Origin of the sequence: Clostridium sp. DL-VIII (assembly GCF_000230835.1) — a bacterium.
Classification (GTDB): domain Bacteria; phylum Bacillota; class Clostridia; order Clostridiales; family Clostridiaceae; genus Clostridium.
In genome coordinates this window covers 3287698-3345368 of record NZ_CM001240.1, presented here as the reverse complement: position 1 = coordinate 3345368, position 57671 = coordinate 3287698, and the positions used below count along the sequence as shown (strand labels likewise).

Annotated in this window: 45 protein-coding genes, 1 pseudogene and 1 riboswitch (2 of these 47 only partly in view); of the genes and pseudogenes, 4 read left to right on the top strand and 42 right to left on the bottom strand. The window is 29.6% G+C overall.

What is annotated here, in order from left to right; all coding sequences use genetic code 11:
- The 17 genes and pseudogenes from CDLVIII_RS15365 to CDLVIII_RS15285 form a co-directional block, all read right to left on the bottom strand.
- Window positions 1–1045: the 5' portion of a sensor histidine kinase gene (locus tag CDLVIII_RS15365; protein WP_035301811.1), read on the bottom strand. 764 nt of this gene lie to the left of the window's left edge; 1045 of the gene's 1809 nt are visible here — the first part of the coding sequence; its start codon is at window positions 1043–1045; its stop codon lies off the left edge, out of view.
- A 444-nt stretch (window positions 1046–1489) separates the two neighbouring features.
- Window positions 1490–5131, bottom strand: coding sequence for a methionine synthase (gene metH / locus CDLVIII_RS15360; RefSeq protein WP_009170366.1), 3642 nt, complete (start codon window positions 5129–5131; stop codon window positions 1490–1492).
- A 392-nt stretch (window positions 5132–5523) separates the two neighbouring features.
- Window positions 5524–6930, bottom strand: coding sequence for a DUF4179 domain-containing protein (locus CDLVIII_RS15355; protein WP_009170365.1), 1407 nt, complete (start codon window positions 6928–6930; stop codon window positions 5524–5526).
- Window positions 6927–7049 (bottom strand): annotated as a pseudogene (locus CDLVIII_RS15350) (sigma factor-like helix-turn-helix DNA-binding protein); the annotation flags it as partial. The pseudogene CDLVIII_RS15350 and the gene CDLVIII_RS15355, both read right to left, overlap by 4 nt.
- A gap of 93 nt (window positions 7050–7142) precedes the next feature.
- Window positions 7143–7337 (bottom strand): hypothetical protein, encoded by a 195-nt coding sequence (locus CDLVIII_RS15345; RefSeq protein WP_009168857.1) that lies wholly within the window; start codon window positions 7335–7337, stop codon window positions 7143–7145.
- Between the two features lie 15 nt (window positions 7338–7352).
- The gene (locus CDLVIII_RS15340; protein ID WP_009170364.1) at window positions 7353–8582 is read right to left on the bottom strand and encodes an IS91 family transposase; all 1230 of its coding nucleotides are present in this window, start codon (window positions 8580–8582) and stop codon (window positions 7353–7355) included.
- 50 nt (window positions 8583–8632) lie between these two features.
- A complete protein-coding gene (locus CDLVIII_RS15335; RefSeq protein ID WP_242835744.1) occupies window positions 8633–9076 on the bottom strand; it encodes a sigma-70 family RNA polymerase sigma factor in 444 nt (147 codons plus the stop codon).
- A 258-nt stretch (window positions 9077–9334) separates the two neighbouring features.
- Complete coding sequence (locus CDLVIII_RS15330; RefSeq protein ID WP_009170363.1) at window positions 9335–11179, bottom strand: M56 family metallopeptidase; 1845 nt, start codon at window positions 11177–11179, stop codon at window positions 9335–9337.
- A gap of 3 nt (window positions 11180–11182) precedes the next feature.
- Complete coding sequence (locus CDLVIII_RS15325) at window positions 11183–11557, bottom strand: CopY/TcrY family copper transport repressor (protein ID WP_009170362.1); 375 nt, start codon at window positions 11555–11557, stop codon at window positions 11183–11185.
- Between the two features lie 201 nt (window positions 11558–11758).
- Complete coding sequence (locus CDLVIII_RS15320; protein WP_242835743.1) at window positions 11759–14173, bottom strand: histidine kinase N-terminal 7TM domain-containing protein; 2415 nt, start codon at window positions 14171–14173, stop codon at window positions 11759–11761.
- 465 nt (window positions 14174–14638) lie between these two features.
- Window positions 14639–14833, bottom strand: a complete 195-nt coding sequence (locus tag CDLVIII_RS15315) for a hypothetical protein (protein WP_009168857.1) — start codon at window positions 14831–14833, stop codon at window positions 14639–14641.
- A 15-nt stretch (window positions 14834–14848) separates the two neighbouring features.
- On the bottom strand, window positions 14849–16078 hold the full coding sequence (locus CDLVIII_RS15310) for an IS91 family transposase (protein ID WP_009168856.1): 1230 nt from the start codon (window positions 16076–16078) through the stop codon (window positions 14849–14851).
- A 113-nt stretch (window positions 16079–16191) separates the two neighbouring features.
- Window positions 16192–16275: riboswitch (cyclic di-GMP riboswitch) on the bottom strand.
- Between the two features lie 258 nt (window positions 16276–16533).
- On the bottom strand, window positions 16534–17355 hold the full coding sequence (locus CDLVIII_RS15305; RefSeq protein WP_009170360.1) for an MBL fold metallo-hydrolase: 822 nt from the start codon (window positions 17353–17355) through the stop codon (window positions 16534–16536).
- Window positions 17356–17389: 34 nt separating this feature from the next.
- Entirely contained in the window at window positions 17390–19465 is a 2076-nt protein-coding gene (locus CDLVIII_RS15300) for an alpha-glucuronidase family glycosyl hydrolase (protein WP_009170359.1), read from the bottom strand.
- A gap of 213 nt (window positions 19466–19678) precedes the next feature.
- Entirely contained in the window at window positions 19679–20521 is an 843-nt protein-coding gene (locus CDLVIII_RS15295; protein ID WP_009170358.1) for a carbohydrate ABC transporter permease, read from the bottom strand.
- A complete protein-coding gene (locus CDLVIII_RS15290; protein WP_009170357.1) occupies window positions 20521–21456 on the bottom strand; it encodes a sugar ABC transporter permease in 936 nt (311 codons plus the stop codon). Before CDLVIII_RS15290 ends, CDLVIII_RS15295 begins: the two co-directional genes overlap by 1 nt.
- Before the next feature lie 177 nt (window positions 21457–21633).
- Window positions 21634–22962, bottom strand: coding sequence for an extracellular solute-binding protein (locus CDLVIII_RS15285; protein WP_009170356.1), 1329 nt, complete (start codon window positions 22960–22962; stop codon window positions 21634–21636).
- Between the two features lie 414 nt (window positions 22963–23376).
- Between CDLVIII_RS15285 and CDLVIII_RS15280 the strand changes: the two genes are divergently transcribed.
- The gene (locus CDLVIII_RS15280) at window positions 23377–24165 is read left to right on the top strand and encodes a response regulator (protein WP_009170355.1); all 789 of its coding nucleotides are present in this window, start codon (window positions 23377–23379) and stop codon (window positions 24163–24165) included.
- 8 nt (window positions 24166–24173) lie between these two features.
- The gene (locus tag CDLVIII_RS15275; protein ID WP_035301809.1) at window positions 24174–25925 is read left to right on the top strand and encodes a sensor histidine kinase; all 1752 of its coding nucleotides are present in this window, start codon (window positions 24174–24176) and stop codon (window positions 25923–25925) included.
- Window positions 25926–26054: 129 nt separating this feature from the next.
- Here CDLVIII_RS15275 and gpmA read toward each other — a convergent pair whose 3' ends face one another.
- The 21 genes from gpmA to CDLVIII_RS15170 all read right to left on the bottom strand — a co-directional run bounded on the left by gpmA (window position 26055) and on the right by CDLVIII_RS15170 (window position 52529).
- Window positions 26055–26798, bottom strand: a complete 744-nt coding sequence (gpmA, locus tag CDLVIII_RS15270) for a 2,3-diphosphoglycerate-dependent phosphoglycerate mutase (RefSeq protein ID WP_009170353.1) — start codon at window positions 26796–26798, stop codon at window positions 26055–26057.
- A gap of 234 nt (window positions 26799–27032) precedes the next feature.
- Window positions 27033–28088, bottom strand: a complete 1056-nt coding sequence (locus tag CDLVIII_RS15265) for an NAD(P)-dependent alcohol dehydrogenase (protein WP_009170352.1) — start codon at window positions 28086–28088, stop codon at window positions 27033–27035.
- Window positions 28089–28259: 171 nt separating this feature from the next.
- The gene (locus CDLVIII_RS15260) at window positions 28260–29804 is read right to left on the bottom strand and encodes a hypothetical protein (protein ID WP_009170351.1); all 1545 of its coding nucleotides are present in this window, start codon (window positions 29802–29804) and stop codon (window positions 28260–28262) included.
- A gap of 30 nt (window positions 29805–29834) precedes the next feature.
- Window positions 29835–30470, bottom strand: a complete 636-nt coding sequence (locus CDLVIII_RS15255; RefSeq protein ID WP_009170350.1) for a Fe-only nitrogenase accessory AnfO family protein — start codon at window positions 30468–30470, stop codon at window positions 29835–29837.
- 218 nt (window positions 30471–30688) lie between these two features.
- Complete coding sequence (locus CDLVIII_RS15250; protein WP_009170349.1) at window positions 30689–31252, bottom strand: GNAT family N-acetyltransferase; 564 nt, start codon at window positions 31250–31252, stop codon at window positions 30689–30691.
- A gap of 150 nt (window positions 31253–31402) precedes the next feature.
- On the bottom strand, window positions 31403–32512 hold the full coding sequence (locus CDLVIII_RS15245; protein ID WP_009170348.1) for a PrsW family glutamic-type intramembrane protease: 1110 nt from the start codon (window positions 32510–32512) through the stop codon (window positions 31403–31405).
- Between the two features lie 61 nt (window positions 32513–32573).
- A complete protein-coding gene (locus CDLVIII_RS29985; protein WP_242835999.1) occupies window positions 32574–37037 on the bottom strand; it encodes a 5'-nucleotidase C-terminal domain-containing protein in 4464 nt (1487 codons plus the stop codon).
- A gap of 231 nt (window positions 37038–37268) precedes the next feature.
- Window positions 37269–39242, bottom strand: coding sequence for an ABC transporter ATP-binding protein/permease (locus tag CDLVIII_RS15235; RefSeq protein ID WP_009170346.1), 1974 nt, complete (start codon window positions 39240–39242; stop codon window positions 37269–37271).
- 18 nt (window positions 39243–39260) lie between these two features.
- Entirely contained in the window at window positions 39261–40694 is a 1434-nt protein-coding gene (locus CDLVIII_RS15230; protein ID WP_009170345.1) for a lipopolysaccharide biosynthesis protein, read from the bottom strand.
- 25 nt (window positions 40695–40719) lie between these two features.
- Window positions 40720–41901, bottom strand: a complete 1182-nt coding sequence (locus CDLVIII_RS15225) for a glycosyltransferase family 4 protein (RefSeq protein ID WP_009170344.1) — start codon at window positions 41899–41901, stop codon at window positions 40720–40722.
- Between the two features lie 57 nt (window positions 41902–41958).
- Complete coding sequence (locus CDLVIII_RS15220) at window positions 41959–42930, bottom strand: glycosyltransferase (RefSeq protein WP_009170343.1); 972 nt, start codon at window positions 42928–42930, stop codon at window positions 41959–41961.
- Between the two features lie 58 nt (window positions 42931–42988).
- On the bottom strand, window positions 42989–44146 hold the full coding sequence (locus CDLVIII_RS15215) for a glycosyltransferase (protein WP_009170342.1): 1158 nt from the start codon (window positions 44144–44146) through the stop codon (window positions 42989–42991).
- Entirely contained in the window at window positions 44146–45369 is a 1224-nt protein-coding gene (locus CDLVIII_RS15210) for a hypothetical protein (protein ID WP_009170341.1), read from the bottom strand. Before CDLVIII_RS15210 ends, CDLVIII_RS15215 begins: the two co-directional genes overlap by 1 nt.
- Before the next feature lie 205 nt (window positions 45370–45574).
- A complete protein-coding gene (locus CDLVIII_RS15205; RefSeq protein ID WP_009170340.1) occupies window positions 45575–46651 on the bottom strand; it encodes a glycosyltransferase in 1077 nt (358 codons plus the stop codon).
- 236 nt (window positions 46652–46887) lie between these two features.
- Complete coding sequence (gene pssE / locus CDLVIII_RS15200; protein ID WP_009170339.1) at window positions 46888–47385, bottom strand: PssE/Cps14G family polysaccharide biosynthesis glycosyltransferase; 498 nt, start codon at window positions 47383–47385, stop codon at window positions 46888–46890.
- Window positions 47382–47831 carry a UDP-N-acetylglucosamine--LPS N-acetylglucosamine transferase gene (locus CDLVIII_RS15195; protein WP_009170338.1) on the bottom strand — a complete coding sequence of 150 codons (450 nt, stop codon included), beginning with the start codon at window positions 47829–47831 and terminating at the stop codon, window positions 47382–47384. The genes pssE and CDLVIII_RS15195 overlap by 4 nt, the downstream gene beginning before the upstream one ends.
- 89 nt (window positions 47832–47920) lie before the next feature.
- The gene (locus CDLVIII_RS15190) at window positions 47921–49270 is read right to left on the bottom strand and encodes a UDP-glucose/GDP-mannose dehydrogenase family protein (RefSeq protein WP_035302343.1); all 1350 of its coding nucleotides are present in this window, start codon (window positions 49268–49270) and stop codon (window positions 47921–47923) included.
- A 22-nt stretch (window positions 49271–49292) separates the two neighbouring features.
- Window positions 49293–49955 (bottom strand): sugar transferase, encoded by a 663-nt coding sequence (locus tag CDLVIII_RS15185; protein WP_009170336.1) that lies wholly within the window; start codon window positions 49953–49955, stop codon window positions 49293–49295.
- A gap of 299 nt (window positions 49956–50254) precedes the next feature.
- The gene (locus CDLVIII_RS15180; RefSeq protein ID WP_035302341.1) at window positions 50255–51034 is read right to left on the bottom strand and encodes a CpsB/CapC family capsule biosynthesis tyrosine phosphatase; all 780 of its coding nucleotides are present in this window, start codon (window positions 51032–51034) and stop codon (window positions 50255–50257) included.
- A gap of 53 nt (window positions 51035–51087) precedes the next feature.
- Window positions 51088–51828, bottom strand: coding sequence for a CpsD/CapB family tyrosine-protein kinase (locus CDLVIII_RS15175; protein WP_009170334.1), 741 nt, complete (start codon window positions 51826–51828; stop codon window positions 51088–51090).
- 14 nt (window positions 51829–51842) lie between these two features.
- The gene (locus tag CDLVIII_RS15170) at window positions 51843–52529 is read right to left on the bottom strand and encodes a Wzz/FepE/Etk N-terminal domain-containing protein (protein WP_009170333.1); all 687 of its coding nucleotides are present in this window, start codon (window positions 52527–52529) and stop codon (window positions 51843–51845) included.
- Window positions 52530–52748: 219 nt separating this feature from the next.
- On the opposite strand from CDLVIII_RS15170, the gene CDLVIII_RS15165 reads away from it, so the two are divergent.
- Entirely contained in the window at window positions 52749–53015 is a 267-nt protein-coding gene (locus CDLVIII_RS15165) for a hypothetical protein (RefSeq protein ID WP_009170332.1), read from the top strand.
- A gap of 441 nt (window positions 53016–53456) precedes the next feature.
- Here the strand turns inward: CDLVIII_RS15165 and CDLVIII_RS15160 are convergent, their stop codons facing one another.
- The gene (locus CDLVIII_RS15160; RefSeq protein ID WP_009170331.1) at window positions 53457–54260 is read right to left on the bottom strand and encodes an AAA family ATPase; all 804 of its coding nucleotides are present in this window, start codon (window positions 54258–54260) and stop codon (window positions 53457–53459) included.
- A 292-nt stretch (window positions 54261–54552) separates the two neighbouring features.
- Here CDLVIII_RS15160 and CDLVIII_RS15155 point away from each other — a divergent pair, with 292 nt between their 5' ends.
- Window positions 54553–55200 (top strand): lactate utilization protein, encoded by a 648-nt coding sequence (locus tag CDLVIII_RS15155; RefSeq protein WP_009170330.1) that lies wholly within the window; start codon window positions 54553–54555, stop codon window positions 55198–55200.
- Window positions 55201–55382: 182 nt separating this feature from the next.
- Here the strand turns inward: CDLVIII_RS15155 and CDLVIII_RS32570 are convergent, their stop codons facing one another.
- The 3 genes from CDLVIII_RS32570 to CDLVIII_RS15145 form a co-directional block, all read right to left on the bottom strand.
- Window positions 55383–55508 (bottom strand): hypothetical protein, encoded by a 126-nt coding sequence (locus CDLVIII_RS32570; protein ID WP_278245849.1) that lies wholly within the window; start codon window positions 55506–55508, stop codon window positions 55383–55385.
- Between the two features lie 168 nt (window positions 55509–55676).
- On the bottom strand, window positions 55677–56990 hold the full coding sequence (locus tag CDLVIII_RS15150) for a beta-xylosidase (RefSeq protein WP_009170329.1): 1314 nt from the start codon (window positions 56988–56990) through the stop codon (window positions 55677–55679).
- 172 nt (window positions 56991–57162) lie between these two features.
- Window positions 57163–57671, bottom strand: the end of a protein-coding gene (locus CDLVIII_RS15145; protein WP_009170328.1) for an alpha-galactosidase. Its footprint extends 1705 nt past the window's final position; only the last 509 of its 2214 coding nucleotides appear in the window; its start codon lies beyond the right edge, outside the window — the gene reads right to left on this strand; it ends in the stop codon at window positions 57163–57165.

The window sequence follows — 57671 nt, the reverse complement described above, 5'->3', positions numbered from 1 at the left end:
CTTTCATAGAATTCAGTAAATATCCAATAGGCATAGTAAAAATTCTAGATATACCAATAGAACAAACAAATAGGATAATTCCATTAAACAATATAACTATAAAACCTATAAATATCATAGTCATATTTTCTTTATAAAGTTTAGTAAAAGGAATAACACTTACAAATTTCCAATTATAATCATTTTTAGAGCTGTAACTAATAAGATATTCTGTTTTATCTATTTTTTTCATCTTATACCCTATATCCTTACCTACAAACTCATCACCTGCTCTTATCATTTCATTATCTATATTTATATTCCCTTGTACACTTCCCTCTTTATTATTTACGCTTTTTAATGATGTAATTTTCTGATTTTTTTCATCTAATACGGTTATATTAGTTTCAACATCACTAGAGATATTATCAAAAACCTGTTTAAATGATTTTTGTGGAATATTAATTACTAAAACGCCTAACTTATCTACATTATCCATATCTCTTACTAGACGTATCAAAGAAACATAGTTATCTTGACTATTTTCAAAGGTTACCCCTCCTCCATTTAATTCCAGTATAAATCCCCCGTTTTTTTCCATTACACGTTTATACCATTCTGCGTTAATAATTTTATAAGCTGAAAGACTTGGTAATACATCTGCTCCTACCGAATAGACATTGCTAGAATTATCTAAAATATACACTGAACTTACATAAGGCACGGACTGAATAAATTTATACAAGTATGAACTTACCTTAGCCTGTGCATTTAAATCCTCATACATACCACCTTGCCTTAAAAGCTTTTGCAAATCACTATTGGATAAAACCATTTTAGACAGACTGTCTGCATTATTAATCATCAAATTAATATTTGTCTGTATAGAATTTAATGTTTGAACAGACACTTCACTGACTTTTTTCTGTGTAATATTTAAATATATTTTTTCATAAAAAAAACTACTTACAAAAGTCGAAGCCACAATAAGTACAAAATAAAACAAAGCTATTATCAGTCCAATTTTACCATCAGATAATTTTTTATTTAGTTTTTTAATCAACATTCCTATACACCCCATAAACTCAAATTCTACATTTATCGTAAAATTCAATAATTATCCTTTGAGAACTTATAGCATTCCACATTTAGAAGTTAATTTTCCAAAAATAATTTTGAGAACATTAGAATTACTTTTTCCACATTATATCATCTAAAATAAATTATGAATTAAATAAATCACACAATATCATAACATCAATTATTCTAAAAATTATATCACAATCAAGTTGCATATTTTATCATTTGTTGTAAATAATGTATTTTCATATATTAATTAAATAAAATCATTATTTTAAAAAAGATGTAATTAAATAAAAAAGGCCCCACAAAAATCCAACTTTTAGATTTTTGTAGGGCTTGTTGATATAAGAAAATTTAACTTTCTAAATTAGGAAAAATGTTTAGATTCGCTTTGAATAATCTATCTAATATTATTAACTCAAGATATTTAATCTATAAGTGTATACATAAGCTTTCTAAGTTCACCCTTATCCCTGCCATTCCTCTTAACATAATCTTCAAACTGATCTTCATCAATTTTATTAATGTCAAAATACTTAGCATTCTTATTTCCAAAATAAAGGCCGCAGGTGCTTGCTGTTGGGGACATCATATAACTATCCGTAAGTTCTACTTTTAACTCTACCTCTTTATCAAGAAGATTAAATAGTTTTACCTTCTCTGAATGATCTCTAAGGGAAGGATAACCTATTGCTGGTCTTATTCCTCTATAATTACCTTTAAAGATATCTTCCATTAATAAGTTTTCCTCTTTTGAATATGCCCAAAATTCTTTTCTTACTTTTTCATGAATATATTCTGCAAGGGCTTCTGCAAGTCTGTCTGCAAGCAATATTACCATTGTTGCACTGTAATCATCACCAGAAGCTTTAAGTTTATCTGCGTATTCCTTTGCTCCTACTCCACCTGTAGTAATGAAGGCACCTATATAATCTTTTATTTCACTATTCTTTGGTGCTATATAATCTGATAAACAAAGGTACGTGTTATCTTTTTTCTCCTCTTGTTGTCTAAGAAGATTAAAAGTGGTTACCTCTGAGTTATTATAAACTTCAATATTATCACCTACAGAATTAGCTTCAAAAATACCAAAAGCTGCATTTGCTTTTAGGATATTTTCACTTTCTATTTTATCAAGCATCTTTTCAGCATCAGCTAATAATTTTTTAGCTTCTTCACCGTATTTGGGATCTTCAAGTATTTGTGGATATGGCATTCCCATATCCCAGCCTATGAAGAAAAAGCTCCAATCTATATACTTTCTTAATTTTCCTATAGGAAAATCTATGAATTTCTTTATTCCTAGCATCTTAGGTTTATCTATTTGTTCCTTATCCCACTCTATCTTTAAGTTATTTTTTCTTGCATAATCTAATGGAATGAATTTTCTAGGCACTTTGTTGAAAAGTTCTCTTATTTTTTCATATTCTGCTTCTAAAGCTTTAAGATATTCGGCTTTTTTATCTTTATTTAAAAGATATTTCGCGGCCTCAACAGCTTTTGATGCATCGGTTGTATGAATTACTCCACCTGAGTATTTTGGTGCAATTTTAATTGCAGTATGAGCTCTCGAGGTTGTTGCTCCACCAACCATTAGTGGAATTTTAAAGCCCTGCTTTTCCATCTCTTCAGCGACAGTTGCCATTTCTTCTAGAGAAGGAGTTATAAGGCCGCTTAAGGCTATAATATCTGCATTTTCATTTTTAGCTGTTTCTAAAATAACTTCTGTAGGTACCATTACTCCAAGGTCGATGACTTCAAAGTTATTGCAAGAAAGTACCACTGATACAATATTTTTACCTATATCATGAACATCACCTTTTACAGTTGCAAAAACTATTTTTCCTGCACTAACACTTCCACTGCTGCTTTTTTCTTCTTCTAGATATGGCATTAAAACTTCAACAGCCTTCTTCATAACTCTTGCACTTTTTACAACCTGAGGTAAAAACATCTTTCCGTCACCAAAAAGTTTGCCTACTTCATTCATACCATCCATAAGAGGTCCTTCTATTACCTCTAAAGATTTGCTATATTCTGTTCTTACTTCTTCAACATCCTCTTTAATATATTTATCTATACCTTTTACTAAGGCAGTTTTTAATCTCTCTTTAACATTTTCGTTTCTCCAAGCTTCTTTGCTCTCTTCTGCTTTGCTCTCAGCTTTGTTGTAGGTTGCTGCAAATTCCAAAAGCTCCTCTGCTGCATTTTCACTCTTATTAAAGATAACTGCTTCTACTTTTTCAAGTAACGCTTCATCAATTTCATCATAAATCTGTATCATTCCAGGGTTTACGATGCCCATATCCATTCCAGCTTTAATTGCATGATATAAGAACACTGAATGCATAGCTTCCCTGATTACATTGTTACCTCTAAAGGCAAAGGAAAGATTACTTACACCACCGCTTACTTTTGCATAAGGTAAATTTTCTTTTATCCACTTAGTTGCATTAATAAAGTCCACGGCATAATTATTATGTTCTTCTATTCCTGTTGCAATTGTTAGAATATTAGGATCAAAAACTATATTTTCTGGAGGAAATTTAACTTCGTTTACTAAAATATCATAAGCTCTTTTACAAATGCTTATCTTTTTCTCATAAGAATCTGCCTGCCCATTTTCATCAAAAGCCATGACAACAGCTGCTGCTCCAAAGTCTTTTATAACTTTAGCCTGTCTTTTAAATTCCTCTTCTCCTACTTTAAGACTTATGGAATTTACTATTGGTTTTCCTTGAAGTGCTTTAAGTCCAGTTACAAGAACCTCAAACTTAGAGGAATCTATCATTACTGGCACTTTAGAAATTTCAGGTTCACCTGCTAAAAGTTTAAGAAAATTATCCATCTCCTCTTTTGCCTCTAAAAGAGCATCATCAAAGTTTATGTCTACTACTTGAGCTCCATTTTGAACCTGATCTTTTGCGATAGATAAAGCTTCCTCGTAATTTTTCTCTCTTATTAATCTTGCAAATTTCGCCGATCCTGCAACATTTGTTCTTTCACCAATATTTATAAAATTATTTTCCTTGTTTGCTCTAAGAGCTTCTAAACCGCAATAAACTGTTTCCTTCTCAACATCAGGTATCTTTCTTGGTGGTATATCCTTTATTGCTTCACTTATTGCTTTTATATGATCTGGCGTTGTACCACAACAACCACCGACAATATTTAGACATCCATCCTCTGCTAAGCCTTTTATTAAAGCAGCTGTATCTTCTGGTTTTTCATCATATTCACCAAAAGAATTTGGAAGTCCTGCATTTGGATACATGCTTATAAATCTATTTTGAGTTTTTGAAAGATATTTTACAAATGGTATTAAATCTTTTGCTCCAAAAGAACAATTTAAACCTATTGCAATTATACTCTCATCTACCATAGTATTTACAAATGCTTCTAAAGTCTGCCCTGAAAGAATTCTTCCGCTTTTATCTGCAATAGTCCCAGAGATTATTACAGGTAACTCCTTGCCTTTCTCTAAAAATGCAGACTTCGCTCCCATAAGCGCAGCCCTTGCATTTAATGCATCAAAAATTGTTTCTATAAGAATTAAATCTACTCCTCCATCAATAAGCCCTAAAACCTGATCTTTATATGCTTCCTTCAATTCATCAAAGCTTATATTTCTATAGCCTGGATTTTCAACATCTGGAGATAAAGAAGCAGTTTTATTTGTAGGCCCAAGTGATCCTGCTACAAAACGAGGTTTATCTGGATTTTCTGCTGTAAATTTATCTGCAGCTTCTTTTGCAATCTTTGCACCTTCAAAATTAAGTTCATATATTTTATCTTCCATTTCGTAGTCTTTTTGAGATATACTAGTACTATTAAATGTGTTAGTTTCAATTATATCTGCACCAGACTCCAAATAGGCTTCATGAATTTCTCTTATTATATTAGGATTAGTGAGATTTAAAATATCATTATTTCCTTTTTGATTACAAGAGATGTTTAGATTCCCTCTATAATCTTTTTCTTCTAATTTATAATTTTGAATACAAGTTCCCATAGCCCCATCTAGTACTAGTATTCTTTTTTCTAATAACTCTTTAATTTGTAAATTCATCAAGTTTCCTCCCCAAATTGTTTTATATATAGTCTAATAGGTTTTTATTAGTATCAAAAAATTTATGTTATTTTCTTTTATCCTTAAGTAAGCCCTAAAACACACACTAATAAAAATAAACCTATATTTTCTTATATCAATTTTAAATGATTTGCCATAAAGAGTCCAATTATTTTGATATTTTATTAAAATATAATAAGTAATATCCACGGCAATCCTAAATCTCCTATCTCTAAAAAAATGAAGGTGCCTCTTCTATAAGCCTAAGAGGCACCTTCAAAAATATAGTTTCAATTCACAATGCACATTTTACAATTCACAATTACGGCTAAAATTCTTGCAATATTTTGAATTATTATGAAGAATTATTTTTGTAAAAAATATATAATCTACTATTTAATTTTTATTGTGAATTTTTCATCACCATAAACTTCGATAGATTTTGATTTATCTATGGTTTTAACAGAATAGTCCCCATCTTTAATTTCCTTATCACAAGTAATTGCATACTCATCAGTATCTGCATTATAAGTAGTAGCTTCTTTTTGTTCTTCAAAATTATAATCCTCATTAAATGAGATTATATTTTCACCAGTTTTATTATCTACTATTTCAATTGGTGCTGCATTGACTCCATATCTTGATTTATAATAAATCTTTGTTTTTCCATCTTCAGTATTCACTTTAGTAATAGTCATATATTCTTTTCCCTCACTGGAATATAACTTTGTTTCTCCTTTTAAATTTAGTTTTTCAGTAATATTATTTTCAGTTTCATGGCTATCATTATTTTTATATTTCCATGGTATAAATGTTAGGTAATCAGTATCATCATAAATTTCTTTAAAACCATTACTGAAATACATTATATAATTTCCATCTTTATCTTTATCACCTACTGCTTCTTCTGACTTGTTTTTAATATATCTTCCTTTATTATCAAATACAGCAAAAGATAATCTATCAGCATTTTCTTCATCATCCATACGTGTTCCTTGTATCACTGTATTTAGTGGTGTTGTAATAATTTTGTTTATATGATATCCACTAACTATATTGCTTAAATCTATATTACATTCCTTCTTATTCACTTTCCCATTAACCTTCTCACTACTTACAGGAATATTAAAGTTCCAAGTTCCTTTAATAGGATTCTCTAGTCCTATTTCATCTATATCTAAATTTAATACAAATTTATCTGGTATCTCTACATATCCACCCAAGAAATGTTCATTTTGAAACTCCTTAGACATTGAATTATGTTTTAACACATTGTACTCTATAGAACCCACAAAGGTTTTATTATCATTCATAAACTTTCCTGTTCCACCTGCACTAAAAGTAGTTTCTTTGCCATTTATTCTTAATTTTGCTCCTGGAAACCTTGGAGTATCTTGTATTTCATTTTCACTTTCAATAGTATAAAATATTGATAATTGAACTTCATCGTAAACCACTTTATTAATGGTCATCTTTAAGCCGCTACTTTCCTTAGTTATGTTTAAATCTGAAGCATATTGATCATAATTTTCATAAGTTTTGTTGCTAAACATTTTAAATATATTCCCTATAATAGGAATATTGCTTGCATATGTTGGCATGGCCATTCCAAGTAATAGTGTTACCCCTATACAGCCTACCAATATGCAGCAAGCTTTCTTTATAGTAAATCTTTTCTTATTTATTTTGCTAAGTGTACTATCAATCTTTTGGTTAATATCATTTGGTACACAGTTAATTTCATCCTTTAGCTTTTTTCTTATTTTCTCATCAAATAAATCATCATTTAATTCTATCATATCTCCACCTCACCAATTATTTCTCTAAGTTTTGTTCTTGCCCTTGTGAGTCTAGATCTAACTGTTCCATCTGAAATTTTCAGCAATTTCGCAATATCTTTAGTACTCATATCCTCAAAAGAACAAAAGTGTCTGCGACACGCTCCTTCGGAGAAATTATTATTAGTTAAATTAAAAACCATAGAGATTGCTGTTCCTCTATGGTTTTCTTCTTATAGTTTATAACTTTTGCCATATACCCCATTGTATTCTTTAGGTCTCATAACTCCGCCACATTTTTCGCATGAAAAACAAGGCGGTTCATCTATATTACTTTGATCCATCTCATCAAAGTATTCTACAACCTCCCTAGGTATATTTTCTGTTATTCCACAATTTAAACATTTATATGGTATTATATCTTTCACTTAACATCCCTCCAACTATGTTGTTGTCGGCTTTATTTTACCATATAGTACTCCTTTTGCAATTGCATATATTTCCAGGATGTTTTCTAATTTTTCTTTCCCTTCACTTATAAATTTATCTTTAAAATATTCTCGCATCGAGCCGTATCGTGGATACACTATATCATTAAATCTCATCTTACCACCACATTTAGAACATTTGCATGGATCTACCCCAAAAGACGCAAGAATTCGATATTCCCACTTTTCTATTGATTTCTTAATTTGTATTATTTTCTTATCTATCATCTTGATAAATTGATCTTTATCCTTACATCTCCTCGAATACAGTCCAAAATATCTCACCATTTTAAAATTCTTGTCTGGTATATGTATTATAACTTTTTTTATAAACTCAAAGACTGACACTTTCTCTATTATTTCTTTATTGTCTTCATGTCTTTTATATTTAAATGTTACACTTTCACCATCATACGCAATTATTCTTGATTCTGCTATCGCAGGTCGTCCAACATATCTTCCAATATATTTTGCAGCTATCTTTGCTGATTTTATTTCATTTTTAGCATGAACATAAAATCCATCTTTATTATTTTTATATATTTTGTTCTTTAATCGTTTAAAACTATCTTTATTTCCTTCTCTTTTTATTATTTCATCTAATAATATTTTTTGCCATCTCTTTCTTAATGCTTCATACGAAAAATATTTAAAATTTCTCCAGGTAGTTAGCTTGCCCTTTCCACCTTCTGTAACCATCATGTGGACGTGGGGATTCCACTTTAAATCTCGTCCAAAAGTATGTATAACTGCTATAATTCCAGGTATAAATTCTTCTTTTTTATTTTGCTTATACATCCAACTCGTAACAGCTTTAGCTGCACATTGCGGAAGTAACTTCAGCCTATCTCTTTCTCTTCCGAAGTAATTTCTAAGTTCCTCTGGTATTGTAAATACCATATGTCTATGCTTTACATTTATTAATTTTCCCAGCATTCCATTAACCCAATTATCAACATAAACCTTTCCACATGATGTACAAAATCTACTTTTACAAGTGAACCCAACTTTCTTTATTTCGCCACATTCCTTACATTTTAATTCAATATAACCATTACTTATATCCTTGCATTTCATAACTTTTTTTACTTCTGCAATAACACTAGGTCTAATTCTGTTTTTATATCTTTTATAAAATTCATTCCAATTTTCCTCTAATATTCTTCTTAATTTACTCTTAATCATTTCATCAATTTACCACATATATTTTCCTAATGCAAGTCTACACCGCGCTTTCAGCAAGCGCGATTTTTATACTTTCCTATACAATAAAATAGTACTGTTGTCACTCTTAACTCTTCGCTTAATGAATTTATAGCCTTTGTCAAATCAATATTTTCATAACTATCATTATAGATCTCTGTATCGCTATTTTCAGATAAATAAGTAACTCTCTTACCTTTTCTTAATATTTGTGTACATTCATTAATTAAAATTTTAATCAACCAAGTTCTAAAGTACTCATCTTGTTTCAGAGAATTTATCTTTTGAAATGATTTTATTATTGTGTTTTGAATCGCATCTTCAATATCCACTGTATCCTTTAAAATCCCTCTGGCTACTCTGTAAATATTCAATCTATTTTCATCTATAAGAGCTAAAAAAGCTTCTTTGTCGCCTTTCTTCGCTTTAGATACTGTTGACTTTTTCCTATAATCAAAAAATGATATCAACTCCATCTTTTTCCTCCTTAATTTATACTACCTAGCTAAGTATTACAATAATTAGATGGGGCAGAAAACAAAAATGTTCCCGTAAAATTTTAAAAAACAATAAATCTTTTCCATCATACTCCATGACTATTCTGTTCCTGTAACTTTTCCATAAATTCTAATAATATGATACTATATTTTTCCTTTAGAAATAGTAAGAAATTTTTACATAAAAAAATAGCCATTCTATATGAACGACTATTTTTTTAAAGTTATTCTGTTTTATTATTTAGCTTGCTTCAAAACATAGTACCAAGGAGTTGCTCCTCTTTCTATATAATCACCATTTTTCCATTCAAAGAACATATACTTTGAACCGTTTATTTCTTTTATTATATATTTAGAAGCAGTTTTATCGCTAGTATTTAAGACTAGGTCTTTTGTCCAAGTTATATTTTTATTCTCTATTTTACCATTTTCATCAAAGATTAAATTATTTAAATATAAATCTCCATTCCATGACTTTCTCTCTGGATTAAAGTTATTTATATCCTCCACAAAATCAACACTATCCCATTTTCCAATTACTTCAGGATCATTAATAAAAGGATAGTCAACTTTATCAGCTCTCGTTTCAACTTCATTACCAGATATATTAGTATTAAGTGATGGGGTAGAACTAACTTTTTTCAATACGTAGTAACAAGGTTTCTCTCCTCTAATTGTATAATCCCCGCTCTTCCATTGAAAGAACATATAAGTTGAGCCATCAATATCTTTGATTACATAACTACTGTCAGTTTTATCAGCATCATTAAGAATGTGATCCTTAGTCCATGTAAATACAGTTCTTGCTACCTTCCCATCTTCTGTAAAATTTAATTCTTTAACATATAGATCACCTTTGAATTTCTTATCATTTACATTAAAATCTTCTATGTTTTCAACAAAATCTACACCTTGCCACTCACCTATTATATTAGGATCATTAACAAAAGCATAATCAATTTTATCTACATTTACTGCATTACTAGCTCCATTTATATTTGCAGATGCCTTTGCATCAGTTAGTGCAATGCCGCTAATTACAAGCAAAGATGCAACTGCCATTGCAGAAAATCTATAGGCCTTTTTATTAAAAACTTTTATCATAACAATTCTCCTTTTTACTTCAGATTTATTATTTACTATGGAAGTTGCCCCAACTAAATGAACTGACTTTGAAAAATGTTCTATCAAATTTATGATTGTAAATCCATATTCCGCAACTTCTTCATCTTCTGTATAAGAAAGTGCAAGTGAATCACAGCATATTTCCATATCCTCTTTCATCTTTCTAAGACCATAATGAATAATTGGATTAAACCAATAAATAGTCTTTAAAAAAATTATTATCCAGTTTATAACTATATCTTTACGTTTAAAGTGAGATAATTCATGAAGAAATACATATCTTAATTTATCAACAGATATTATCTTATGAATATCCTTGGGAATTAGAATTATTGGATTAAAGTAACCCAGTAGCGCTGGCGTTTTTACGCTAGAAGTCTCAACTAGCAGTATATCTCTTTTAATCTTCATTTTATTTTGGCAGTATTTTAAAACATCTAAAAATTCGATGTTATTTTGTATGGACTCGCTGCTTATCTTATTTCTCAGTTTTTTATATGCAAATAGAATATATGTGAATATAAACACTGCTCCCATAAGCCATACAAGACTCAATGTAGTTAAACTTGATAAACTATACCTATTAATTTCGTTATTGCTAAAATCAATGGAATTTATAGTTCCTAGGATAACATCATGATTAGACATAGAACTAGCTTGGCTGCTACCCTTTTCTAACATACTTCCAAAATGTACTTCTTTATTAAGAATTAATAACAATATATTTTTTCCTAATTTATTTATAAGATTAAACATGCTTAAAGTGCTCTCAGGAAGCTTAAATATGGTTAAACGCAGTATTACTAAAAACCATAATGCATACTGAAACTTTATACCTATTCTCTCTTTGTAAAATCTTCTAAAAATTAAAATTAAACAAATCAATATGCTGCCAGTGATAGATGTTTGAAATATTATTTTAAATAGCTGATCAAGATAATTAAAATACTCGTACATACACTACTTATTCCTCTCGTCTAATATCCTTTTAAGATCATCTATATCTTCTTTGCTTAAATCACTTTCTTTTATAAAACTTACTAGCATATTTTTAATAGCTCCATTATAGACTTTACTTAAAAATGTTTGATTCTCTGCACGTATACATTCATTTTCATTTACAATTGGATAATATAAGTATTTTCTGCCTTCTTCTTTAAATCCAAGTGCATTCTTGCTAACCAATCTGCTTATTAATGTCTTTATTGTTTTAGGCTTCCAATCTTTTGTATCTTCTAATGCCTCAATAATTTGATTTGATGTGCGTGGTGAATCTGTCCAGACAATTTTCATAACTTCCCATTCTGCCTCAGATATCTTAGGTATTTCTCCCATAACTTTCACTCCTCTTTTTTTGTATTACAATTGTAATCTATAATTAGAATACAACTGTAATCCTTAATTGTCAATATATGTCTTCGATACATTTTATATATTTTTTTGCATGATTAAAAAGATTTGATTTCAATACTAGTCTTGAAATCAAATCTTACTTAAATAATTTCTATTTTTTATATACCTATTTATTATAACACATTATATTTTTTCACTTTTCACCACACGCTTATATTCATACATTCGCGCATCAGCTATTTTTAATAGTTCATTAAATTTCATTCCGTCCCTCTGACCGTTGACTATTCCATAACTATAACTGCAAACAATAGTCCTCTCACCAAGGCTTATTGGATTGCTTTTAAAACTCTTAGCAAGTTCCTCAAATCTATTCACCAAATCTCCTTGATCTATATCAAAGAATATCCCTATAAATTCGTCCCCTCCAAATCTTCCTATAATGTCAGAAGTTCCTCTTAAAGTACTTAATCCTTTGGCAAAAGTTTTAATCAACTCATCACCACACAAGTGCCCATAATTATCATTAACGAATTTTAAACTATTTAAATCAAAAATAGCTGCACAAAATTCTTTTTTATCTGCACTCTCACTATAAATATTTGTATTAACCAATTGCTCAAAATAGCTTCTATTATAAACATTAGTTAATTTATCGTACCTAGATAAATACAAGGTTTCTTCATAAAGTTTATGTTTGGCAATTGCAATGGAAGCTTGATTTCTCATATATTCCATTAACTCTATATCTCCTTCATTAAATGCATTATTATATATACTATCAATATTTAAAAATCCATACAATTTACCCTCTATAATAATAGGCGAACTAATAGAAGACCTTATTTTTACTCCTTCCATTGTATCTAGCATATTTATATTCTGGGATTTATATATATCATTGAAAATAACAGTTTCATTTATTTTTTCTCCGTTATTAAATCTTAAACGGTGTTCATCCAGTTTAATTGAAAATGTCTTAATTTCTTCTGAATCATAACCTTTTGCTACAGCTATTTTCAAATTTTTATCTTCATCCAAAAGTAATATTGAACCACTGTTTTGCTCATCAATGCAATTAATAACTTCATCTAATATTAGTTGGAGTAAATCATTAATATTAGTTATTTCATTAATAGAATATCCTATCTTAACCATTACTTCCTTTAACTTTAATAGCTTATCTATTCTTTCTCTATTCTTCTTTTCTTCTGTAATATCCATTATTACACCGACTAATCCTTTATTTTTGTCATGCTCATCTTTAACCACTGATTTACTAAAAATCACATCATGATATGTATTATCATGATGTTTAAGCTTTGATTCATAAACTTGAGTCCCATTTTTCTCAATTAAATTTCTATCAGATTCATAATATCTTTCTGCTAGACCCTTTCCAAATACATCATAAGCAGTGTTTCCTATAAGTTCTTCTTTCGTTATTCCCAAAAATTCTACAAATGCAGTATTAAAGTGGTTATATCCCCCCTGTTCATCTTTAGAATATATTGGATGAGGAATAGCATTCATAAGAGTTTCAAGAAATTTAAAATTATCAGCCAACTTCTTTGTATGCAGCTTAATTTCAGTAACATCGTTAAAAATTAAGATTTTCCCAATGATTTCATCATTTTTTCTATATATATTATTTATATTTATCTTAAAATATCTAAGCTTATCATAATTTTTTATTGTTATTAAACTTTCATTATAAGAATCGCTATTTAAAGCTTTCAATACTTCCTTATATTCCTTTAATACCTCATCTATTTTTTTATCACCAGCTTTTATATTTTTTAATTCTGAAATTATATTTTGAGATGAATCATTAAAGTTAACTATATTATTTTCAGAATCTAGTATTATGACTCCATCTAACATATTAGAAAAGACTTTTTCTAATGCTATTGGCGCAAGTTTTAATAGTTTAAAATTTAATATAGCATAGCTGGAAATTATCCCCGAAAAAGAAAATGCTACAGGACACAAATCTAAATTAAAAGGCATTAATCGCAATGTATAAACAATATCTGAAATCCATGGAATTATCCAAGCCATTATTAATAGTAGTATTTGTTTTCTTACTATTGATACTGCTTTAGAATAGGCAAATATAAATATTATTAATCCTGCCAGCATTGAAGAATATGTATAAACAATATTCAGCCAATAAAAAGGTCCTTTTACTATTTCTACAATTGGAAAAATGCCATCATTATTCATATATAAACTCTCATAAAACAAATGATGAAAATCATTTGTATAATTCATTATCAATGTAATTACAGGTACAATATAAAATAACTTTAAAGTACTCTTTTTTAATCGCTCTTCATATCCATTAAAATTAAGTGCAAGCATTAGCCAAACCACGGGTAAAAATGCTATTCCAAGATACTCAACTTTTATCCAAAACTTCACCTTTTCAAGGCTTGTACTTAATATTTCAAATCCATATCCAAATTCATATATTGATACGGGAAGCAAACACATAGACATATATACTTTATTTTTCTTCCATGAGAAATATCCTATAAAAACTAAAACTACTGCTGACGCAAAAAGTACTAAACTAAAATAATAATTTACGTTCAAAATATCACACCTCATCCGTATTAACCTAATGCAGTCCAGAATCATACATTTTTCTTTTGTACAATTTAACTTAGCATACTGTATCAATACTTAACTATAATTTATATTTAAACCAAGATTATTACCCTAAATACCCTCTTACATTTTCTGCGATTTAAAATTTTTTATAAACTCTTATATATATGTTGCAATTGTTTTTCCGCATTTTGCATCTGTATATTTACTTAGCAGATAGGCATCTTAACTATAATTTTATTATTACAACATTTATATACAGGCATACAACTATTGCTTCTACTAATTAATAATTATCATTTCTTAGAAACTTTTAATATCCATACGCTCTCATTATTTTGTAAAAAAACAGCCAGTAGAACAAAAGTGTCTGCGACACGCTCCTTCGGAGAAATTATTAATAGTTAAATTAAAAACCATAGAGATTGCTGTTCCTCTATGGTTTTCTTCTTATAGTTTATAACTTTTGCCATATACCCCATTGTATTCTTTAGGTCTCATAACTCCACCACATTTTTCGCATGAAAAACAAGGCGGTTCATCTATATTACTTTGATCCATCTCATCAAAGTATTCTACAACCTCCCTAGGTATATTTTCTGTTATTCCACAATTTAAACATTTATATGGTATTATATCTTTCACTTAACATCCCTCCAACTATGTTGTTGTCGGCTTTATTTTACCATATAGTACTCCTTTTGCAATTGCATATATTTCCAGGATGTTTTCTAATTTTTCTTTCCCTTCACTTATAAATTTATCTTTAAAATATTCTCGCATCGAGCCGTATCGTGGATACACTATATCATTAAATCTCATCTTACCACCACATTTAGAACATTTGCATGGATCTACCCCAAAAGACGCAAGAATTCGATATTCCCACTTTTCTATTGATTTCTTAATTTGTATTATTTTCTTATCTATCATCTTGATAAATTGATCTTTATCCTTACATCTCCTCGAATACAGTCCAAAATATCTCACCATTTTAAAATTCTTGTCTGGTATATGTATTATAACTTTTTTTATAAACTCAAAGACTGGCACTTTCTCTATTATTTCTTTATTGTCTTCATGTCTTTTATATTTAAATGTTACACTTTCACCATCATACGCAATTATTCTTGATTCTGCTATCGCAGGTCGTCCAACATATCTTCCAATATATTTTGCAGCTATCTTTGCTGATTTTATTTCATTTTTAGCATGAACATAAAATCCATCTTTATTATTTTTATATATTTTGTTCTTTAATCGTCTAAAACTATCTTTATTTCCTTCTCTTTTTATTATTTCATCTAATAATATTTTTTGCCATCTCTTTCTTAATGCTTCATACGAAAAATATTTAAAATTTCTCCAGGTAGTTAGCTTACCCTTTCCACCTTCTGTAACCATCATGTGGACGTGGGGATTCCACTTTAAATCTCGTCCAAAAGTATGTATAACTGCTATAATTCCAGGTATAAATTCTTCTTTTTTATTTTGCTTATACATCCAACTCGTAACAGCTTTAGCTGCACATTGCGGAAGTAACTTCAGCCTATCTCTTTCTCTTCCGAAGTAATTTCTAAGTTCCTCTGGTATTGTAAATACCATATGTCTATGCTTTACATTTATTAATTTTCCCAGCATTCCATTAACCCAATTATCAACATAAACCTTTCCACATGATGTACAAAATCTACTTTTACAAGTGAACCCAACTTTCTTTATTTCGCCACATTCCTTACATTTTAATTCAATATAACCATTACTTATATCCTTGCATTTCATAACTTTTTTTACTTCTGCAATAACACTAGGTCTAATTCTGTTTTTATATCTTTTATAAAATTCATTCCAATTTTCCTCTAATATTCTTCTTAATTTACTCTTAATCATTTCATCAATTTACCACATATATTTTTCTAATGCAAGTCTACGCCGCGCTTTCAGCGAGCGCGATTTTTATACTTTCCTATACAATAAAAAATAAAAATATAGTAATTTATATTTTTTATGCTGGTCGGTTGTACCAATCACTCAAAGTTATCCAGGTACCCAAATACAGAAAACTTATCATAGTGTCCAATTTATATATTGTATTTTTAGTATAATCATTACCCATTTCTTGTGGTAATATTACCATGTTTGTGGAAAAAAATCAATGTATTCTATTTATACTACATAATTGAATATTTTATACAAAAAGTATATTAAAGACATCCTAAGTCTTATAATTTATATAACGTAAATTAACTATAGCTTAAAATATCTTATAAATTAATTTCAAAATAAATAACTCACGAAAATCTAACTTTAGATTTCCGTGAGTTCTATTATGGAGACTATGATTTCTACAACTTATCTTTACTAAAAACAATAGAAACAAAATCAGGACTAATAAAAGGTTCTCCACCCTCAAAATACATAAATGCTTCATAAGGGTATGCTTCATTAAAATACGGTGTACTTTTAGAAACATCAATATTATTAACGCAATGAATCAGCCTATTTAATAATACTTTGCTATAAAGTTCAGCAGAATGAGAAGTAACATTAATATCAAACTCTAATTTATTTAACTTTTCAAGGCTATTGAGATATTCACTTATGTTTTTACTTTCTTTTAGAAACATCCATACATGCTGTAATATTGTATCCCCTGAAAGCAGTAACTTATTCTTTCTGTCAATTAGTGAAATACAGCCAGCAGTATGCCCTGTACAATAAATTACTTCAAGCTCATATCTTCCTAAGTCAAATACTTGTCCTTCTTCTACCGGAATATAATCTATCTTATAAAGCCTATTTACATAATCTTCTTCTTTAAAATCTCTTGGAAGCATTGCATTTTTCTTATAATTATCAATAGTTTTATTTCTCTTGTCTGATAATAGAATATCCTTTACTAAGGCTATATCATCTTCATGAATGTATACTTCATTAAATTGATAATTCCCTCCCATGTGGTCAAGGTGACCATGGCTATTAATCACAATAATAGATAAATCTGTTATTGATTCAACTACTTGTTTTAAGTTTCCAATACCATAACCTGTATCAAATAATAATGATTTTTTACTTCCTACTATTAAGGTGCAGCATATCTTGTTCGGATCGCTTATATGATATACTCCATCCATTATTTTCTTAATATTATAATATTGATTATCCATACAAACACCTCTTCTCTTGATAAACTATATATTACTATTCATAAATCCTTCTATTTTTACTATCCTTAATTCCTGTCTTTCTGTAAAAATAAGTATTTACCACGTCTCTCCATTCCTTTGCATCTTTTATTTGTATATCCAGCTTTTCTAACACTGCATTAAATATCTCATCATTAATGTGCTCTTTTAATCTTAGCCAATTTTTTTTAAAGCCTTTGACTTCCTCAACTCCTTCAAAATGAGTGTCATATATATGCTGAATCACAGTCTTTCCTGTACTCAACTTATAGGTGTAAGGAACATGGTGAAAGAATAATAAAAGTTCTTCTGGGCAGCTTTCCAAGGATTCATACATCTTTGCTACAGGTTCCTTATACTGCAGCGTATATGCAGTTCCAGTGGCAGCTGTTCGATCTACCCCTAAGGCTTTAAAATCAGCATAATGATAAGTGCCCCAAAGAGAATATTCATACCCATCTACACTTGGACCATAATGATGATTAGGGTTTACCATCCACCCTATACCTAATGGACTAGTATACTTTTCATATATCTCTCTAGATTTAAGCAACATAGAAATTATTATTTCTTCACATTCTTCATCACATGCAAAAGTCAGCTTAATCCATTCTTTTGTTATATCCAAAGCACTAAAATCAGGATTCCATGTGAGCCTTCCAAATCCATATAAATTAGCTTGTGCTAAAGGATGTCCGGTCCAACAGAAACTATCACCTATATTAGAAACTCCAGCTATTCCACCGTATTTACTATTAAATAAACTGCCAGATACTACTTTTTTAACTTCTGATCCCTTACCTTTTGCATAAGTATCAAAATCTAAGCATTCCTTCCATAAAGGTACAAGATAACATAGATGCTTTTGCTGACCAGTATACTCTTGTGTAATTTGAAATTCCATAAATTCATTAGTTTCTTCCATAGCTCCAAATAATGGGGATACTGCTTCTCTTATTTGAAAATCCATAGGTCCATATTTTATTTGTAAGACAACATTATCTAAAAACTTTCCATCCAGTGGTTTGAAGTTTTCATAAGCAGCCTTTGCCCTATCCTTAGAGCGATCTCTCCAATCAAGTAAACAGTTGTATACAAAACATCTCCAAATAACAATTCCATTATAGGGCTTTAGTGCCTGTGCTAACATATTTGCACCTTCTGCATGATTACGTCCATAAGTAAAAGGACCTGGTCTAAATTCTGAATCTGCTTTTACAAGAAAGCCTCCAAAATTAGGTATATAATCATATATCTCCTTCGCTTTTTCTTTCCACCATTCCATAACCTCTGTATTTACAGGATCAGCTGTTTCAAGTTCACCTAATTCAACAGGTGCTGCAAAATTTACACTTAGGTATAGTTTGATTCCATAATTTCTAAATACCTCAGCTACTTTAGCTACCTGAGGCAAATATTCTTTTGTTATAAGTTTAGTTTCATATTCATGTACATTTACATTATTGATAGATATTCCATTAATACAAATAGATGCTAATAGTCGAGCATAATCTTTAATTCTACTAAATTCACTTACTATATTATTATTCTTAAAAAATATAGATTTCCCAGCATATCCTCTTTCAATTTCTCCATTCATATTGTCCCATTGATTTATTATTCTTAATGCATTCCTTGGATTTTCAATAGACTCTATCTCAGGTAAAGACTTTCCTATATAAAGCCCTCTAATAAAATGAAATACTCCATAAAGTGCTCCATTTTCATCCTTTCCTACTATATAAAGCACCTCTTTATTTTCCACAGATTGTAGTGATATACAGAAACCTTCCTGTAAAAGTTCACGATTTATATTAGAATATAAATCACTATTGCTTAAATCTTCTATTGTACCTAGAAACATATAAGAAGCCTTTGGAGCAGAACTACAGATTATTGGCATATTTTCAAAGAACTTAGTTATAGCTGTTTTTAACTCATTTACCGCTGTATAAATCACTGAATTGTTGCTTTTCACCAAAATATACTTAAATAAATCCACATACTCCTTATATAAATCAATACTCTGACTTTTTCTATAATCTAACCAACAATCATACATTTTACTTGTATCGTTTAATACTTCTTTCATATCTTATCTAACCTCTCATTTACATTTGATATTTAATAATCAATAATTTTTATCGAAATTCAAAAAGTACTATTCCAAATTCTACATTTGAAAAATGCATAGCGTATAGTAAGCCGCTACATATTTCTAAATTTAAAGTTAAATATTCATAACAAACAAAAGCATAGCTATCATACCTCAACTATACTTTTGCTATTTTATAACGATTTCTTTCTAACTCTTCATACCTGTTGTAGCAATTCCTTCTACGAAATATTTTTGAGCGAAGAAGAATACTAATATACAAGGTATTATGCTTACCAGCGCCATAGCCATTATTTGATTCCATGGAACCGCTGAAGCTGATGAATCAAGGGATATTCTAAGTGCTAAAGGCAGAGTTAATTTCTTAACACTGTTAATGTAAACCAATGAATTAAAGAAATCATTCCAAGTCCACATAAATTGGAATATTCCTGCAGAGATTAATGCGGGCTTAGAAAGCGGTAATATAATCTTTGTAAATATAGTAAAGGAATTGCACCCATCAATTATTGCTGCTTCATCAAGTTCTGTTGGTAGTCCTCTAAAAAACTGAACCAACATAAAAATAAAAAATGGATATCCTGCAAAAATTGCAGGCACAATAAAAGGATTATAACTATCAATCCAGCCTAGATCTCTAAACAGCATATATTTAGGAATGATAACTACAGCATTTGGTAGCATAAGTGTAGATAACATAAGCGCAAATAATATCTTTTTGAATGGAAACTTAAATCTTGCAAAACCATAAGCCACCACAGCACTAGATAATACTGTAAATAATACAGTTGGTATAACAAGCTTTATAGTGTTAATAAAAAAGGTACTATATCCATATTGGCCTGTCCCTTTCCAGCCTTGAGCATACGAGTCCCATATAAAATTCTTAGGAATTAACGCTGCTGACCCAAATAATTCTTCATTGCTTTTAAAGGAAGCAAAGAAAAGCCATACAACCGGATAAATCATAATTATTCCTACTGCTACTAAAATTATATATCTGAAAATTTTACTTCTTGATCTATTTTTCATTAAAATTTACCCCCATCATCATAATAAACCCACTTACTTGAAGTTTTAAATATTATACCTGTGAATATCAAGATTACTATAAACAAAATCCAAGATAATGAAGATGCATATCCCATTTTAAAATATCTAAATCCTTCTATATATAGCTTCATTCCATATAAATAAGTTGATTGCATAGGCCCTCCACCTGTAATTACAAAAGCAGATGTAAATTCCTGAAAAGCTCCTACTAACTGCATAATAATATTGAAAAATACTATTGGAGTTAGCATTGGTAAAGTGATTGTAAAAAACATTCTAATCTTTGTTGCGCCATCCATTATTCCAGCCTCATATAGTTCCTGTGGTATCTGTTTCAAGCCAGCAAGAAACAATACCATTGAAGAACCAAACTGCCATACAGCAAGAATATCCAAGGTAAATAACGCCAAATGAGGACTTCCTATCCAATCCTGAGGTTGTATTGAAAATATAGCTAAAAGCTGATTTACTGTGCCTTCCTTCATAAACAAGAATCTCCATAATACAGAAACAGCTACACTTCCCCCAAGTATAGATGGAATATAATATATAGTTCTAAAAGCATTTATAAATTTTAATTTTGAATTTAAAATCATAGCAATTAATAATGCAAACGCTAACTTTGCAGGGACTGATGTAAATACATATATTACTGTTACCTTTAATGAGTTCCAAAACTCATGATCAATTGTTAAAGCATTTATATAATTAGTCAAACCAACAAACTTTGCTCTTCCACTTAAGCCCAAATTAGTGAATGAATAATAAAATGATGAAATCAAAGGATATAATTGAAACCCTAGAAAACCTAATAGCCATGGGGCTATGTATAGTAATCCTGTATATTTTTTTAGTACCTTACTTTTTCTATGAATAGGACTATTTTCTACTTTTATAACAGTACTTTGTTCCACGTATAAACCTCCTAACCTTATTTTAAATTAGTCTATTAAGATAGCTAATTATCTATTTAAGAAAAACTCCAGCATAATATATTAATCCTTCATTATAAACAATAAAATGATTAATTGAGTTAAAAGTGCTTGCTGGAGCTTTCCAAACAACTTTACTAGATCTTAATTAATTAAACTTTAATTTGAACTCTTCAATTCTTTTAACTTACTGTCATAAAGTTTAATCAAGTCATCTGCTGCTTGATCAGGGGTAAATTTTTTATAAGCGACGTTTTCAATTTCAGTTATTAAGATGTTTCTTAATTCCTGATTGCTAGATGGAGCATTGTATATTAATCCTGCATTTTTTGCTGCTGGATCAACAGCTTTCACTGCTAATGGATCTATTTTTTTTGCATCTAATGCTGCTTGCCTTGAGGCTTCTACAGGAGGTATAGATCTGACATCTCCTAACGCTACAGCTGCTTCCTTATCATTGAAGAAGAAGTTCATAAATTTAGCGGCTTCCTTTGCGTTAGGTGAATTTTTATTAATGCAAAGTAAAGTTGCAGGTCTTACTAATACTCCTGAATTTTTTGCATCTTTAGGTACCGGAACCAATGTAACATCTGCACTGTCTCCTAATGGTTTACCAATTACTCCAAGTCCTGCTGCCCAAGTAAAAGCACCACCAAATTGTTTATTGGCCCATGCAGTATTTTCTTCTGGCTTATGATTAAATGTAAAGCTTTGCTCTGCTGGCTGCAGAACCCCTTCATCAAACATTTTCTTTTCAAGTTCAAATGCTTGAGTAAGTGTGTCCTTATCAAACCCCATTGTATAATCATCTTTTATCCACTGCTCACCAGTTTTTTGAATTACATATGGCATAATAACAAAATCCAACAAATTATTTTGCTCAGCATTAATTAAATAGTTATTACTATTTTGCTCATGAAGTTTCTTTCCTTCTTCAATTAATTTATCCCAATCCAAATCTTTAGTTAAATCAATACCAGCAGAATTTAGCATATCCTTATTAAAAATTAGGGTTTCTGCATTTAGTCCCATTGGCAATCCCTGTATTTTTCCGTCAATTGTACAATAACCATCTAAAAACTTCTTATCGAAACCACTCATATCAATTATGTCTTTAAACTCATTTAAGTCATAAAACATTTCTCCCTGTTTTGCATAATCATAAATCCAGGGATTGTCCACTTGAATAAGATCTGGTGCAGTACCACTGCCTAACTGAGTTGATAACTTATCATTATATCCATCAACTCCACCATATTCAGCTTCAATCTTTACATTAGGGTTTTTTTTCATATATAGATCTATAGCTTCTAAAGTTGCCTTATGACGTACATCACCGCCCCACCAAGAAAATCTCAAAGTTACTTGTCCTCCTTCGCTACTATCTTTAGTAGCTGCTTCTTTTGTAGAATTACCACAACCTACAAACACTGTTGTAGTAATTGCAAGAGCACATAAAATGCCAATAAATTTAAACTTCTTTTTCATTAGAAACCCTCCTAATTTTATACAGTAATAAATGCACTTAAAATTTCACTTACTGCTGCAACTTTACTATTATTTTAACATGTATGTAAATCATTTCATAAGTTATCTATTATTATATATGGTATCCTTATAACAGAACTTCTTTATTTCTAAATTTAAAACGTATCTTTTTCTTATAAAAAGCATCATTTTTTTATTATTAGAATCACTTTCTCATAATCCCAAACGCAATTGTTGCTTTATATATGAAATTTTACTTTTATATGGTAAAATTTATATAGATTCTATAATAATATAATCCAAAGTATGTTATTCAATTTACATTCATTTTAAAAAGCATCAGATTTAAGGCTATTATTAGAATCTTTAAATCTCATAGCTCTTTAAAGATATATTAATAGGGGGAAACTTATAATGTACAAATTACTTGTAGTAGATGATGAAAATGAATCAAGAAATTTATTATGTAGATATTTTCCATGGAGTGATTTAGGCTTTGAAATTGTTGATCAGCTTGAAAATGGGAAACTTGCATTACAGTACATTTTAAATAATCCTGTAAATGTAATTCTTTGTGATATAAAAATGCCGTTTTTAGATGGAATTGAGCTTGCAAAAGAAATCTTCAACCGTAAACTTAAAATTAAAGTTATTTTTTTAAGTGCTTATAAAGACTTTGAATATGCCCGTAATGCCCTACTTTATGGAGTTAGTGATTATATTGTAAAGCCTTCAAAGTACAATGAAATTTTTGAAGTATTCTCTTCCCTAAAAAAAGCGTTAGACAGCGAAGCCTTATTTAATAATAATTATATTTCCGATATAGACGCAAACGATTTCAAAGATTTGTCAACTTATGATTCAAAGATAATTTCATTTATTAAAAATTATGTAAATGAACACTATAAAAATGCTAAGCTTGAAGATATTGCTGAAGCAGTTCACATGAATCCTAACTATTTAAGTCAATTCTTTAAACAAAAAACTGGGGAACGTTTTTCTAATTATTTAATAAAGGTTAAAATGAATCGTGCTGCCAAGCTTTTAAATGATATAAGATATAAAACATATGAAGTTAGTGAGATGGTCGGTTACAGTAATACAAAAAATTTTACCAGAACCTTTAGAGGCTATTACGGCAAAAGTCCTAAGGAATATAGAAATCAAAAAAATACTATTGGTCCTGAACCTTCCGAAAGGTGATGATTCTTTTGAATAAAAACTTCTTTATAAAGAACTTATTAATGTTCTTAGTTCCACTACTAATACCTACATTGATACTCGGTTCTCTATCAATAGTCATAACCCAAAGATATATTAAAGATCGAACAACCCAAAATAATATCGATCTTTTAAACCAGGCAAAGACTAACATTGACTTGATTTTCAATGAAATAGATACACTTAATATTCAATTTGATAGTGCAGGAAATATGCCTCTAACTCTAAAAAATGTTTTAAAAAAGAAAACTTTGTATTCATCAGATTTGGCAGCCATAGACACAACTTCCTTTTTTTTAAATTCATTTGCTAATTCAAAACCGTATATTTATTCTATACATATTTATTATGAAAATGATAATGGTAGATTTTGTACCACCAATAATGGTATAACGAACTTAAATAATTTCTTTGATAATTCGTGGTATAATAGCTATTTAAGCCATCCCTCAAATATAAAAATGTGGATAGAAAAAAGAAATTTAAAACAATACGATTTTGAGGAACAAGGAACAGAGCTTATAACAATTTATAAGAGGATGTCCTTAAATAATGGTGTAATAGTTTTAAATATCAAAGCTGATTATATACAGGATTTATTAAATAAATCTGTTACTGCACCAGAACAAAAAATATTTATATTAGATGATAATAATACTGAAATTGTCAGCAGCCAAGCTTCCGAGAATATAAATAATTTTGACATTAAAGAGCTTACAAATTTAAACACTAACACAATATATTCTTCATCAGAAAACAAATTCTTAAGTAAATCAGTTATTCATTCTGATAAATTTTCTTGGAACTACATCTCTGTAGTTCCAGAAGATATATTGTATTATGTTTCTATAAAATTAGGTAAATATACAATTATATTATTATTAATTTCATTTATTTCTGGGTTGATTTTAACTTTCTACCTGACTAAGAGAAACTATAAGCAAATTAGAAATATTATATCAATAATTGATTCAGCTAAGAATAATCAAACTCTTCCCGTAGTAAGTAGCAATACCAAAAATGAATTTAGCTATATTATAGAAAACTTACTTACCACTTTTATTGAACAACATTATCTAAAGGTACAGCTATCCGAAAGAAAATATAAATTAGAGAATATGGAACTTCTTGCACTGCAATCTCAAATAAATCCTCATTTTTTATATAATACTCTGCATACAATATATTGGGAAGTAATAAAAGTATCTGGAAGCCATAGTGCCCCTATTAAAATGATAGAAAACTTATCTGATATACTCGATTATTCTTTAGCAGCACCTTCAAGTAAAGTTTCTATTGGAGATGAAATTAAATACACTAAAACTTATCTTGATATTCAAATGGTAAGATATTGTGATAAATTTGATGTGATATGGACTTACAAAGAAAATGTGCAAGCTATATCTACAATTAAATTACTAATACAGCCTTTAGTTGAAAATTGTATATATCATGGCATTAACAATAAGGACGGTAAAGGTAAGATAAAAATCAAAATATCACTTAAAGATCATATACTGACTCTTGCTATCATTGATAATGGAATCGGAATTAATACTATGGATCTAAAAGAAATAAAAGATAAGTTAGCTTTCGACGGAGAGCACTCAAATCATATTGGTTTATTTAATACAAATAAACGCCTTAAGTTAACTTATGGAGAAAACTATGGTCTCCGCATAAACAGTAAATTAGGTATTGGAACTGCAATTTATATTATGATCCCTATATCTTATGATTAAGAATTAAAATACTAAAAATAGCAGCATTTTCTGCCGTTCTTTTTAGTATTTTCTTATATTAATAATTTAAATTTTAGTTAATCATACAAATTACGTATTTTGTATTTATATAGATACTCTATATCTATTTTACTCTCCTTTATTTATATGCTTAGGAATTGAGTCTTTAGGAAGTTTTCCTTCAAAGGATAAATAATAATGACTAATTGGCTTTAATTCTTCATCTAATTCATAAACCATTGGAGTTCCTGTTGGAATGTTTAGACTTGCTATACCATCGCTTGAAATATTATCTAAATATCTAATTAGAGCTCTTAAAGTATTTCCATGAGCAGATATTATAATTTTTTTACCTGCTTTTAAATCAGGAGCTATATTTTTATTCCATTCTTCCAATACTCTATTTTCAGTATCAGTTAAATTTTCTGTTAAAGGTATTTGTTCTTCTTTTAAATCTCTATATTTAATTTCATTTCCTGGATACCTTAGATCATCCTTTGTTAATTCTGGAGGTTTTTCATCTACAAATCTTCTCCATTTATGCACTTGTTCTTCTCCATATTTTTTAGCAGTTTCTTCTTTATTCAATCCTTGCAATGCTCCGTAATGCCTCTCGTTTAGCCGCCATGACTTATATACAGGTATCCACATTAAGTCCATTTCATAAAGCGCTATCCACAATGTTCTTATGGCCCTCTTAAGAACAGATGTGTACGCTTCATCAAAAGTAAATCCATTTTCTTTAAGTATTTTTCCTGCCCTTCTAGCTTCAAAAAGTCCATTTTCTGATAGATCTACATCTGTCCATCCAGTAAATTTATTTTCTAAATTCCAAAGGCTTTCACCATGTCTTATTAATACTAATTTAATCATAATTTCATCATCCTTATTTAATTTATAATTTACGAACAAAATTTATATTCTGATATCTATACTATTATGATTCTTCAATCAAATATGTATACATTTATGCTAATTCTTTTCAATCAAATCATATTAATAAGGAACAATCACACAAATAAAAATTCCATTTGTCATATATATTTACTTTATAATAAAAGCAAAGAAATATATTTTTCTTTGCTTTTAATTACCTAAAACTATTTTCTATATTACCACTACTGCTTTGATTAAATTTTTGGGTTTTTCTTTCATTAACATGAGAGCTTCTTCTATGTGCTCAAAACCATAAAATACATGTGTAACCAGCTTACTTAAATCTATACGGTTATACATTACCATATCCTTTAACATTTCTGCCCTAAGACGTCCACCTGGGCAAAGTCCTCCTTTTATGGTTTTATGAGCCATCCCACATCCCCACTCTACACGTGGTATTTCTAAAGTACCTTCTCTTCCATAATAATTAATATTAGAAATTACTCCTCCTGGTTTGACAATTTCTACAGCCTGCGACAATGTCTTAGTATCTCCACCAGCTATAATTACACGATCGACCCCTTTGCCATTTGTTATTCTCATTATCTGCTGTACAATATGATTGTGCTTATAATTTATAATATCTGTTGCTCCGTAAAATTTTGCTGACTCAACGCAGGCTTTTCTGCTTCCTACACCTATGATTCTGCCTGCTCCTCTTAGCTTTGCTCCAGCAATAGCCATTAAACCAACTGCTCCTATACCAATTACTGCAACACTAGATCCCATTTGTATATCTGCAAGTTCTGCACCATGAAAACCAGTAGTCATCATGTCTGTTATCATAACAGCACTTTCTATAGGTATTTCTTTAGGTAATATCGCAAGGTTCACATCTGCATCGTTTACATGAAAATACTCTGCAAACACTCCATCCTTAAAATTTGAAAATTTCCATCCTGCAAGCATGCCATTTGAATGTTGCTGAAATCCCGCCTGGACTTCTAAAGATCTCCAATCTGGAGTTGTACAAGGAACTATTACTCTATCTCCAGCTTTAAACTCCTTAACTTCACTCCCAACCTCAACAATTTCGCCTACAGCTTCATGACCTAAAATCATATTATGTCTTTCTCCAAGCGCACCTTCATAAACAGTGTGAATATCGGATGTGCATGGTGACACTGCTATTGGACGTACTATTGCATCATATGGACCTGCTATTGGTTTTTCCTTTTCAATCCAACCAACTTCATTAATACCTAACATTGCAAAACCTTTCATAAATAGAAGCCTCCCTATTTTCTAATTAATTTTTTAGACTTTATAATTATATATGCGATTATCATAATAAATATAATTTGAAGCTTCATTTAAGTTTTACATTATTTTAACATTTAGTTTCTGATTTACAATTGAAAAGCCACTTCAAATTTGAAATAGCTTTTTAATGTGTTAAGTTCTTTTACTTATTTTATCTATTATCTCCTGTTCAACAAGTTCCATATTAGTTTTTCCAATATACCCAAAATTACATTGATTAAACTTTATATAATTCATGGCTTTATGAAAAGTTGAATGATTCATATATTTAGTATAAAAAAATATATAATCAGCATTATTTAAGGCATTTATATCAAAGTTCTCATTAAATCCATTTAATGTTCTTATTTGTGGATATTTAATTCTAAACCTTCGTCTCCACTCCTTATCCCCTCCAATTATAATTATTTTCTTATTTTCAATATAATCTTCTAAGTTTTTATTTAAATCTAAATTTTCACTATCATCACTTAAATTAAGCTCATATTCTCTTAAAGATTCCAGCTCAGCTCTAAGATTCTTTTCTTCATTTAGTTTATTTTCGAGATTTTTAAGTCGTTCTTCCATTACCTTTATTTCTAATTTATGTGCATTGTCTAATTTATTTATTTCATAGGCTAAATTTTTATCATATGATGTTTTTTCTTCATTTAGTTCTTCAAGTTTACTTTTTAAGCTGCTATTTTCAACTTCAACCCTATTTAATCTTTGTTCAAGCTCTTTTAACTTAAAATTTAACTCTTCTCCATTTTTCTCTATATAGAGCTTTCTTACATTCTGATATTCATTTAAAAGGGATTGCACAAATATCCCGTTAATAATATTATGTACTATTATTTCTGGATCTTTGTTTTTAGATATTCTGACATAAGACAAAATTATCTTATCAATATTAATAAATTCAAAATCTTTAAAAAGATGATTTATACTGAGTTTATTGCTTAAAAACAAATCTTCTAAAAACTCTCCACTGTTTCTTATTTCTTCATTATTGTGCCTTATAATATCTTTATAATTAAATGTTTTTCCATATTCTCTTTTTAATAATACTTTTATTTCCTGTATTTGAGCTTTATACCTTTCTAACTCTACTTCAATATTTTGATTTATTATATTACCAAATTCAAAATCCTCTATATCCTCCAAGATAGATATTATAAATCCTTGATCTACACTTTCAGGAGAAACATATATAGAAAAATATAAATATATTGCTGCATCAAATCTTGCCTCTACATTTCTAGTGATTATATCCATTTTCATATATTTATTCTTCAACTTTTCATTATTCTGCTTTTTTACAGAATTAAATATAACAGGATAATATTTTCTAAGTAATTTAATTACTTTACTTCTTACGTTGTTATCAAACTCAGCTTCTACTAAAATCCCCAATACTCTTCTCGCCTGTATTTCCTGCTCAAGTGTTCCCTGCATAATAATACTGTAGTTTATACAAGGAGATTTTTTAGCCGCATTATAATACTTAAGTTCATCGCTCATATATATTTTGTCAATTTCTCTTTTCATTTCACTACTTCTAGTTAAACTAAGGCTAATGTTAGCCAAAATATAATTAGTTATAATATTTTCATCAATATCCCAATTTTCAGATATCATTCTTGAAAAAACTTCAATATTCATTTTGGCATAATTTTCTTCTTCTTTGTATTCCATAAACATCACCTCCTTATCTTTATGTAATAATTATTTTTTGTTTACTATTATCAAATAATCCCCTTCTCCTACTTCTGAAAACTGAAAATTGAAATTGAGCTTAGTTAAATAACTTTCCAGCCAACCTGGAATATGACTACATGTTAATATTAGTTCATTGAAATTTCCTTCATTTAAAAAAGGCATTAAAGCTTGCTTTGTTGTGATACCGATATTACGGTCTTGTAGTTCCCTTACGTTTAAAATATAGCATCCATTATTTCCGATCTCCATTGGCTTAACAGTTTGATTTTTATCATTGAAATTTTCTGAATCTATAATTTTAATCTCCTCAGCTTCTTCCTTCTCCTTTTCTAATATATAATCGAGAACTTCACTTGACCTGCCCTTCATTTTCCAAGTACTAACCCCCAGGCCTTCAAGCATTGTATATGCTAAATCAGAAAATTCTTTTGCCACAAAAATTTTACAGCTTCCAAGTATCTCTGCAATATTAAGAGTATCTAATCTTATATCCTCTTTTCCTTTTGTACTATGAAATTTAAATGGGAGCTCCCTTATAACCCTCCAATTATTATCTTTTGAAAATATTTTAATAATTCCAGTTTCATTTAAATCTGCAATTTCGTCTAATTTATTTATATATACTGCAATCTCATTAACCATATATACCTCCCTACAACAATTTAGGAAGAAAAGCCGCAGGCTTTTCAAAAATTATATTTTATATATAAAAAAAGCCTAATCAATATACTTTTTAAGTATATGAATTAGACTTCGTAGCCTTTTATTAAGTTATCCGTTGTGATAAAGTAATTCTTTAAAACTTATATGTTATTAATATTATAAATTCTAAAATCGCATTTTTCAATATCATTATTTTTCTAATTTAATATTAATTTAACATACTGCAAATATAATTCTTCCGGAATAATTTCATGGTAAATGCTCTCTAAACCTTTATAAATATCTAAATCTTCCACTTTGCTGCTACATAAGCACATAATCGAATAATTTACATTGAATAAGCAAATCGATATTTTAGTCATTTCCATTTCATTTCGTTTATAAAAATCTATTCTTCTTTTTCGAATTATCTTTTCATCTTCATCGGGAGCATCTTCAATCTTTTCTACTTCCACAATTATTCCATCATAATTTTTAAATTGATCTTTCAAAATACTTAAAAATCTGCTTCCTATTCCTTTATCTCTATGCTCAGAGCAGACTGCATAATAGTCAATTAACAAATATGACTTTCCAGTAACTAAAAATGCATAAGCTAGTAGCTGTTCCTTCTCATACAATCCATAACATATATAAATTTTCTTCTTTATAAGTTTCTCTATCATATCAAAAGGCTTTAATTCTTCAGGAGGAAAATCTTTCTCTGCATATTTATAATATACTTCCTCAATGTCTTTAATACTTAATTGTTTTAAATTCATTTTCACTCATCCTATCTAGTACAATGTAACATCTATGTTTATTATATCATAAATACTATTTATAAACTGTGCATAGAGCATTTTATCATTTTGCTACTAAAATAGAAAGGCCTTTTCTTAATTATTTGAAATTTTTTACTTGAATTTAGCTTAGGCTCTTCGTGCAAAAGTCAAACTTGAAATTTGTTTTAATCCTGCACTAATTAACATTAATATAATAATCCATGCTGTTATGGTAAGTACTATTTGAACATAAGGAAGATCTCCAATGTATATAGGCATATCCCAAATTGCATGTAATACTATTACAGTAACAAAATATTTAAGAAATTTAATGTTAAAGATATATTTTATTTTTAATCTATTATCTTCTTTCACCATTGCCAAAGCTGCTCCAGAGATAGCCGCCCAGACAATATGTCCTCCAAAAGCAAAAATTCCTCTTGTATAAATTATACTTATCATCTCATAGATTTCTGAGCCATAAGCAAATATATATCCAGCTGTTTCAAAAACTGCAAATCCAGATCCAATTGCTGCTCCAAGAAGCAACCCATTTAATATATATTTCTTCTCACTTCCTCTTAAAAAATATGCAACTACAATGAATTTAGCCATCTCTTCAGTAATACCTATTATGACTGCGCCATAATAGTCTACATCCCTAATAGAAACCACTGTATCTAATATCATTGTCATAAGCAAGGAAGAAATTCCTCCAAGAAAAAATATTTTAACCACATCAAAAATATTAATATTTCTTGGAGCATTCACTTCCCAGAAAAAAACAAGTAAGGAAAATGGTATCATCAAAGCGCCTATAAATACAATTCCCGGATATGCTAATATATTTCTAAAAATCCCGAGTAATGCCACAAGACCAATAAATGTTAATGCAAATAGAATAAAAACTCTTGAATATAACCAAGGTTTAGGCCACTTAGAACAAATTTCATTTTCCTTAGGTGAGGTTAAAGCTGTTCCGCAAATAAATGTGTTTTCTCTTTCTTCTGGAGTATGTTTCTTAAATACATTGACTATTAAATCTGTCAGCTTTAATTTAATTGCTATACCTCTAGGCGTAAGAGTCCTTGGGTTATCCAAGAAACTTTCCGAATTATCCTCTGCCTGCTTATTAAGAACAGAATTATTATCATTTTGAGATGGCAAAGTACCATTAGAACCACATGAGCTGCAAGTTTTTGAACTATCAGAATCTTTTCCCTTGCAGCTTTTACAGTCTTCCATGTTTCTCTCCATAGATTTTCCTCCTTTGTCTTTCTATTTGATTTTCTAAATTTTTCTGTTATTTAAAATCTTTTTATGCAGCGTATTCTCCATTCTCATTTACATAGTAATCTCCAATATATTCATCTTTAGCCATTACTCCATTTTCGCCAAAATAATACCATTTACCATCACTATCTTCAAACCATCCATCTGTCATGGAGCCATCATTATTCAAATAATACCAATTATTATCCTTATCTAATAGCCACCCTGTTTTCATCGCACCATTTTCTTGAAGATAGTACCACTTTCCATTACTATCTTTAAGCCATCCTGTTTCCATAATTCCATCTTTTCCAAAGTGATACCATTGATTATTAATTTGTTTCCAAGTATTTACTATTTTTGTTCCTTGATCGTTCAAATAATACCACTTACCACTTATTTTGCTCCAATTATTTTTGGATACATTGTTATTTTGCCCTGTTTGCACATTATTATTTCCACTATTATTAGAATTGCTTGAGCTATTATTAGAATTACTTGAAGTATTAGATGTATTATCATCATTGCTGTCACTGCTTGAACTATGGTGATGCGAACCACTTGAACTACTACCAGTATTATTAGAATCACCACTTGAACCGTTGGATCCTGTATTATTTATCGGAACATTTTCTGTATAAAGTTTCCAGTTGTTTGAGCAAGTTGGACTTATTATTTGACCTGCTTTAATATATGACATCATTAAGCTTCTAACCTGTCCATCATCTCCTAAAGCTTTTGCTGAACTATAAGTAACTATGCTAGGATCTGTATTACTGATTCCAGCAGCCTGCATAAAACCACCGCCACCATTATATCTATAATCATTTATAGCTACTGTAAATATATCTGTATCATTAATTGTTTTTCCATTATATTTTAAATTAACTATTCTGTTTCCGACTGGCTTTGTTAGATCCACATCATAAGTTGCTCCATATAACTGATCTAAATTATAATCTGGAACATTTAATACAGGATCTTTTTCAATTAGATCTGTTTTACTTGCAGCCTGCTTATAATATCTCATAGAATATTCCATCCATTTTTTTAACTGAGCCCCATTCATCTTTATTCCATAAAGATAATTTTCATATACATAAGTTCCCATAATATCCTTAATAGTTATGTTTCCCTTTGGTATATTGGCAGATGAACTTAGTGGTGCCGCTATTGACAATTGTGCTTGTGCTGTTTGAGCTTGAATTTTATTTATTAATTCCATTATAGCCGTTGGATTAGTAGTTTGCCCATCCCCAGAAAATGCATCCGTTGCCTGTCCTATTACTGTTGCTGTATAATCTAACGTTTTTTCCTGATATGGTTCTATTAATGAAACTATATTAGGATCTTCTGCAATAGTATTGTCCATTGCAACATTTTTAGTTTTTATTCCACTTAAATTATTATTCCCATCTATACTTATATCTATTTGTGATACATAATTTCCCCACTTTCCTGGTTCCACTACTGGTACAACCTTTCCATCCGGATTTTTCAAGCTTGTATCATTTATTACTGAATGGGCATGTCCTGCAACTATGGCATCTATACCAGATACTCCGGTTGCTATAGCTTTTATCTGATTTTCAGGAATAACATCGCTAGCTCCTTCTTCTCCACTATGTGCTGTTACAATTACAATATCAGCTCCTTTGCCTTTCACAACTGGCACCCACTTTTTAGCTTCGTCGACTAAATCATTGAAATGAAGACCTTTATAATGCTCAGGATCCTCCCAGTTTGGAATGCACTTAGTTGTTAATCCTAATATTCCAACTTTTACACTCTTCCCATTTATATTGAATGCTTTAATATAATATGGCTCTACATAATTTGAGCCATCATTTTCATAGGTATTAGCAGATAAAACATGAATTCCTTGACTCTTATAGTCATTGATTACTCTGTTTAAGGTTTCAAGACCATAATTAAATTCATGGTTTCCTAAAGTTTCTGTATCATACTTCATTGCTCCCATAACCTTTGCCATTGGGTAAAAAGAATTTTTATCTATCATGTCATAATAATAAGAAAGTGGAGTTCCTTGAATTGTGTCTCCATCATCAACTAACATGACATTTGGATTAGAAGCTCTTACATTATTCACATATGTTGAAACCTTAGCTAATCCTTGACCTTTAGCAGGTGCTTTATTTGTACCATAATCAAAATTTAACACATTACCATGAATATCAGAAGTAGCTAATATTGATATTGTAGATGCTAAGCCAACCTGACTACTTCCAGGATCAGCAATTTCACTTGGATCTGTCACTATTAATTCAAAGGTATTATATTTCGATACATTAGCTGTAACATCCTTTACATCATTAGCCTTTAATCCCGCTATGACTGGCATTTTATATATTGCAATGCTGCCTGTAGAATCACTTATAATTGAAGATGCAGTTGTATCTATACTTTTAAAAGCAGCATTTTTAATTTTGATTAATTCTCCCTGCAAGTCATCATTAATATCTCCTATTGTTACTTCTTTAGGTATAATTGTATTTCCATTACTTACAGTCGTAACATCCGATACTTTACTTGGAGTTATTTCCGTTAACCCATTATAAATAGATAACTTTCCTGTAGTTGTAATCTTGTCTCCATTTGAGATCTTTGCTCCACATGTATTATATACTACTATTCCTGCAGTTGGATTTGCAGGATTATCTTGTAAAAATACAGTCTTTCCATTTACTCCGCTTACATAGCCTGTTACTTTAACCAAAGTACCTTGAGATGCTAAAGCCTTAGCTCCATTAATTGTCGTTTCTACTGGGGAACCAGCTGAGTCCGTATCATTTTTTATTCTTTCATCTAAGTTCACAACTATTTTCCCATTTTTCTTAACATCTTGAATTAAGGCATCCCTTACAAGAGTATGAGTGTCCACATAGGTATTCTTAATTTCTGGCAATGTAAACTCTGTAAAATTATCTCCTCCTGTAGCAACAAAGTCTGGAGCAGCTACTGTTAACTTATCATCATCCTTTATAGTTGTTCCATCTTTTTCTCTAGCTATACTTTTAACCCTTTGACCTGGAACTTCAGGTGTTATAACTTTTCCATCTGAATCTGTAACTGCTTTTACATAGGAAGGCTTAGATGAATCATAAGTAATTTTTATTCCTGAAACTTGAAGCCCTTTTCCAGTATTATCAGCAATTGCCTGTTCAATAAGATTTTTAAGCTGTGCACCAGTCATATTAACTGTAGTAATGGTATTATCAAATGGCATTAAATAAAAAATAGTACTTAAAGTAATATTTCCCTTAGGAATGGGACTTAATCTTATGCCTCCGTTATTAACCATGCCTACATCAGCATTTACATTGTTTTTCACAACATCTGCCATCCAATCTCCAAGTTGAGATTCTCCAAAAGGGTTATCATTTTGTTCACTTGTATAGTCCACATCATCAGAGCCTAAAATTTCTTTAAAAATTGGTGCTAAATCAGCATTAGCCTCATCAACAATTTCCTTACATTCTTTATCCACAGGAGTGTCACTGTTCACAGTAACTCCATTCCAATTTGTACATTTTTTTGAAAAGCCAATTATTTTATTGTTTTCGTCTAAAGAAATTTTTAAATCTATATATCCTTTACCTGCATTACAAGCATTTAATTTTGGTACATCCTTATTATCTGCATCCTTTACAACCTTATCCTCAATTGTATGAGTATGCCCTCCAAAGACCGCATCTACCCCATGCAAATTACTTATAATATTATCTAATGAATTCTCCCCATCATGTACTACTGCAAGAACAACATCTGCTTCATTATTATCTCTAATTTTTTTAGCGCAAGAATTTATTTCTTCTGCTGCATCTGTAACTTTATAATTAGCTATATTGGCTGGCAACACTATAGTAGGGACATCATTTAATATAGCTCCTATTACAGCTATTCTTGTACCATCTTTCTCTATTATCTTATATGGTTTATATGGCCTTGTGTCATCTTTTCTATTGTGCAAGTTGGAACAGACAATTTCATATCCTGCACCCTGCATAGTTTCATTATTTATTGTATCTAAACCCCAATCGAATTCATGATTTCCAAGAGCTGTCACCTCCATTCCCATTTTTGATAATACCTTCTGTACTGGAACTCCTTTAGAAAGATTTGATATTGGTGTCCCTTGATATAAATCCCCGCCTCCAATTATTAAAGTATTTTTTGAATTAGTATCAGCTGCATTTTCTACTGAATTTGCTAATGCTGCGCCAACTTCATTATTTTTAGTATCTAAAAGTTGACCATGAAAATCTGTAATTTCTATTATATCTAAATTTTTGGTACTTACAGCTGGCCCAGTTGTGACAGTAGCTGCAGCACCAGTCGTAGCATCAGATATATCAGAAACTGCAACATTGTTAGTATAGTTTGTTACATCTGCCCTTGCTACCTTAATTGGAACAAACATAACAAAGTTTGACAGCATAATTGCTACAATTAGCAATATACTTATCTTTTTTTCTTTTCTCATAATTATCCCTCCTGATTCTATTATTTTATTGTTTTTCAATTAGCTCTTAGGAAATTTATTCCATTTATTCAATGACATTGTACCTCAAAACTTAATTCCTAAATATTTATTTAATGTTAAATTATGGTTATTTATATGTAAGCAAAATGACTAAGACATATTTCGATTAAAAATGTACAAAAAAATATCCTATGTATAACTTAGCTTTATGCACTGTTACCACAGGATATATAATTCTCATTCTCTTCTCAAGGATTCTACTGGATCAAGTCTAGCTGCCTTATTAGCCGGCAAAAGTCCAGCCAAGACGCTTATTATAATACTTACGCCCATTCCTAATGCGATATAATATTTTCTCAATAGAAAAATATTCAAAGCAAATAATTTATTAGACATAACATTTATGAATCTTCCTAAAACATACGCTCCAGCAATTCCAATCGCTCCGCTAAAAAAACCTATTAAAAAAGCTTCTGAAATAAAAATCCTTCTAATATCTTTCGCTCGAGCTCCTATAGCTTTAATTATTCCTATTTCTTTTGTTCTCTCAACAACACTAATATACATAACAACGATTATCATAATTGCTGATACCACTAGAGATATTCCTGCAATACCTGATAAGACATAAGTTAAAACATCTATCATTTGATTGAACATAGAAGTTAATTCTTCCTGGGAAGATTCTACATATCCAAGCCCCTTAATTTTATCTTTAATTCCAGCTGTATAATTACTATTAGTTGTATTTACATAAACTACATTAGGTTTTAATTTATTATTATTATCTGAATACAATTTTTCTAAGTCTGAGTAATTTAAAAAGACAGCTTTCATCGATGCAGTTAAATCTCCTCCTGTACTCGTATAAACTCCACTTATAATAAAATCTCTATTTACAATCTTCTGATTAATCAATATGTGCATGTTGACTTTCTGCCCAATAATATCGCTGCCTATTTCATCACTTAAAGCTTTATTAATTAATATTTCCCCTTCCTTAGGCAAGCTTCCCTTTTCAACATTTGAATTTGTTATATTTGAAGATATTGTTGAGATTTTCACTATATTATTGGTTTTATTATTATAAACCAATGAATTAACACCAAAAGAAATTATGGTATACCCTTTTTCTACAGATGACACATTTTGTATTTGAGACAATTTAGTAATATCTTCTTCTTCAAAAGGCTTCGTTGAATTTATATCTGGCTTTTGAACTGTTGTAAAATCCAAATTAACATTATCTTCGTCAGAACTTGGCATGTTAACTTCAATTACTAAAGGGTTAACATAGCTATTCATAGTTTTATTAAAATAAGCCTTAACGCCATTGCCTAAGGATAGCATTAAAATAATACTCATTATTCCAATGCTACTCCCTATAGAAACTAATATATTTCTTGCAAACTTTTCTTTCATATTATTAAGAGCAAGTTTTATAGATGATAATATACTTAAATTTTGTCTACGCTTATTCTTATTCAATGTTTCCTGCTCTTCATGAGCATTTTTACCTTCTGTTTTTAAGACTTCTTTATCATCAATAATACTTCCATCTGCTATTTTTACTATTCTGGTTGAAGAAGCTGCTACCTTTTCAGAATGAGTGACCATAATTACAAGTTTTCCTCTTTGTGCTATGTCCTTCATTATCTGTAAAACCTGCATTGTAGTCTTTGAATCTAAACTGCCTGTAGGTTCATCTGCAATAATTATTTCTGGATCATTAATTAAAGCTCTAGCTATAGCAACTCTTTGCTTTTGTCCTCCTGACAATTGATTTGGCTTTTTGCTTATGTGCTTCTCTAAGCCTAGATTTTCAAGTATCTCCCTTGCTCGTTTAATCCGTTCTTTTTTTCGAACATTAGATAAGGTCATAGCAATTGTCACATTGTCTAAAACAGATAAATGATTTATCAAGTTGAAACTTTGAAAAATAAATCCCACTTCATTTTTCCTATATTTATCAAGTTCTCTTTTCTTTAGTTTCTTAACATCTCTTCCATTTACAAATAATTCACCACTAAAATTTGAATCTAATCCGCCTATTAAATTCATTAAAGTGGATTTTCCGCTACCTGACTCTCCAATAATTGATACTAATTCCCCTGTATTAAAAGAAAGGCTTATCGTATTTAATACCTGAAACTTTTCACTTCCTTTTAATTTATAATACTTACTTATATTTTTCAATTCTAATAAACTCATTAATCATGTGCTCCTCAATTAAATTTTTCTTCCAAACAATTTTTTCAATACTCTGTATTCTTTTGTTACATATAATCCTACAGAATATGTTATAGTTCCAATAATAAATTTAAACCCTGCACTTATTATTACATTATTTATGACTATTTTACTTGTTAATATAAATCCAATCACCATTAAAACTCCTATAAGTACTACATTTTTTAGTTGAAGCAAAAAAGAAGTAAAATTTTTTTGGAATACATTAGTTATTAGTACATAAAAACATTGGATAAAATTTAATGCGAATGCTATAACTAAACCTGCTGCCAATATTGATAAACTTTTACTAACTATTCCGACAGCTATGGCACTTACAGTAAACACTGCTGATATTATTCCTGTTGAAAATAACTTATTTACATATCCTGTAGCTTGAAATATTGACCCTATGCTTGATAAGATCATTTGTATTACTATTGATATTGAAAGTATTTTAAAAACAGGTATGGATTTATCCCAATTGGATCCATACATTATATGTATTATTTCATTGGCCGAAAAAAAGCAATATGTAGATATAAAAACTCCTAAAATTGCTAGCAATTTTACTACCTTTATATATGTCTCATAAATTATATCTTTAGAATCCTGATATTTTGATAATACCGGATGTAACACTGGTGTTATTACATTAGTTAAATTTTGAACTGGGTAAAGCATAAGTTTATAGGATTTATCATAATACCCAAGAGTTGAAGCCCCCAAAAATTTACCTACTAATATATTATCTAAATTCCTCGTAAAATAATTTATGAAATTAAATGAGAATTGAAAGCTGGAATAATTTTTTATTTTCTTAATAGATTCATATGAATAGCCTTTTTTTATTTGTATTTTACATACCTTCACACATAATAAAAAGATAAACAAACTTTTAAGTATTGAGTCAAGTACTAATGCATAATAAGAGAAATTATTAAAAGCTAACGTTATAGTAAAAATTCCGACTATTACATTGACAATAATATTTATTATTCCTACCTGTTTAAATTTATGTGCCTTATATAATATAGCATTTGGAACAATATTGCATACTGAAAAAAATACAGAAATTGATAATAATCCCCCAAGTCTTATGTATATACTGTTATTATAAAAAAATGCAATAAAATATGAAAAGAAATAAAAGCCAATTGCCATAATGAAAGCTCCAATTATTGAAAACTTAAATATATCCGATACTTCCTTTTCCCCTAAAGATTTATTTTGAATTATTGCTGGACCAATTCCCATATCACCTAGCATATTAAAGAATGATATGAACACAGTTATTACTGCTATTATTCCAAAATCTTCTGGTAATAATAACCTAGCTAATATCGAGTTTATAATTAATTGAGCAAATATATTGCTGTACTTAGATATAAATGTGACTATTATCCCACTTTTTAAATTTGAATATTCTTTCATCCTTCCTCCAAGATAATCGTAAATTCTATAATTCTTCCATAAGTTCATTCCATTGCTTAATTATTTTTTCACTCTTAAAATCCTGAGCTCTTTTTATTGATTCTAAAGACATAGCTTCCCTTTTTTCATCATCTTCAATTAACTTTATTACTTCCTCTGCAAATTTAGCCGCATCATGATTTTCCACCAAAACTCCATTTATATTATTCCTATCTATTATCTCTTTAGGGCCTGAATTATCAAAAGCTACTACTGGCACTCCACATTCCATTGATTCAGTTATAGATAGCCCAAAGCCTTCCCATCGTGATGTAGATACAAAAATAGATGAATACAAATAATGCTCCTTAACATTATCACACTTTCCTGTAAGTAAGACGTTATTTTCCAAATTATGTTTTTTTATATTATTTATAAGGCTCTCTTTATCATCACCGTCTCCTACAATCTTAAGTTTCCAATCTGTATGAACTTTATGTATTATGCTGAAAGCTTCAATAAGTAAGTCTAAACCTTTTTGTATCTCCAGCAATCTTCCTACAAATATGATATATTTTTCACTGCATGAGGATTTCATATGACATTCAAAGCTTAGAGGATTATATATTACTTCACAGTCTATCTTAAGTCTTTTTTTATACTTAACCTTGTCACTATTTGTTAGAACTACACAACGATTAAGTTCTGGTATATATTTCTCAAACAATTTATCCTGCTTCCAATAATATTTATCTTTGTTTTTTAAATATGCATCATAAGAATTATGCAGCCACCCTATGGTTTTAGCATTTAAGCTATCATTTATTATTCCAAGTAGCAAACTATAATAACCCTCAATTCCTATAACAATGTCATATTTTTGTAGGTTTAAATAATTTATAAACTTCTTTTGAATTTCTTTAGGATAATATGCCTGAGTCAATAAACCATCCATGTTTACATTATTAAAAATGCCAGTTAGTAAATTTACTTTCTGGAAAGTTCTGCAAAAAATTTTATTAATAAAGTTTTTTTGTATTAATTCCTTATTAAAATTTATACTTACACTAGAACTTAAACCATACATCTCTCGGTTAATATGAAATCTTTCATCAGTACATATTACCTCTACTTTATTGTTTTTGCTTAATTCACTTGCTAAAACAGAAACTACTCTTTGAACTCCTCCTAAATTAAAAATTGTAGTTGTTATAAAACATATCTTCATATTTACTCCTTATTTCTAAGTTTATTTAAATTATATGAATATAGAATTTTATACTATTTATGATTTATTTTTAATTTTCTTTAACATTGTATATAAACCACAATTCCATAAGAATAATTTTATTTTATCCTCTTTTGATATTTCTTTTAAAAATAAAAAATCCTTATTTTTTACATTTAATTCACTATATTTACTTTCTTTAAAACTTTTTAAACCGTTAGCTTTATCGGCATTCGTATAATGAGCAATAAAATGTGATAATACTTTAGCTTTAAAAATATTTAAACTCTCATTACTTACTCCTATATGCTCATCTTTTATATAATTTATGATGCTGCTCATAGCATGGTAATAATCCTCTGCTAATTTCTCATTTCTCTTATGAACAGTTGATGACTGTCTTTGCCTATAATAATACAAAGGCTTATTTATAAAACCTATTCCTCTAGCTTTATATATTGCTTTAAATACTGGAAAAGCATCTTGAATATATCTATTAGGCTCAAACTTAAAATCGATTTCTTTTAACAATTGGCTTTTAAAAAGCTTATTCCATAGCTGCCCTTGCAGTTCATAGCTTAGCATAAGCTCCATAACTTTATAGCTATTGTATACCTGCCTTGAATCAACTTTATACTTTTCAATATAATTTCTATTATCTTTTGGGTTGTAATAAAAATAAAATCCACAGATTACAATATCTACATTAGAATTTTTAGCTCTTTTATACATTGATTCAAACATATCCAGTTCTAAAAAATCATCTGGATCAATATATATTGTATATTCACCTTTTATATAGTGAAAAGCTGTATTTCTTGCAACGGATACACCTGCATTTTGCTGCTGCAAAACAGTAAAATTTTCAAATTTTTCTTTATACTCTTTAACAATATCCATCGTATTATCAGTTGAACCATCATCAACGATTATTATTTGCAAATCCTTATAGCTCTGATTTAAAATACTTTCTAAACATTCTCGTATATATTCTCCAACGTTATAGACTGGTATGATAACACTTATCATTTATTCATTCTCCTTAAGACAACAGATTATCCCCATACTATTATTTATTTCCACTTTTCTAATTGTTAATATATAAATCTTGAAGTTTTTTAGCTATAATACTCACACTAAATCCTGCATTCCTTATCTCTTCAGATGTATCTTTTCTAATATATCCATCTTTGTATTTTAAAATTATTTCTGCCCATTCTTTTGGAGATTTATTTAAAGAAACAGAATTCCAATAATTTGTTATTTTTATTTCATCACTTATACTATCAGACGCAACAGTCATTAAACTTGCCGCCTGAACCTCTACCCCTACAACCGGTAAACCTTCATAATGCGATGGAAAAACAAATATATCTGCTGCTTGAAGTATGTTATAAATTTCATTTGAAAGGCCGTAAAATATCACTTTACTCTCTAAATTTAACGACTTTACTTTTTTTATAACTTCCTCCTTTAATTCCCCTTCTCCAATTAATAGCAAAATTGCATTACTACATTTAGACCTAACTGAATTAAAAACGTCAATTAAAAAATCATGATTCTTTTGATATGTAAAACGGCCAACATGCATTAGAACGAATTTATCTTCTAGCTTTAACTTTTTTCTATACCTTTGCCGTGTCTCCTCATTATATATGAATTTCTTCTCATCAATTCCATTATTTATTACCCTAACCTTAGAATCTTTTACATCAGCTTTAGAAAACATCCATTCTGCTGCATTGTTTGAACAAGCAAACTCATAATTCACTACATATTTCCACAAATGCTTTATGATATTTTGTATCGCTAAATGAATATGATATAATTTCTTATCTTTACTCATACGATCATTATGCGAATGTATTATTATTACAGGTGTTTTGCAGAATTTTAAAGCAACAGCTTCAAAAAAGCTCTTTGCTCGATCTCCATGTATATGTACTATGTGATATCTTTTATTTTTTTGAAAGTTATATAAATCCACAAAAGACTTTATTCTTTTAATTCCATGATTTTTAGGTAAACATATTATCTCTCCACCCATTTCCTTGACCTTCTCATCATAAAATTCACTTGTATTCTCATTTCTATATACAACGTAATCAAATCTGACTTTATTTAAATTCATATTTTTATTTATGTTTAAAATAAACGCTTGAATACCTCCAGCCTCTAAAGAATCAACAATCTGAAGTACTTTTAATGTGTTATTAATCATATCAATCTTTCCTTTTATACTCATTAATTATTATTCTCACTTTTTTTAGAACTATTATCTATGGCATTATTTCCTAAATAAAGAGCAATTACAGCAAAGCTAAAACATCCTGTTACATCAGTAAATATTGATTCTGCAGTTGATGCAATCAAAATATAAAGTAATATTAAAAAAGCTGCATATTGGGCCTTCTTACGTAACTCATATCTTCGTTGTATTGATTTAAATATGTTCAGTATTATAAGCAAAAATAAAACCAAACCTATAAATCCAAATTGCCCATATACATAAGGCCAGAAAGTATCACCTATATATGAATAATCAGTTTCCGTAATTCCTGTAACCACATTTATTCCATATTCATAATATAAGGGGGAATAATATTCTCCTGATAAATCTGAAGCAAAGGTACCAAAACCACTTCCAAATGGAAAATATCTTTTTGCTAACATAAAGCCTACAATAAATAATGCTGGACGAGCTGCGGTAAGATAATATGATGCATACTCCATAATTTTATTGTAGGTTGAAACAATTCCAATTACCGCAAGGATTAATATATACCGTATTTTTATAGCTTTAGCATATTTCATTACCATCTTCATAAAGAAATATCCAAGTATAAATACAAATGCTTTATTTCTTAGTGTAAAAAATAATATAACTAGAGCTTCAAAAATAATAAAGATATCATATTTTTTTCTCTCATCACTAAGTACCGTACATAACAATATAACAGCAGCCGACACTAAATATGTTGGATGCTCATATAAGAACTTATAACTTCTTATTCCATACCTTACATCCATTGACATTCCTATATCATGAATTAAATTAATAATTAAAAAGATAAATATCACAGTTAGGTATATTCTTGACCTATTTGCTACCTTTTTTAATAATAGATCTTTGTCTATATTATTTGAAACAATTAAAGTGAATACATAACAAACTACAAACTTACTTATAGCTAAAACATCTTTATATATTGCAATCTTCTGGGGTTGAATATTATGCAGTATATTTCCCATTATTCCTAAAAATAATAAAACGAAAAATAAGCCTATTACCTTTATTTCACTACGATACATAATTATATGTTTTTTTCTATTAAACATATAAAATATCGATAATAAAATTAGCGAAATCGTGAAAGATTCATCAATATAGCCTAACTTTGGAATATATGCAACTAGGCAGTTTTGGAAAATAAAAATATCAAAAATTAAATTAAAAATAAAAAACATGCTTCTCCCCCAAATCCTAATGTATATATCCACGCCAATTTTTTATATGTATAGTTTAACCAAGAAATTGTTTTATATTTACATATTTTAAATTAAATTATTGATTATTAATTAGCCGATAAATTAGAACAAAATTTCAGGCGAATAAAAAATCTCTCTAGGATTAAATTTATAATCCTAGAGAGATTTTTTAATTATGCTTCGCTTAGCTTAAAAGTTCCTTATATTCCTTTAAATGCGCATCATAATATGTTTTGTTGTTAAATTTTATATTAAAGGTTTCTATACAATTGCTTTTCATACAGTTATATCCTACTTTATCATTGTGTAACTTAAGTATTTTTTCTTTAAAGGTTTCAACGTCTTTCATTTCTACCAAATATCCGTTGTACCCATCTTCTATTTCTTCATTTGTTCCATCAATATTTGTAGCAATAACTGGAACTCCTTGAGAAAAAGCCTCCAATGGGGTTAATGGTAATCCTTCAATGTATGAACACAAAAGTAATATATCTATATATTTTAAGTGCTCTATTACATTATCTTTTGCTCCTAATAAGTATATCGATTCATCTAAATTTTCTTTTTTAATAACTTCACTTGCATTATTTAGTTCTGGCCCATCACCTAATAATACAAACTTTATTTTTTTATTTTCTAAGGTGGTTCTCTTAGCCACTTCAATGAAATCATAAATTCCTTTATAATCCACTAACCTGCTTATTTGAGCTACTATAAAATATCCCTGTTCTTTTAAACTTAAAAGTCTGTTATCAACTATTTTGTTACTATTTTTAGTTTCTATTGTATTGTATATTGTAGTCATATTTTTTCCTTTCAAATTGGCTTTTTCAATTAGAATTTTCTTAGCCGCTTCACTTACAGTTATTATTTTAATATTTTTCAATGCAAAATTAGTTAACTTAAATTTGTCTTCAATGCATAAATGTTGAGTATGTATTAATTTAGTTTTTGTAAATTTTAATATTACTTTTGATAATAAGGTAGTCATTCTGTGATGACTATGAATTATATCTACCTCCTCTCTTTTCACTATCTTATATATAATTAATAGATTTTTTAGTATATTAAATGGATTTTTAGAATCTGTATTCATAATATTATAATGTTTAACATCCAGTTTTTTAAGTTCTTCTGTTAGTTCTCCACCCATGCTTGCAGCTATAATTTTATTTTCTTCCTTAAATTCCTTAGTTAGCTGTAGAATGCATTTTTCAACTCCACCAAGACCCATACCTCTGTTTATATATAATATATTCATCGTTTGTTCTCCTTAAAAATCCGTATTTGCAAAAAATCATTAAACTTAATTATAATTTAATTATAGCTTAATGATTTCTATATTTACATTAGGCACAATCAAAAAAATAACAAGTCCATCTGTCAGCATATTTTCCATCATCCTTCTTCAGAAAAATGCCATAATAGACCCGCTATGATGGCACTTTTCCTCCTTGTTTGATGAAAAATATTCATGCCAGCTTTGGGCTTGTTATTTTATTTCATATGCCTTATTTCAAGAACAGCCTTATCAAATTTTTTAATGAACTCATTTTTACTAGAACTATAATTATTGCATTTTTTAGAAAGCTCGTTATAATTTCTTATTGTCTCATCTAAATTTTCAATATCATATACTCCAATAACTTTCGAATTTTCATCTAACCTTTTAGTGAAAAGTATTTGATGATTATCAACATGTTCATTAAATTCAGGATTTCTTGGCACCACAATTGGTACCTTATTATATTTAAGTGGATGAAATATGCTGCCTGGGCCCCCATGAGTTATAACTATATCACTTTTCCTCATGTTTTCGTCCATTTCATCGTATCCAATCATTTTTTTACTTTTATAATTTCTAGGAATATAATTGCTATATCCAATTTGAGCAAATATTTCATCTGTAATTTGCCCTTTTTCAACTAACTTATCCAATTCTATAAATAATCTATTCATACCTTGTTCATGAGTTCCTACTGTAACAAATATCAAAATAATCCCTCCAATACTTTTCCCTTTGGATAAAATTTCTTTTGCTCTTCCCACTGTAACACAAATAAATCACTAATTGGATAAACTACTTTTCCTGTTATTGTTGGTTTCTCTATTCTATCATACACTTCAATGTAAATTACCTTTGCACCAAAAAGCTTTCCTAAGTAGAAAAATGGAATGGCAGGAGCCGCACCAGTGCTGACTATTAAATCCGGCTTCTCTTTATGAAGTATTTTTAAGGCTAAAAATGTGTTTTTAATTAAATTTTTAATATTTCTATTTGTAGGGAAGTAACACCAATATTTTTTCTCATCTTTAAGTATTGATTTTGAATCCTCCTTCTCAAAAGTAACCCAAAATCTCTCCTTATCTTGCCACCACTCTTTTAATTGAATTAAATGAGTCAAGTGGCCACCACTTGAGGTTATAAAACATACCTTCATCTAATCCCTCCCTTTTATCAGTTTACAGTTTAAAATTCACAGCTTACAGTTTAACTTTGAAAAGCCTCTGACTTTTCAAAGTTAAATATCTATATTACCATAGCTGTCATTTCTTCTTTAAGTTTTTTCTCAAGATTTAAAACAGCTTTTCGTCCAATTGAATAATAATCTATTTCTCGACCTTTAGCTTCTTTTACTTTATAACAGTTTCTGCCATCTAAGATTATAGGCGTATTCATTAATTCTTCATAAATCTTTAAATCTAATTCTTTGATTTCATTCCATTCTGTAAATATAAATGCCATATCTGCATCTTTTAAAGTTTCTTCTGGAGTGCTTACATAAGTTACTTCGTCTGGATATATCTTTTTAAAATTATTAACCCCAACTGGATCATATGCAAATACTTTAGCACCTTCATCTATTAATCTTCTTACATTTGGTATTGATGGTGCTTCTCTTAAATCATCAGTTCCAGGTTTAAATGTTAAACCAAGTACTGCTACCTTTAATCCTTTTAAGCTGCCAAATCTCTTTTTAGCTTGTCTGAATAATTTATACTTTTGATTTTCATTTACTTCAATTGTTGCTTTTATTGTTTTTAATTCATATCCATTGTCATTAGCTAACCAATGAAGTGCCTTAGTATCTTTAGGGAAACATGATCCCCCATATCCGATTCCAGCACTTAAGAATTTATCTCCTATTCTTGGATCAAAACTCATTCCTTTAGCTACATCTTCAATATCTGCTCCAACCATTTCACAAAAATTTGCTATTTCATTCATAAATGATAGTTTAAGTGCCAAAAAGTCATTTGAAGCATATTTAACCATTTCTGCACTTCTTCTATTTGTAACAACTATCGGCTGATTATAATCTTCGTAAACTTGTCTTAAAAGCCTTTCTGCTTTCTCTGATTCAATCCCAATTACAATTCTCTTAGCATGTAAAGTATCAATAACTGCTGTGCCCTGTGCTAAAAATTCTGGATTTGAAGCTACTTCTATATGAATATTATTTTTAACATTTTCTTTTAAAAATTCTTCAATTCTATCATTAGTTCCTATTGGAACTGTTGATTTAACAACTACTAAACAATCTTTCTCTGCATTGTCTGCAATTTGACTGCATACATTAAATACATAATCTAAGTTAGCTGATCCATCTTCTCTTTCTGGAGTACCAACCCCTATGAATATTAAATCAGCATCTTTGTAAGCATTTTTATAATCAACTGTAAAATGTAATCTATTATCATCATGATTTCTCTTTATAAGTTCATCTAAACCTGGTTCATATATAGGTGAAATTCCCTTTTTCATCATTTCAACTTTATTTTTATCTATATCAACACAAGTTACATCATGTCCTATTTCTGAAAGACATGCCCCTGTAACTAATCCTACGTATCCTGTTCCTGCAACTACTACTTTCATCTTCATATTCATACCTCTCATTCTATCTAGCATGTTTGTCTCCAAATAGTACAGAAAATGTTTTTAAAATCAATTTAATATCGATTAAAATACTTCTATCCTGCACATATTTTATGTCTAATTCCATCCATTCTTCAAAGTCAATATCATTTCTACCTGAAACTTGCCAATAGCAGGTTAATCCGGGCTTAACCTCTAATCTAGTCATCATCCAGTCATCGAATTTTTGAACTTCTTTAGGAAGTGACGGTCTAGGTCCAACTAAACTCATTTCACCTTTTAGTATATTAAACAATTGTGGAAGTTCATCTATGCTTGTTTTTCTTATGAATCTGCCAACTTTAGTTACTCTTGGATCATTCTTCATTTTGAACATTGGTCCGCTCATCTCATTTTTACATTGTAGTTCTTTCTTTAATTTTTCTGCATTAACTACCATTGATCTAAACTTGTACATCTTAAACACTTCACCATTTTTCCCAATCCGTTCTTGAGCAAAAAAAATTGGACCTCTTGATTCAAGTTTTATTATTATTCCAACAATTAAAAATATTGGCAATAAAATCGTTAATCCAGTTAAAGAGCAAAGAATATCCATAGTCCTCTTAAAAAAGTAATACTCCATCCTAGGTTCAGCTCTATCTTGGAAGACAGCCTCCCCTTTATTAATTTCTAGTTGCTGCATTTTATCACCGCCCTATGATAATTAATTAGCAATCAAGTTTTTTAATTCTTTACCTTGCTTAATTAAGATAAATAATAGTAAACCTAATTGCTTCTTCAATAAGATGAATCTTGCTTAATGTAATTTTGTTCTGTCTACACTCTGTATAATTTATATTACAATGAGTATATACACTTTTCAACACACAATAAACGCTACATCAAGCAATATCAAGGATAGTTGCTAATATAGCGTTTTATGACAAATATTTATTCTGTTTTCATTTTTATGGTATCTAAATTTGAGACATGTAATATGTATTAAATCTTAAGAAACGATAATATAGATTTTTTGCTCTTTATCTTTTTACCAACAAATTCCACCTCATGATTATTTAATAATTTTTCAGAACTTTCTTCAAGTATTTTTTCATTCATTAAGCTACCAGTAACATTTGTAACTTTCAATACTTTAATGGCATCTCTTATGCCCGAATTTCTGCATTCTACATTATGTGCATCAGAACCAATGAAATTATATATGTTATTTTCTAAATATAACGAAGCAGTTTTTCTAACACTTTCTCCAAACTTCCCTTCAATACTTCCTGAATTTATCTGAAATAAATATCCTGCATCAATAAACTTATTAATTAATGATGGCTCTTCTCTAAATGGTTTATATCTTTCAGGATGAGCTATTATTGGAACTATGTCCCTAACCTGTAATTCATAAATAACATCAACTATGTTATTATCAAATCCATGCATAGGAAATTCAATCAGCATATATCTAGAATCATTTATGGTCCCTATATTACCCTGCAAGAAATTTTCAATTATGTTTTCATTATAATAAATCTCCTGACCACTATAAATTTTAATATTGATTCCTTCTCTATTTGCAGCTGCCGCAACTTCCTCTGTCAAAGCTTTAACTTCATTTATAGTTGCATCTCCATATTCCAATAAATAATGAGGAGTTGCTACAATTTCTCGTGTTCCATTTCTCTCTGCATTTCTTAACATTTCTAATGTCATTTCCATATTCTCAGAACCGTCATCAATACCTGGTAATATATGTGAATGTATATCTGCTATCATAACCACACCCCCTTTTATTCAGTTTATAGCTTTCATATGCTTAAATATTCTTATTCCTTATCCTCTTCATTTCCATAATAGTTACTGTATTTTCCTCTAGTATTTTCTACTGCGTGTAATACTGCTCCTATTATATTAGCTCCAACCTTATCTAGAAGATTTTTTGCCTCTATAACCGCATCCCTTTTTGTTACAGCTGCTCTAACTACTAAAATAGTCCCCTCAACTTTTGTTGAAAGTATTTGAGCATCCGTAACTGCTTTAATGGGGGCCGTATCTAAAACTACAAAATCATATCTTTTTTTTAATTCTTCAATCAAATTACTCATGGCTGATGATGCTAGCATCTCTGATGGGTTAGGAGGAATTTTCCCTGAAGTTAAAAAATATAAATTATCATTACGTTTTTGCACAGCTTCTTCAATAGAAACCTTTCCAATTAAAATTTCCGAAATTCCAACTAAATTTGATGCTTTAAAGTTTTTATGTACTGAAGGTTTTCTTAAATCACAATCTACCAGAATAACCTTTTTATCGCTTTGTGCAAAGGTTAATGCAATATTTCCAGCAACAGTGGATTTCCCTTCCGCCATTTCTGCACTTGTAACTGCAATGGTTCTTATCTCTTTATCAAATGAAGAATACTGAATATTTGTCCTCAAGGTTCTATATGCTTCTGAGACCACTGATTTTGGCTTTTCTTCTACTATAAACCCTGCATGAATTCTATCATCAATTGTATTATTATCTTTTCCTTTCTTATAATGTTTTATTGCCTCTAATACTGACATACCTACACACCTTTCTAGGACTTAAATTTATCAGGAATAGTGCCTAAAACCGGAACTCCTAATATTTCTTCCATTTCCTCTCTAGTTTTAAAAGTATTATCCATGAACTCAATTAGAAAGCTTAATCCTAAACCGATAATTACCCCTGCCGCAAAAGCTAATCCTATATTTAATTTCTTATTTGGACTTACTGGATTATCTGTTACCTTTACACTTTCTATAGTTTTTACATTGCCATTAGGTATTAGTTCTTTTGATGATCTCATAAACTCATCAGTAACTGTTTTTACCACATCACCAGCTTCTGATTTATGTGGGCTTATATAGCTAATTTCTAAAATCTGCGTATCAGACCTTGGAGTAACACTTAATGTGCTTAGTATCTTATCAGAACTTAAATTCAAATTACTAAAGTTAATAGCTCTATCTATCAAATCATTAGTTTTAATTATTTCAACATATGTCTTTAGTAATTTTTGATACATCTGAACATCATTAGTGTCATAACTCTGTTCCTGTCCTTGAGCATTAAGCTCTTTACCAATAAACACTTTCGTACTTGCTTCATATTTAGGCGAGATTATGAAAATGCTTATTATTGCTGAAAGTGCAGTTGCAATTAAAGTGATTCCAAGTATCATTTTCCATCTTTTTATTAATATATTTACTATATCCTCAATTTTTATTACATCTTTATTCATATACCAAGTTTCTCCATCTATTAATATTTTTATTACCTTTATAATTTAAATTTATTATAGTTTTAGTAAATTTCTCATCTTTCATTCATTTTTATTTTAATGTTATTGCAAAAAACATTTACATATTAATTTTCAAATCATACAACTTTTTTGTTTTTATTTTTACCCTTTTATCTCAATTTATGGTAAAATTATATTAAAAAAAGGGGATGAGAGTTTATGGCAGTATATATGATTAGTTATGATTTAAGTGAACCATGTAAAAATTATGAAAAGGTTTGCGAATCTATTGAAGCATTAGGTGAATGGTGCCATTACCTTGAAAGTACTTACTTAGTTAAAACATCATTATCAGCTGATGATATTAATAGCCGAATAATTAAATTTCTTGATGCTTCCGATAGACTTATAACATGTGAAATACTTAGGCCCGTTTCAGGTTGGTTACCTGAAGAACAACGAAATTGGATCAATTTTAACCTTTAGTTAAATTAATATCTTCGAACATAGTACTCTTATATTTTTATTCTTCTATTTTTATTAAGTTTTTGTTTTTTAATTTTCTTGTCATTTATTGAAGTGCAATGAATTTTTATGTACAAAAATAAGAGGCTTACGCCTCTTTAATACCCCTTAATAACCCACTAGTAGTATAATTAAGCAGCTATGATTTTTTAGAAATTGAATTACTAAATACCTATCTACTATAATAATGGTCTAACCCATTTATCTCATAATAAATAACTATCTGAATATCATATATAATCCCCTAATTACTAAATGATATAATTATTACAAGAAAAAGAAAGCAATATTTAAATCAATCTCCTTGTATTCATATTCTCATGATACCTAAATATAATCAATACTTTCTTCTTTAAATGTACGAATTAAGGAATAAAAATACTTTTAACCTAAATCTAATAACTATTTCTCAAATTCCACTTGATGCTTCTTAAAGAATTCATAAAAATACTTCACATTGTCCAATTCACTCCAGCCGCATACATCTAAATCTTTTGAGTTCAGGTTATATATTTTTGCATCTAAAGTTCCAAGCATAAATGGTGAATGGGTTGCAATTATGTACTGATTGTTTAAAAATCTTGCTCCATAATTAATCTTCTCAGCTAAAAGTACTTGGTTTTGAGGAGATAATGAAACTTCTGGTTCATCTAAAAGATATAATGCATCTGCTTGAAGCCACTCATCAAATATTTGCTGGCTCGTTTCGCCATTTGAGTACTTTTCCTGACCGTATTTAATTCTTTCTATCTGTTCTTTCATCTTATAAGAATGCTCTAGTATTTCCAACTGCTCTTTGCTATATCCTTTTTCAGCACGCTCATAAATATATCCTTTTCTCAATATAGATTCCTGTTGAACTTTCTTAATTTCATACATTATATCTTCACTTTTAATATAGCGGCTATTTCTAGGAATTCCATACCACATCTGCCCTATTTCATTTTCTCCGAATCCGTATCTGCAATCATCTACAAATTCTTTAAAATAAGAATTTTCCTGTACTTGTTCCTTTCCAGTTAACTTCAATTTATTAGCTATAATATTCAACAAAGAAGATTTTCCACAAGCATTATTTCCATAGAATATTGTAATCTTATCAAAAACAAGGCATTTCTCATTTTTACCTGAAAACACATTATGAGGATATATATTAGGATTAGAAAGTACCTTATCACACAGTTTGAAAGTATTTATGTAAATCAAACTTTATCATCTCCTTAATTATTAACCCTATCAATTTAAAACTTCTTCTGATAGGGTTTGCTACTCCTTTTTAAATATAGTAATTCAAATTGATATATTATTTATATACTATATATCTACTACTCCTCATTTCAAAATTATAACATGCTCTTAGTATCATTTCATATACTATGTTACAAAAAAGTGCATACTTATATAAAATGGTTAATTGTGTTATAAATATATCATAATAATATAAAATTATTTTAATTCAAGAAATTATATAAGACATGTTCATAAGGAGGACGTTTAAATGACAAGACAATCTCTATTAGAAAAACGCTATGATAAATTGAGTACAAAAGTAGTTGAATCTTTAAAAAGGCGTCATTTTGATGCGTATTATTTTAAAACCAAAGATGAAGCACTTGAGCAGATTTTAGAGTTAATTCCTCAAGGTCACGTTGTATCCTGGGGTGGTTCTGAAACCTTAAATGAAATTGGTATAAAAGAACTTGTAAAAGAAAATGGGTATGAAGTTATTGATAGGGACACTGCAAAAAGTCCTGAAGAACGAACAGATCTTATGAGAAAGGCACTTTTATGTGACACTTTCTTAATGAGTAGTAATGCTATAAGTGAAGATGGTCAGCTATTTAACATTGATGGAAATGGCAATCGTGTTGCTGCTATGATTTTTGGGCCAAAGAGTGTTATAGTCGTAGCTGGAATGAATAAAATTGTAAAAAACCTTGATGATGCAGTGCAGAGAGCTAGAACAATTGCCGGGCCAGCAAATATTCAACATTTTCAAGATGCGAAAACCCCATGTTATGCAACAGGCAGTTGTGGAGATTGTTTAAGTCCAGATTGTATTTGTTCATACTTGGTAACAACAAGAGCAAGCAAACCTGCAAATAAGATAAAGGTTATATTAATTGGAGAAGAACTTGGGTTTTAGACTATTTATATAATATAAGCCACTGAGTATTTTAGCAGTTAAAACATATGTTTACAGTTATAAAAATAATAAAGAAGTCATTCCTAATAATAACCACAAAAAAATAAAGGAATGACTTTTAATCAAAAGTGAATTAAATTCATTATATAGTATTGATAAAATAAAAAGACTGATTTTTGTAATCAGTCTTTATTTATTATATTAGCTTTACTTATCTTACTTTTGCAATTGCCACTGCTGATTATTGCCACCATTACTACTCCACTGTAGCACATTGGCACCATCTGCCACTGAATCGTTATCAACATCCAATAATTCGCTGCTATTGATATTTACCAGATTATAATATCCGTTTCCTACATCTATAATATTCCATCTTTGATTGTCTTGCCCATTATCGCTCCACTGTATAACATCAGCACCGTCTGCTGTTGAATTATTGTAAACATCTAGTGCTTTTCCACTGTTTCGATTAATTAACTTGTATGTGATACACTGCTGCTAGTTCCCGAAGTAATGTATATACGATATCCAGAACTACTGTTGCAGCCTGTTAATGGTACTGTAATCTGTCCATTAACTACAGAATAATTAGAGGTTAAAACTGTAGATGGTCCAGAAGATACTGTATCTTTGCTTACCCAATCGATTTTCTCCACCTTTACAGATGCTGTTGAGCCTATAAAGGATGGAATGTTTTTAAATGTTGTGTTTATTGTACCATCATTTGGCCCGCCAAAAATAAAACTGATATACTTATTGTTTGAATCAACACACGCAGCTCCATCTACTAAATTACTGTCATCATTTGGTGGTGTTACGCTGACCATTTTTCCTGTCATGTCTCCATACCATTTATAGAAATACCAGCCTGCACCCTTTTGAGTGTCGGTAGCTAAAAGACTTCCCAATCTGCCTGGAGCAGGGACAAACCACCATGATATGCATGCACTATCTACTTTATAACGCTCGAATTTTCCTATATAGCGTGCTGATGATCCAGGCTGTCCTTCAAGGTTATGATTAGAATCACAATATTCATTTATACTGATTGGCAATTGGCTTATTCCAAGAGAAGTTTCCAATTGTCTATAGTCTCTTAAATGTGATGATACCCCATCAATCCCACTGAGTTCATGCCAGCTCATTATATCAGGAAGACAGTTGTTTGCTTTGCAGAAACTCAAAAAGTTACTTATAGTAGTACGATTATAATAGCTATAGCAAGGACCTACTATTTTAGCGCTAGGATCATTTGCACGAATAACATTGTAAGTCTGCTTCCACATATCATTGAAAGTTCCATTAGCAGAATTCCAAGTACCATCAGGTTCATTCCATATTTCATAACCATAATAATTATTACGACCAGATGCTTTCTTGTCATTGATAAATGAAGTCACCTGATTAAGCCAGCTTGTCATGCCTGGCCACTGATATGGCCAGCTTGGAAGCATATCTGCCAAATCAATCGATACTTTAACACTTGGAATTGAGGCAAGCCTATCCGAAACAGGTATTGCAGCTCCAAAGGCATGCTGGTTGCCAGAGGCTCCTCTAGCAGGATTTCTCATTACATATGGTTTAAGCGGAGCCACAAGACCACTTACATCTGCTGGTTTATTTTCAGTGATTCCGTAAAGGGAACCACTTGCACAATGCGTTACATCTCTAAGCACATTTGTGCAGTCTACAGTCATGGTATCAGCTGCCCAAGCTGTTGTTTCTAGTCCTTGAGTCATTGCTCCAAAAACGCATAGACTTAGAATCGTTGCTAAAATTTTTTTCATAAACTTGAAACCTCCTCAAAATTTCTCACCTTTACCCAATTATAAGATTTATTTAATTATGAAATTACGCTACATTCTTTTTATCTCAAAATTCACCTCCATTCATTTCAGCTTTTTTTCTTTAAGACTTTAGTCATAAATAAAAAAATAACTCACTTCACTTGAAATATCATTATTCATTTATCTCTTTTATATAATATATTGTTGAAGTAAAGTCTCCCCCATCTTGGCAAAGCTCTTCTTTTTTCACAGGTATACCTACAAACATGAGCTCATCCCCAAAAAATATTTCCTTTTTATTGTCATTTATATAGTACTTTTTATTTGTATTAAGACCTTGAAGTTTAATTCTCTTAAAACCATCATTGGCACAATTTAATACCTTGTAATATCCAACTAAGGCTTCACATCTATCTTCTGATACAACCATCCATGAATTTACATTACCTTCAAATGGACTTACTAATCTATAAAAAGTTCCTTTTTGAATTAATTCTCTTTTTTCCTTCATAAATTTAACTTGTTCTCTTATAATTTCTTTTTCTTCTTTTGATAAGGTATTTAAATCCAACTCATATCCAAATGCCCCAAAATAAGCTACATTAGCCCTTGTCTTTAACGGAGTTGTTCTAAATACTTGTTGATTTGGCACTTCAGATACATGTGCTCCCATACTGCTTA

Bases quoted from the DNA above. Each gene is read 5' to 3' on its own strand.
- CDLVIII_RS15245 (WP_009170348.1), bottom strand. From the start codon at position 32,512: ATGGAGAGAAACATGGAAGACTGTAAAAGCTGCAAGGGAAAAGATTCT.
- CDLVIII_RS15325 (WP_009170362.1), bottom strand. From the start codon at position 11,557: ATGGGAGAAATACCTAAGATATCTGAGGCAGAATGGGAAGTTATGAAA.
- CDLVIII_RS15215 (WP_009170342.1), bottom strand. From the start codon at position 44,146: ATGAGTATAAAAGGAAAGATTGATATGATTAATAACACATTAAAAGTA.
- CDLVIII_RS15190 (WP_035302343.1), bottom strand. From the start codon at position 49,270: ATGAAAGTAGTAGTTGCAGGAACAGGATACGTAGGATTAGTTACAGGG.
- CDLVIII_RS15265 (WP_009170352.1), bottom strand. From the start codon at position 28,088: ATGAAAGGTTTTGCAATGTTAGGTATTAATGAAGTTGGTTGGATTGAA.
- CDLVIII_RS15300 (WP_009170359.1), bottom strand. From the start codon at position 19,465: ATGAAAGAAGTATTAAACGATACAAGTAAAATGTATGATTGTTGGTTA.
- CDLVIII_RS15355 (WP_009170365.1), bottom strand. From the start codon at position 6,930: ATGATAGAATTAAATGATGATTTATTTGATGAGAAAATAAGAAAAAAG.
- CDLVIII_RS15340 (WP_009170364.1), bottom strand. From the start codon at position 8,582: ATGATTAAGAGTAAATTAAGAAGAATATTAGAGGAAAATTGGAATGAA.
- CDLVIII_RS15155 (WP_009170330.1), top strand. From the start codon at position 54,553: ATGACAAGACAATCTCTATTAGAAAAACGCTATGATAAATTGAGTACA.
- CDLVIII_RS15250 (WP_009170349.1), bottom strand. From the start codon at position 31,252: ATGAATTTAAAACAATTAAGTATTAAAGACATTGAGGAAGTATATTAT.
- CDLVIII_RS15220 (WP_009170343.1), bottom strand. From the start codon at position 42,930: ATGATAAGTGTTATCATACCAGTCTATAACGTTGGAGAATATATACGA.
- CDLVIII_RS15195 (WP_009170338.1), bottom strand. From the start codon at position 47,831: ATGAAGGTATGTTTTATAACCTCAAGTGGTGGCCACTTGACTCATTTA.
- CDLVIII_RS15205 (WP_009170340.1), bottom strand. From the start codon at position 46,651: ATGAATATATTATATATAAACAGAGGTATGGGTCTTGGTGGAGTTGAA.
- CDLVIII_RS15260 (WP_009170351.1), bottom strand. From the start codon at position 29,804: ATGGAATACAAAGAAGAAGAAAATTATGCCAAAATGAATATTGAAGTT.
- CDLVIII_RS15255 (WP_009170350.1), bottom strand. From the start codon at position 30,470: ATGGTTAATGAGATTGCAGTATATATAAATAAATTAGACGAAATTGCA.
- metH (WP_009170366.1), bottom strand. From the start codon at position 5,131: ATGAATTTACAAATTAAAGAGTTATTAGAAAAAAGAATACTAGTACTA.
- CDLVIII_RS15295 (WP_009170358.1), bottom strand. From the start codon at position 20,521: ATGAAAAATAGATCAAGAAGTAAAATTTTCAGATATATAATTTTAGTA.
- CDLVIII_RS15310 (WP_009168856.1), bottom strand. From the start codon at position 16,078: ATGATTAAGAGTAAATTAAGAAGAATATTAGAGGAAAATTGGAATGAA.
- CDLVIII_RS15165 (WP_009170332.1), top strand. From the start codon at position 52,749: ATGGCAGTATATATGATTAGTTATGATTTAAGTGAACCATGTAAAAAT.
- CDLVIII_RS15305 (WP_009170360.1), bottom strand. From the start codon at position 17,355: ATGGATAATCAATATTATAATATTAAGAAAATAATGGATGGAGTATAT.
- CDLVIII_RS15210 (WP_009170341.1), bottom strand. From the start codon at position 45,369: ATGTTTTTTATTTTTAATTTAATTTTTGATATTTTTATTTTCCAAAAC.
- CDLVIII_RS15235 (WP_009170346.1), bottom strand. From the start codon at position 39,242: ATGAGTTTATTAGAATTGAAAAATATAAGTAAGTATTATAAATTAAAA.
- CDLVIII_RS15150 (WP_009170329.1), bottom strand. From the start codon at position 56,990: ATGAAAAAAATTTTAGCAACGATTCTAAGTCTATGCGTTTTTGGAGCA.
- CDLVIII_RS15335 (WP_242835744.1), bottom strand. From the start codon at position 9,076: ATGGAGTTGATATCATTTTTTGATTATAGGAAAAAGTCAACAGTATCT.
- CDLVIII_RS32570 (WP_278245849.1), bottom strand. From the start codon at position 55,508: ATGTTGATAACGATTCAGTGGCAGATGGTGCCAATGTGCTACAGTGGA.
- CDLVIII_RS15185 (WP_009170336.1), bottom strand. From the start codon at position 49,955: ATGCAGCAACTAGAAATTAATAAAGGGGAGGCTGTCTTCCAAGATAGA.
- CDLVIII_RS15230 (WP_009170345.1), bottom strand. From the start codon at position 40,694: ATGAAAGAATATTCAAATTTAAAAAGTGGGATAATAGTCACATTTATA.
- CDLVIII_RS15175 (WP_009170334.1), bottom strand. From the start codon at position 51,828: ATGTCAGTATTAGAGGCAATAAAACATTATAAGAAAGGAAAAGATAAT.
- CDLVIII_RS15285 (WP_009170356.1), bottom strand. From the start codon at position 22,962: ATGAAAAAGAAGTTTAAATTTATTGGCATTTTATGTGCTCTTGCAATT.
- CDLVIII_RS15280 (WP_009170355.1), top strand. From the start codon at position 23,377: ATGTACAAATTACTTGTAGTAGATGATGAAAATGAATCAAGAAATTTA.
- gpmA (WP_009170353.1), bottom strand. From the start codon at position 26,798: ATGATTAAATTAGTATTAATAAGACATGGTGAAAGCCTTTGGAATTTA.
- CDLVIII_RS15330 (WP_009170363.1), bottom strand. From the start codon at position 11,179: ATGTACGAGTATTTTAATTATCTTGATCAGCTATTTAAAATAATATTT.
- CDLVIII_RS15170 (WP_009170333.1), bottom strand. From the start codon at position 52,529: ATGAATAAAGATGTAATAAAAATTGAGGATATAGTAAATATATTAATA.
- CDLVIII_RS15225 (WP_009170344.1), bottom strand. From the start codon at position 41,901: ATGAAGATATGTTTTATAACAACTACAATTTTTAATTTAGGAGGAGTT.